The organism is Thiocapsa imhoffii (assembly GCF_016583985.1).
Lineage (GTDB): Bacteria > Pseudomonadota > Gammaproteobacteria > Chromatiales > Chromatiaceae > Thiocapsa > Thiocapsa imhoffii.
Window position 1 is genome coordinate 1 of the sequence record NZ_NRSD01000024.1, and the last position, 57,671, is coordinate 57,671.

General features: G+C 62.2%; 51 protein-coding genes (1 of these 51 running past the window's edge). 36 read left to right on the forward strand and 15 right to left on the reverse strand.

The window, feature by feature from the left end; translation table 11 throughout:
* Positions 1–190: 190 nt before the first annotated feature.
* On the forward strand, positions 191–910 hold the full coding sequence (locus tag CKO25_RS17130) for a transposase (protein ID WP_200389172.1): 720 nt from the start codon (positions 191–193) through the stop codon (positions 908–910).
* A 77-nt stretch (positions 911–987) separates the two neighbouring features.
* Positions 988–1,179, forward strand: coding sequence for an addiction module protein (locus CKO25_RS22005; protein ID WP_371829726.1), 192 nt, complete (start codon positions 988–990; stop codon positions 1,177–1,179).
* Between the two features lie 689 nt (positions 1,180–1,868).
* Here the strand turns inward: CKO25_RS22005 and CKO25_RS17140 are convergent.
* The 5 genes from CKO25_RS17140 to CKO25_RS17160 all read right to left on the reverse strand — a co-directional run bounded on the left by CKO25_RS17140 (position 1,869) and on the right by CKO25_RS17160 (position 6,064).
* Positions 1,869–2,756: an Lcl C-terminal domain-containing protein gene (locus CKO25_RS17140; RefSeq protein WP_200389174.1), complete on the reverse strand. Its 888-nt coding sequence runs from the start codon at positions 2,754–2,756 to the stop codon at positions 1,869–1,871.
* A 259-nt stretch (positions 2,757–3,015) separates the two neighbouring features.
* Positions 3,016–3,402, reverse strand: coding sequence for a nucleotidyltransferase family protein (locus CKO25_RS17145; RefSeq protein ID WP_338115161.1), 387 nt, complete (start codon positions 3,400–3,402; stop codon positions 3,016–3,018).
* A gap of 170 nt (positions 3,403–3,572) precedes the next feature.
* Entirely contained in the window at positions 3,573–4,691 is a 1,119-nt protein-coding gene (locus CKO25_RS17150; RefSeq protein ID WP_200389176.1) for a nucleotidyltransferase family protein, read from the reverse strand.
* On the reverse strand, positions 4,688–5,857 hold the full coding sequence (locus CKO25_RS17155; protein ID WP_200389177.1) for a PqqD family peptide modification chaperone: 1,170 nt from the start codon (positions 5,855–5,857) through the stop codon (positions 4,688–4,690). Before CKO25_RS17155 ends, CKO25_RS17150 begins: the two co-directional genes overlap by 4 nt.
* Before the next feature lie 15 nt (positions 5,858–5,872).
* The gene (locus tag CKO25_RS17160) at positions 5,873–6,064 is read right to left on the reverse strand and encodes a hypothetical protein (protein WP_200389178.1); all 192 of its coding nucleotides are present in this window, start codon (positions 6,062–6,064) and stop codon (positions 5,873–5,875) included.
* Positions 6,065–6,420: 356 nt separating this feature from the next.
* Here CKO25_RS17160 and apbC point away from each other — a divergent pair, with 356 nt between their 5' ends.
* From apbC to CKO25_RS17175, 3 genes are all read left to right on the forward strand, one after another.
* Positions 6,421–7,512 carry an iron-sulfur cluster carrier protein ApbC gene (gene apbC, locus CKO25_RS17165; RefSeq protein WP_200389179.1) on the forward strand — a complete coding sequence of 364 codons (1,092 nt, stop codon included), beginning with the start codon at positions 6,421–6,423 and terminating at the stop codon, positions 7,510–7,512.
* Between the two features lie 181 nt (positions 7,513–7,693).
* The gene (gene dcd, locus CKO25_RS17170; RefSeq protein ID WP_200389180.1) at positions 7,694–8,260 is read left to right on the forward strand and encodes a dCTP deaminase; all 567 of its coding nucleotides are present in this window, start codon (positions 7,694–7,696) and stop codon (positions 8,258–8,260) included.
* Positions 8,261–8,418: 158 nt separating this feature from the next.
* Positions 8,419–9,222, forward strand: a complete 804-nt coding sequence (locus CKO25_RS17175) for an EAL domain-containing protein (protein ID WP_200389181.1) — start codon at positions 8,419–8,421, stop codon at positions 9,220–9,222.
* 133 nt (positions 9,223–9,355) lie between these two features.
* Here CKO25_RS17175 and CKO25_RS17180 read toward each other — a convergent pair whose 3' ends face one another.
* Positions 9,356–10,234 (reverse strand): universal stress protein, encoded by an 879-nt coding sequence (locus CKO25_RS17180; protein WP_200389182.1) that lies wholly within the window; start codon positions 10,232–10,234, stop codon positions 9,356–9,358.
* A gap of 176 nt (positions 10,235–10,410) precedes the next feature.
* Entirely contained in the window at positions 10,411–11,613 is a 1,203-nt protein-coding gene (locus CKO25_RS17185; RefSeq protein ID WP_200389231.1) for a glycosyltransferase, read from the reverse strand.
* A 212-nt stretch (positions 11,614–11,825) separates the two neighbouring features.
* Between CKO25_RS17185 and CKO25_RS17190 the strand changes: the two genes are divergently transcribed.
* From CKO25_RS17190 to CKO25_RS17260, 15 genes are all read left to right on the forward strand, one after another.
* Positions 11,826–12,128 carry a hypothetical protein gene (locus tag CKO25_RS17190; RefSeq protein ID WP_242467696.1) on the forward strand — a complete coding sequence of 101 codons (303 nt, stop codon included), beginning with the start codon at positions 11,826–11,828 and terminating at the stop codon, positions 12,126–12,128.
* 177 nt (positions 12,129–12,305) lie between these two features.
* Complete coding sequence (locus CKO25_RS17195) at positions 12,306–13,349, forward strand: substrate-binding domain-containing protein (protein WP_200389183.1); 1,044 nt, start codon at positions 12,306–12,308, stop codon at positions 13,347–13,349.
* 109 nt (positions 13,350–13,458) lie between these two features.
* Positions 13,459–14,850 (forward strand): phosphate ABC transporter permease subunit PstC, encoded by a 1,392-nt coding sequence (pstC, locus tag CKO25_RS17200; RefSeq protein WP_200389184.1) that lies wholly within the window; start codon positions 13,459–13,461, stop codon positions 14,848–14,850.
* Positions 14,843–16,150 (forward strand): phosphate ABC transporter permease PstA, encoded by a 1,308-nt coding sequence (gene pstA, locus CKO25_RS17205; RefSeq protein ID WP_200389185.1) that lies wholly within the window; start codon positions 14,843–14,845, stop codon positions 16,148–16,150. The genes pstC and pstA overlap by 8 nt, the downstream gene beginning before the upstream one ends.
* 83 nt (positions 16,151–16,233) lie before the next feature.
* Positions 16,234–17,097 carry a phosphate ABC transporter ATP-binding protein PstB gene (gene pstB / locus CKO25_RS17210; protein ID WP_200389186.1) on the forward strand — a complete coding sequence of 288 codons (864 nt, stop codon included), beginning with the start codon at positions 16,234–16,236 and terminating at the stop codon, positions 17,095–17,097.
* Positions 17,097–17,861, forward strand: a complete 765-nt coding sequence (gene phoU, locus CKO25_RS17215) for a phosphate signaling complex protein PhoU (RefSeq protein ID WP_200389187.1) — start codon at positions 17,097–17,099, stop codon at positions 17,859–17,861. The genes pstB and phoU overlap by 1 nt, the downstream gene beginning before the upstream one ends.
* Before the next feature lie 302 nt (positions 17,862–18,163).
* Positions 18,164–18,451, forward strand: coding sequence for an encapsulin-associated ferritin-like protein (locus CKO25_RS17220; protein WP_200389188.1), 288 nt, complete (start codon positions 18,164–18,166; stop codon positions 18,449–18,451).
* A 199-nt stretch (positions 18,452–18,650) separates the two neighbouring features.
* Positions 18,651–18,986, forward strand: a complete 336-nt coding sequence (locus CKO25_RS17225) for a 4a-hydroxytetrahydrobiopterin dehydratase (protein ID WP_242467697.1) — start codon at positions 18,651–18,653, stop codon at positions 18,984–18,986.
* A gap of 126 nt (positions 18,987–19,112) precedes the next feature.
* A complete protein-coding gene (locus CKO25_RS17230; protein WP_200389189.1) occupies positions 19,113–20,372 on the forward strand; it encodes an ABC transporter permease in 1,260 nt (419 codons plus the stop codon).
* A 28-nt stretch (positions 20,373–20,400) separates the two neighbouring features.
* On the forward strand, positions 20,401–20,973 hold the full coding sequence (locus tag CKO25_RS17235; protein ID WP_200389190.1) for a DUF3299 domain-containing protein: 573 nt from the start codon (positions 20,401–20,403) through the stop codon (positions 20,971–20,973).
* 198 nt (positions 20,974–21,171) lie between these two features.
* On the forward strand, positions 21,172–21,684 hold the full coding sequence (locus CKO25_RS17240; protein ID WP_242467698.1) for a 6-pyruvoyl trahydropterin synthase family protein: 513 nt from the start codon (positions 21,172–21,174) through the stop codon (positions 21,682–21,684).
* Entirely contained in the window at positions 21,681–22,382 is a 702-nt protein-coding gene (locus tag CKO25_RS17245; RefSeq protein WP_200389191.1) for an SDR family NAD(P)-dependent oxidoreductase, read from the forward strand. The genes CKO25_RS17240 and CKO25_RS17245 overlap by 4 nt, the downstream gene beginning before the upstream one ends.
* The gene (locus CKO25_RS17250; protein WP_200389192.1) at positions 22,379–23,140 is read left to right on the forward strand and encodes an SDR family oxidoreductase; all 762 of its coding nucleotides are present in this window, start codon (positions 22,379–22,381) and stop codon (positions 23,138–23,140) included. Before CKO25_RS17245 ends, CKO25_RS17250 begins: the two co-directional genes overlap by 4 nt.
* Before the next feature lie 43 nt (positions 23,141–23,183).
* On the forward strand, positions 23,184–23,546 hold the full coding sequence (locus CKO25_RS17255; RefSeq protein WP_200389193.1) for a hypothetical protein: 363 nt from the start codon (positions 23,184–23,186) through the stop codon (positions 23,544–23,546).
* Positions 23,519–24,508: an ATP-binding protein gene (locus CKO25_RS17260; RefSeq protein ID WP_200389194.1), complete on the forward strand. Its 990-nt coding sequence runs from the start codon at positions 23,519–23,521 to the stop codon at positions 24,506–24,508. Before CKO25_RS17255 ends, CKO25_RS17260 begins: the two co-directional genes overlap by 28 nt.
* Positions 24,509–24,534: 26 nt before the next feature.
* Here CKO25_RS17260 and CKO25_RS17265 read toward each other — a convergent pair whose 3' ends face one another.
* Positions 24,535–25,104, reverse strand: a complete 570-nt coding sequence (locus tag CKO25_RS17265) for a Uma2 family endonuclease (RefSeq protein WP_338115162.1) — start codon at positions 25,102–25,104, stop codon at positions 24,535–24,537.
* Between the two features lie 1,262 nt (positions 25,105–26,366).
* Between CKO25_RS17265 and CKO25_RS17270 the strand changes: the two genes are divergently transcribed.
* Complete coding sequence (locus tag CKO25_RS17270; protein WP_200389195.1) at positions 26,367–26,783, forward strand: hypothetical protein; 417 nt, start codon at positions 26,367–26,369, stop codon at positions 26,781–26,783.
* Positions 26,784–27,016: 233 nt separating this feature from the next.
* Here the strand turns inward: CKO25_RS17270 and CKO25_RS17275 are convergent, their stop codons facing one another.
* Together CKO25_RS17275 and CKO25_RS17280 are read right to left on the reverse strand one after the other, a co-directional pair.
* Complete coding sequence (locus CKO25_RS17275; RefSeq protein ID WP_200389235.1) at positions 27,017–27,406, reverse strand: NifB/NifX family molybdenum-iron cluster-binding protein; 390 nt, start codon at positions 27,404–27,406, stop codon at positions 27,017–27,019.
* 249 nt (positions 27,407–27,655) lie between these two features.
* The gene (locus CKO25_RS17280; RefSeq protein WP_200389196.1) at positions 27,656–28,363 is read right to left on the reverse strand and encodes a Crp/Fnr family transcriptional regulator; all 708 of its coding nucleotides are present in this window, start codon (positions 28,361–28,363) and stop codon (positions 27,656–27,658) included.
* 447 nt (positions 28,364–28,810) lie between these two features.
* On the opposite strand from CKO25_RS17280, the gene CKO25_RS17285 reads away from it, so the two are divergent.
* The 13 genes from CKO25_RS17285 (at position 28,811) to CKO25_RS17345 (ending at position 47,441) form a co-directional block, all read left to right on the forward strand.
* The gene (locus tag CKO25_RS17285; protein ID WP_200389197.1) at positions 28,811–30,733 is read left to right on the forward strand and encodes an ATP-binding cassette domain-containing protein; all 1,923 of its coding nucleotides are present in this window, start codon (positions 28,811–28,813) and stop codon (positions 30,731–30,733) included.
* Between the two features lie 111 nt (positions 30,734–30,844).
* The gene (locus CKO25_RS17290) at positions 30,845–31,717 is read left to right on the forward strand and encodes an ATPase (RefSeq protein ID WP_200389198.1); all 873 of its coding nucleotides are present in this window, start codon (positions 30,845–30,847) and stop codon (positions 31,715–31,717) included.
* A gap of 170 nt (positions 31,718–31,887) precedes the next feature.
* Positions 31,888–32,973 carry a homoserine O-succinyltransferase MetA gene (gene metA, locus CKO25_RS17295; RefSeq protein ID WP_200389199.1) on the forward strand — a complete coding sequence of 362 codons (1,086 nt, stop codon included), beginning with the start codon at positions 31,888–31,890 and terminating at the stop codon, positions 32,971–32,973.
* Between the two features lie 311 nt (positions 32,974–33,284).
* Positions 33,285–33,560: a hypothetical protein gene (locus CKO25_RS17300; protein WP_200389200.1), complete on the forward strand. Its 276-nt coding sequence runs from the start codon at positions 33,285–33,287 to the stop codon at positions 33,558–33,560.
* A gap of 264 nt (positions 33,561–33,824) precedes the next feature.
* Positions 33,825–36,728, forward strand: a complete 2,904-nt coding sequence (gene soeA / locus CKO25_RS17305) for a sulfite dehydrogenase subunit SoeA (RefSeq protein ID WP_200389201.1) — start codon at positions 33,825–33,827, stop codon at positions 36,726–36,728.
* 102 nt (positions 36,729–36,830) lie between these two features.
* The gene (gene soeB / locus CKO25_RS17310) at positions 36,831–37,553 is read left to right on the forward strand and encodes a sulfite dehydrogenase subunit SoeB (RefSeq protein WP_200389202.1); all 723 of its coding nucleotides are present in this window, start codon (positions 36,831–36,833) and stop codon (positions 37,551–37,553) included.
* 193 nt (positions 37,554–37,746) lie between these two features.
* Positions 37,747–38,724, forward strand: a complete 978-nt coding sequence (soeC, locus tag CKO25_RS17315; RefSeq protein WP_200389203.1) for a sulfite dehydrogenase subunit SoeC — start codon at positions 37,747–37,749, stop codon at positions 38,722–38,724.
* Between the two features lie 347 nt (positions 38,725–39,071).
* On the forward strand, positions 39,072–39,440 hold the full coding sequence (locus CKO25_RS17320) for a sulfur globule family protein (RefSeq protein WP_200389204.1): 369 nt from the start codon (positions 39,072–39,074) through the stop codon (positions 39,438–39,440).
* Between the two features lie 117 nt (positions 39,441–39,557).
* Entirely contained in the window at positions 39,558–40,607 is a 1,050-nt protein-coding gene (locus tag CKO25_RS17325; RefSeq protein WP_200389205.1) for a DUF6973 domain-containing protein, read from the forward strand.
* 286 nt (positions 40,608–40,893) lie between these two features.
* Positions 40,894–42,375, forward strand: coding sequence for a GAF domain-containing protein (locus CKO25_RS17330; protein WP_200389206.1), 1,482 nt, complete (start codon positions 40,894–40,896; stop codon positions 42,373–42,375).
* Between the two features lie 25 nt (positions 42,376–42,400).
* Positions 42,401–45,823, forward strand: a complete 3,423-nt coding sequence (locus CKO25_RS17335; RefSeq protein ID WP_200389207.1) for a PAS domain-containing hybrid sensor histidine kinase/response regulator — start codon at positions 42,401–42,403, stop codon at positions 45,821–45,823.
* Between the two features lie 2 nt (positions 45,824–45,825).
* Positions 45,826–46,848, forward strand: a complete 1,023-nt coding sequence (locus CKO25_RS17340; protein WP_200389208.1) for an HD domain-containing phosphohydrolase — start codon at positions 45,826–45,828, stop codon at positions 46,846–46,848.
* Positions 46,833–47,441: a biliverdin-producing heme oxygenase gene (locus CKO25_RS17345; protein WP_200389209.1), complete on the forward strand. Its 609-nt coding sequence runs from the start codon at positions 46,833–46,835 to the stop codon at positions 47,439–47,441. Before CKO25_RS17340 ends, CKO25_RS17345 begins: the two co-directional genes overlap by 16 nt.
* 19 nt (positions 47,442–47,460) lie before the next feature.
* On the opposite strand, the gene CKO25_RS17350 is transcribed toward CKO25_RS17345, so the two are convergent.
* The 4 genes from CKO25_RS17350 to CKO25_RS17365 form a co-directional block, all read right to left on the reverse strand.
* Entirely contained in the window at positions 47,461–48,384 is a 924-nt protein-coding gene (locus tag CKO25_RS17350) for a carbon-nitrogen hydrolase family protein (RefSeq protein WP_200389210.1), read from the reverse strand.
* 50 nt (positions 48,385–48,434) lie between these two features.
* Positions 48,435–49,826, reverse strand: coding sequence for a vWA domain-containing protein (locus CKO25_RS17355; protein ID WP_200389211.1), 1,392 nt, complete (start codon positions 49,824–49,826; stop codon positions 48,435–48,437).
* Positions 49,827–49,858: 32 nt separating this feature from the next.
* On the reverse strand, positions 49,859–50,959 hold the full coding sequence (locus CKO25_RS17360; RefSeq protein WP_200389212.1) for an AAA family ATPase: 1,101 nt from the start codon (positions 50,957–50,959) through the stop codon (positions 49,859–49,861).
* Between the two features lie 137 nt (positions 50,960–51,096).
* Positions 51,097–52,125: a hypothetical protein gene (locus CKO25_RS17365; protein WP_200389213.1), complete on the reverse strand. Its 1,029-nt coding sequence runs from the start codon at positions 52,123–52,125 to the stop codon at positions 51,097–51,099.
* A 414-nt stretch (positions 52,126–52,539) separates the two neighbouring features.
* On the opposite strand from CKO25_RS17365, the gene CKO25_RS17370 reads away from it, so the two are divergent.
* Positions 52,540–54,267 (forward strand): hypothetical protein, encoded by a 1,728-nt coding sequence (locus CKO25_RS17370; protein WP_200389214.1) that lies wholly within the window; start codon positions 52,540–52,542, stop codon positions 54,265–54,267.
* A gap of 65 nt (positions 54,268–54,332) precedes the next feature.
* Here CKO25_RS17370 and CKO25_RS17375 read toward each other — a convergent pair whose 3' ends face one another.
* Positions 54,333–54,902 (reverse strand): carboxymuconolactone decarboxylase family protein, encoded by a 570-nt coding sequence (locus CKO25_RS17375; RefSeq protein ID WP_242467700.1) that lies wholly within the window; start codon positions 54,900–54,902, stop codon positions 54,333–54,335.
* 461 nt (positions 54,903–55,363) lie between these two features.
* Between CKO25_RS17375 and CKO25_RS17380 the strand changes: the two genes are divergently transcribed.
* Positions 55,364–57,671, forward strand: the 5' portion of a protein-coding gene (locus CKO25_RS17380) for a hypothetical protein (RefSeq protein ID WP_200389215.1). 62 nt of this gene lie beyond the right edge of the window; 2,308 of the gene's 2,370 nt are visible here — the first part of the coding sequence; its start codon is at positions 55,364–55,366; the stop codon falls past the right edge of the window.

A 57,671-nucleotide genomic window follows, 5' to 3' on the forward strand; every position in this document is an offset into this window, starting at 1 on the left:
GGGCTACCGCACGACCATTGCCGAGCTCATCGACGCCATCGGGCCGCCGGCTCAATGGGTCTCGAGTGACCATGATGGGCTGCTCGCCGAGTGAGCGACCGGGGGCGGATTTGTGGGGATACCTCAGGGACAGACCACGTTTTTCTGCTAGACTTCGCATATTCCTGTTTCCCTGCCTGGTCCCGTTCCCATGCCCAGACGCGCCCGGATCGTCGCCGCCGGTTATCCGATGCACGTGATCCTACGCGGGATTGACCGGGCCGCGGTCTTCTTCGACGATGCCGATCGGCGGTACTTCCTGGAGTGGCTGGGCACGGCGGCGGCTCAGGAGTCGGTGGCCGTGCATGCCTACGTGCTGATGACCAACCATGTCCACCTGCTGATGACCGCGGAGCGCGACGCTGGGGTGGCGGCCGTGATGAAGCACCTCGGGCAACGGTATGTCCAGTATGTCAACCGTACCTATCGCCGCACCGGCGGGCTGTTCGAGGGCCGTTTCCGCTCCGCGGTGATCGAGGCCGACCCCTATCTCTTGGCGTGTCAGCGCTACATCGAGCTGAACCCGGTCCGGGCGTCCATGGTCGCGGCGCCCGGTGATTTTTTCTGGTCCAGCTATCGGGCCAACGCCCTCGGCGAGCCTGACCCCGTGGTCACGCCGCATCCCGTATACGGCGACCTGGCGAGTTCCGACGATGCGCGCCTGGCCGCCTATCGCCGGTTGTTCGCAGGCGAACTGAGCATCGAACTACTCCAGCGCCTGCGCGACTGCACCAACGGCGGTTTTGTCGTCGGGCGCCCCCAGTTCGAGCGGCAGATTGCCGCCATGGTTGGCCGGCGCACTTGGAAGGGGTCCCCGGGACGGCCGCCCAAGGAAACCGACGACGGAGCGCAAACGGAATTGGCCGTCTAGGTAACGAGGTCTGCCCTGTCTAGACGTTGGCTTATCACAGAGGTCGCATAGAAATGATGGCAGCATAAATTAAGAAAATGAGTATATCTGAGCGTCTTCGGACAATGGAAGCGATATGGGACTCGCTTTTGTATGACGATGCCCATATGCCTTCACCAGAGTGGCACGGGAGTATCCTTGCAGAAAGGAAGAAAAAATCGATGATGGATCCGCGACGTTTCTGTCCATTGAGGAAGTCAAAGAAAGGCATCAGTAGACGATGGAAATAAGAGATGTCTTCCTTCTAGAGGCATCAGTAGCTGATCTTGAGAGTGGCCGACTATTCTATGAAGAACAGCAACCCGGTCTGGGCAACTATTTCTGGGACACCTTACTGTCGGACGTGGAGTCCACGTTAAGTAAACGGGCTGTTATCGGATGCTTTCAAAGCACTTTCCGTATGCCATTTACTATGAAGTAAAGAACGATAATGCTTACGTCGTTGCAGTTCTCCCAATGCTTCGTGATCCCAAGTGGATCAGAGGGAAACTCGAAGAAAAAAGCTAAAAGCAGAGAAAAGCCGATCAGGGCCGGCCGAGGATGGCTTGGATACGCCCACATCGATCAGCCAACAGACGACGCAGATGGGCCGTTTTCTCTTGAAAATTCCAGCGGGATGTTCAGGTCTTGACTTGTGCCAAGGCACAAGTCAAGACCCCTTTGGGCCCTCGAGTGTGTTGCCAGCAGTGCGACAGTCAGGCCCCTGATCGCGGTCCCGAGCCGACGGGGTGCGCACGCCGGGACGGCGCCGCGCGGGGAGGTCATTCGCATCATGGCAGGATGCTTCAATGCGCGATCATGTGCGATCAGTTTCTCGGACATGACCATGTTAAACATACAGTTTTTACCGCGCTCCGCGTGGCCGGGGGTGCCCCCTGCACCCCCCAAAGGGTCGAAGCGAGATAAAGTGTCCAAGGGTCTATTGTCCGCCTCGCACCGGCCAGACATAGTCACCGAACGTCTTAACGCTGGCGACGACCACGTCGTTTTGGACGGTCCAGGCGAGTTCGGGAGAGTTCGCGATGGACGTGGACGACCAATAGCGGTCCAACCGCACGCCGGAGAACGGCCCAGGCGAGCTCAGCGAGATCCGTTGAGGATTCGTTGTCAGCGCCTTGAGCTCACTCAAGGTCGGCAAACGCCATCTGCCCAACACCGAACCATCGCTCAATCCAGCATCGGAGTTGGGACTGGACAGGATGCCAGCGCGCGTGTGGGCATCGTCGAATCCCGAGTCAGCACGCCACGGTTTTCTCCCGCCCCAGCTTGCGTTCTTCAGCCACACTAGACAGCGGCCTTCGATCTCGTTGCCGTCCACCGTCGCGCCCAACAGGTCCGTCACCGTGCCGTTGCCGTTGTCGCACCAGCGGGTCCCTCCATTGGCGGCATTCCAAATCGTGCCGTCAGTGCAGTTGCACGGAGCCGCCCCGGAGGTGGCGGTCCCCGTTTGAGGCCCCCAGCCGGTCTCGGTCAACCCCCAGAAGGTCTTGCCGCTGGCGACATCCGCCGCGCTCGCACCGGCGGCGTCCACCGCGGGCATCTTGTTCATGATGTCATCGAGCGTGTGCATGGTCCCCGCGCTCGGGCCGCTGGCCGGCTCGCTGAAGCCGCCGCTGCGCTTGGCTCCGGCAGTCCCGTTCTCGAGCCGCTGGTAGAGGTCGTCGAGGGTATAGAGGGCACTGGCCGGTGAGGACGGCGCGAACGGGGCATCCAGCGAACCGGCCTGCGCTCCCGTCGCGCCGAGGACCAGGCCGACAGCGGCCAGGAGCATCCAGCGGTGAAGGATGGGGTGGGGAGTCTGGGACATGCGTCATCTCCTCGAAGCGATGGCATTGGGGCCTGATATCGGCTCGATATTGAGTTGAGTATCTTTCTCAAGTCAACGTGTTACCGCCCCGACACGCCCCGCGCGCTGCCGGATGGACAACCCCCGCGGGATGCACTCACGACCGTGACACTGTTCTATTGCAATGCATCCACCCGATCCAAGAACGCCGAGACCTGCTCTCGGACCAGGCTCAGCGTTGTCTCGAAGCGCAGGGCCACCAGTCGCTCGCGCTCCCAATCTAGCTCGAACGAGTAGGCGTTGCGGAACACAGATAGATCACCTTGCCTCGCGCGATGGCCTGCGCCACGAAACGGGCGTCGTCGGACTCGGTGTGAAGGTCGACCGGGCGCCCGAGCGTCTCCTCCAGATCACGACGCAAGGCCCAGTAGTCGGCAGGGTCCGTTCCCAACACGACCAAATCGATGTCCGAACGCGAGTGCGCTCGACCCTCGGCCACTGAGCCGAATACGATGGCTTGCGTTGTGTGATAGCGACGGAAGACGTCGGCACCCTCGCGCTCCACCTGCTCCAACAGGCACTCGGATAAGGTCACGGATGCCCGCCGCTGCTCGGTCCATCGTGCCTTGAGACGACTGTAGTCGAACGCCGGTGCGGTCGCTGTCACATCCTGCGAGTCCGAATCCGATGATGGCGAGTTTGGGTGTGCCATGTGCCTATACAGCGCGTTGATTTGAGAGAAGGTGCCGAATGCTGAATCGAACCGACCATCGGTACCCGAGCCGTTGCGCGGTCACTCAGCCCAGCACGCGCCTGGCTGTCGTGCGCGTCCTCCCCTCAGTCAGCCGACTTCGTGAACCACCCTCGTTTGAGTTGATGGTACTTCAGCGAATACCAGGCTGGCGTGACCAGCCGCCGCGGCAGCCGTCGCAGCCGTTCCGCCTGAACATGCCAGTGCCAGTGCCGGGCCAGCCAGCGATCGAGCGCCGGGTGCTCCAGCCGCCACCAGAAGCGCCCTTCAGCGGCTAGGGCTTTGGGGGTCGCACGGACCCCCGGCGGCAACGCCTGACCGAAGAGGGTGCGCGTGGCGAGCAGGTTGAGCCGCATCGCCTCGCCCATGCCGACGTGGTCCAGATCGCGCAGCAACCGGGCCCAGTCCAGGCTCGCGGCCTCGGGCAGGGCACGGAGACGGGCAAATTCGAACAGTTGGCGCAGCGAACGGCGATCCGACGCGAAAGCCTGATCCGAGACCTGATGATGCAGGGCATTGTGGATCAGGCGGTGTTCCAGGCTAGGAATCCTCAGCCGCACGCCCCGCCACTCCAGACCCTGCGCCGCGCACAGCAGTCGTTCCGTCGTGATGACCTCCGATGGGACCCGCGCGTTGAAGACCCGGCGATGCAGTTCGACATAACCCGAGCCGGATGGGTGCATCAGGGGCGGCGCATGATGCTTGTCGGTCCACGACCAGGCGGAGGGATGGATATTGACCGGCAGATGGTAGCCGCCAGCGCGCAGGGCATCGGCCGCCGCCGGCAGATCCGTCGCGCCGACCCACAGGTCCAGATCGCCGAGCATGCGCGCCGCGTCCAGCGAGTCAGGATCGGACAGGAGGGCGATGGCGCCCTTGAGCGCGATGGGCTGGATGCCAACGGCATTGAGCCGCTCGGTCGTTTCATGCAAGAGCGCGCGCAGCCGGTTGTTGTGCGCGGCATTGAGCTGATGCAGGAGCGCCAGGGCCTCGCGGATCTCCTCCGGTAGCCCGTCCAAACGGTCGCGCGCGGCGAGCGTGGCATAGAGACTGGGTGCGACCAGATGGGCGGTCGCGACGCCATAGAGTCGCCGCCAATCCTCCGCGTCGCGCTCGGGCGGGGGCATGTCCAGATCACAGGGATCGAGCCATGCGGAGAGATCGAGCCAGTCGATCGCACGGGCGCGGACGTGTTGGTTCTTCATCGGTGGTCGGAAGGACGCCTAGGCGGGGCCTGGGGCCGCAGGCGGGTTTCGATGAGCGCGTGGGCCTGATCGAGATCCGGATACTGGAGTCGATAGGCCGCGATCGCACTGATCCAGCGCGCCAGGGCGTCGAGCTTTTCCTGAGTCAAATCGCGCAGCACCGACTCGGCCTCGATGAGGCCACGCAACGCCTGTTCGGGTCCGATCGGGACGCACTCGGGGGGTGCATCGGGCCGGTACTGGCTCAGGAACAGCGCACCCACGGACGCCGCGCGGACGGGGCGCGGATGCAGCGCGGGCAGGAAACGCACCTCGGTCCCAAAGCGGTGCCGTGTCGGCATCCGTGCCAGCGTTGGACGGCGTGCGGTCAGCACCGGCCAGCTCCCCGGTTTCAGGCACAGCGGCAGGCCCAGCCCCCAAAGCGCACCATCCCATCCGACTGGCACCACATCGTCGCTGAGCAAACCGTAACCGCTCGCCTCCAGCGCCGCCGCCAGCGTGGTCTTGCCCGACCCGCCGGGCGCGACCAGCAGCAGCCCGCGCCCATCCGCTGTGACCAGGCCGGCGCCGTGGAGTACGATCAGCCGCTCGGCGGGTCGGCAGCCAAGCTCGGTGAGGGTCGCGAGGGTGGCGATCAGCGCCGCGTCGAGTCCTTGGCCCTGTTCCAGGGGCGCGCCCTCGAGCGCGAGCTGCCACGCCTTCGTGGAGCCCCGCAATTGCAGGGCGTGATCGACCTCGCAAGGCTCGCCCACCCTGGTCGCGGGGACCAGGAGGGCGTTGAGATGCCGGCGCACGGTCGCATCCTCGGCGGACAACCCCACCCGACGATCAGCCACCTGCAACGCCCAGGCAGCGGGTTCCAGTGGACGCGGACGGGGCGCGGGCCAGACTGGGTCGTCTGGCGCGCCGAGACGCCAGTTTGCCGCGGCCTCGTCTGCGTCGAGCAAGCCGGCGTGGCGCCAATCGTTCATCAGGGCTGCCACCTGGGTTCGCGCCTGCTCGGGCGGCAGTGCAAACCGCGCGACGAGCAGCTCGGTTAGGTCCGCGGGCGTGAGTCCAGTAGCCTGCAGATCCCAGAGCGCGCTTGCGCCGGCATCGAGCAGACACAATCGCCGGTCGCCGGGACGGGCGAGCAGGCGACTGTGCCCGAGGGCGGTCGTGAGCACGGAGCAGTGACCCAACTAGAGGGGAGTCGCAGCCGACGTCCGTGGTGTCAGCGTCAAGGTCAGCATGACCGGCGCGGTCCAGGCGGCCAAGGCTCCGAGCTTGGTCAAAGCAGCGCGGCGGTCGCGATCCGTCGGGCTGGTTTCGGGGCTGGCGGTGTCGGTCGAGTGGGGGGCGCGATCGGTCGGATTGGAATCAGGCTGGGTCATGTGCGGAGATCCTCTGATGGCGTGCTCGTGATGAGCAGGCTAATGGTCTGAAGCGGGGTGGCCCATCCGCTTCCGGTCACAACGGCAACGGTGATGACATCCCATTGTTTTGACGGTCGTGGTCTGAAGTCAAGGCCGGATGGTCGAGCGCGAGCGCATCCGTCCGATCGCTCGATTCAGGTGGCCGTCCCCGGGGTGTGCGCGGACTTGATTTCACGCGGGTCCACACCAACCGTTGCAGTCAACCCATCAAGGTAGCATCCGTTTGGGCATGCTCCCTCATGTTCAGTGACTGCCCCTCAACTCAAGCCTGCATCTTCAGCTGAAGAGATCACCCATCTTTCTTGGAGTACCTCATGTCCGAACCGACGAAAGAAGCCATCGAAGCCGCGATTAAGGGTTACCAGGAGCCACATCTGGGCCGAGACCTGATCGCGGCCCGCTCCGTGAAGGGAATCGACATCGAAGGCGGTCAGGTGCGCGTCCAGGTCGTTCTTGGATTTCCAGCGCGCGGCGTGCAGGAACAGATCGCGACGGCCTTGCGGGATGCCATCGCGGCGGTCGAGGGCGTTGAGATGGTGCAGGTCGATGTGAGCTGGGAGGTGAAGTCGCACTCGGTACAAAAGTCCCTCAAGCCGATCGACAACATCAAGAACATCATCGCCGTCGCCTCGGGCAAGGGTGGCGTGGGCAAATCGACGACCGCTGTCAATCTCGCCCTGGCCCTCTCCGCCGAGGGCGCCAGCGTAGGGATCCTTGACGCCGATATCTACGGACCATCGCAGCCGCGCATGCTTGGCATCAGCGGCAAGCCCGAGTCCAAGGACGGCACCAGTCTCGAGCCCATGACGAGTTACAACCTTCAGGCGATGTCGATCGGCTTCCTGATCGACGAAGAAACCCCCATGATCTGGCGCGGCCCCATGGTGACACAGGCGCTCGAGCAGTTGCTCAATGACACCAACTGGGCGGATCTGGATTATCTCGTCATCGACTTGCCACCGGGAACGGGTGATACGCAATTGACGCTGGCGCAGAAGGTGCCGGTCTCGGGTGCGATCATCGTCACCACGCCGCAGGACATTGCCCTGCTCGATGCGCGCAAGGGGCTGAAAATGTTCCAAAAAGTTGAGGTTCCCGTCCTTGGGATCGTCGAGAACATGAGCACGCACATCTGCTCGGCCTGTGGCCACGAGGAGCACATCTTCGGTGAAGGCGGCGGTCAGAAGATGTCTGATCAATATGGTGTCGAGCTGTTGGGCGCCTTGCCGCTGAATGGTCACATCCGCGAAGAGACCGACAACGGGAAACCGACGGTGGTGGCGCAGCCTGAATCTCGCGTGACCGAGATCTATCGTGAAATCGCGCGCAAGACCGCGGCGAAGCTCTCGCTGCAAGCGAAGGATTACGCCGCGAAATTCCCACGCATCGTGATACAGAATAACTGATTGATTGAAATTGATATTCGTTCGTTTCCGCACCGACCCGCGGGTAGCGGGTCGGTGCAGTGCCACGACTCGCGCCCCGCTGGTCCTCAGACCGCCCGGACTGCCGCGGAGCGAACGCTAGCCGTGATATGAGGCCTAGTGTAGGCTCTCGGTTTTTCACGAGCGAACCGAAGCCCGAGCGATGGCCATCAAGTCTGATCGTTGGATACGCCAAATGGCCAAGGAACGGGCCATGATCGACCCCTTCGAGGCGACGCAGGTCCGCGAGAGCGAGCAAGGGCGGGTGATCTCTTACGGCACTTCGAGTTACGGCTACGACGTACGCTGCGCCGACGAGTTCAAGATCTTCACAAACATCAACTCTGCCATCGTCGATCCCAAGAACTTCGATTCCAACAGTTTCGTCGATCTCAAATCAGACGTCTGCATCATCCCACCGAATTCCTTCGCCCTCGCGCGCACCGTCGAGTACTTTCGGATTCCACGCAGCATTTTGACCATCTGCTTGGGCAAGAGTACCTACGCGCGCTGCGGCATCATCGTCAATGTGACCCCGCTGGAGCCAGAGTGGGAAGGACACGTGACGCTTGAGTTCTCCAATACCACGCCGTTGCCAGCCAAGGTCTATGCTAACGAAGGTGTGGCGCAGATCCTCTTTTTTGAGTCGGACGAGGTCTGCGAAACATCCTATAAGGACCGAGGGGGCAAGTATCAGGGTCAACGAGGCGTCACCTTACCGAAGTCTTGAACCCTCGTTATGGCCTTCTGTTGTCCTTTGAGGATGTCGCTTGCTCTGCCGCTCGGGAACGTGTTCGCGCCAGACCCGGTCAATCATGTGATTTCGAGCAGTGTGCACCGGTGCACATCAACAAGTATCAGGATCTCTGTCTTTTTGGGATAGCCGCCATGACGACTCAGCATGATCACCCACAATTGAGCTGTGACACCTGCGCGAATGGAGCCGGTTTGGATTTCGACTTCACCATGGCATTCCAACCCATCGTCAAGATGTCGACGCAAGAGGTGTATGCCTACGAATCCTTGGCGCGAGGTTTGAATAATGAACCCGCCGGCAAGGTCTTCGAGCGGGTCAACGACGCGAACCGCTATCGGTTTGACCAAGCGTGTCGTGTCAAGGCCGTCAAACTCGCGGCTGAGCTGTCGATACCCTGCTTTCTGAGTATCAATTTCATGCCGAACGCGGTTTACCGCCCCGAGTTGTGCATTCGCACCACACTCGCCGCAGCGGCTCAGTATGGGTTCCCGATCGAGCGCATCATCTTCGAGATCACGGAGAGTGAGGAGATCGAGGATCGCGATCACATGCGCGGGATCGTCGAACACTATGCACATCGTGGACTCAAGACGGCCATCGACGATTTCGGCGCTGGTTACGCGGGGCTGAATCTGCTCGCGGATGTCCGAACCGATATCGTGAAACTGGACATGGCCTTGATTCGAGACATCCACAAGGATCGGGTCCGTCAAATCATCGTCAAGGGATTGGTCCAGATCTGCGCGGATCTCCAGTCGTCCGTGATCGCCGAAGGCGTTGAGACCAAGGAGGAACTGCTCGCCCTCCAATCGCTTGGCATCGACTTATTCCAGGGATACTACTTCGCAAAACCCGCGTTCCAGTCCTTACCCGCCATCGCGCCCGGCGCGTTCAACACCGCGGCGGATCAAACCGGTTCCACGACACCCGCGTAGCCGAGTCGGGTCTATCTCGATGTCCAGATCGACGCGGCGTCTGTGATCCCTCGGTTTCTTGTTGATGAGAAAGATTCTGTAGGTCAATGATCTGCTTCCAACTGACCACCGATCACTCTCGATGATGACCCCGTCAGCGCAGCAGCAGGGTCGGGATCTTTGCTGAACGGAGCAGATCCGACGTCTTACTGCCCAACAGCAGGCTGCGAAGCGGCGAGTGTCCGTAGGCGCCCATGATCAGCATGTCGATCTCCAGATCGCGCACATGCCGCGCGATAATGCTTTCCGCATCGCCCGGAACGAGCGCGGCGGTAACCTCGAATCCGCTCCCCTCGAGCGTCGTTCTGGCCCAATCGAGCTGACGCGGCCCATCCTTGCGGGTTTTGCCCGACATCAACAGATGGATCGGTAGACCACGAAACAGAGGACTCGCGGCGATCATCTCGACACCACGCCGGGTCATGCTACCGCCGTCGTAGGCGATCATGATGCGTTGCGGCTCCTGAAAGCCCTGTGTGACGGCCAGGATGGGTCGCTTCAGCGCGCGCACCATGCGCTCGACGTTGCGCCCGAGGTCGCGTTGCGTGGTCTCGGCCGACTCACCACGGCGCCCGAGGACGAAGAGTTGCACGCGTGTCTGCTGTTCGGTGAGCACCTCCTCGAGATCGCCGTAGCGCTGGCGCACGTCCGGGGTCGGGACCCCAGCGGCGATGGCGCGTTCGCGCAACCGATTGAGGAATCGGCGTCCCTGTTCGCGACTGGTCTTGCTCCGCGCCTCGTCATGGTCGGCGAGGGTGGTCAGGAGGTTCTGCTGGGCGTTGACACCGATCGCCCCACTGCGGTCGCTGCCCAAGGCGGTTTCGGGGTGGCGCTGAATGATGTGCAGCAGCGTCATGGACACGCCGGTACGCCGTGACGCCCAGGCCGCGGCATCGGTCACATGCTCGGCAAAGTGTGAACGATCGACGCAGGCGAGGATCTGCTTCTCCTCGTCTTGACTGTCTTCTTGCATCAGGAATCCCCCCTCATGAAGCGATGCCCCGCGCGGGGCGTGTGCCGGGGCGCGTCGCGGCCAGCGCGTGACCGCACAAGAGGCCGCATGGTGATTCAAGATCAATACCTTGCATGGGTAAAGAAGCGGTCAACCGCCGTTTCTAGGTTCCATGCCCCATCCGTGGCTCGATGGCATCAGGCTGCTCGTGCATGGCGATCCAATCGATCATCGTGGTGCGCGACGACATCGGCGTAGAGCGCGAGCATGCGATCGGCGAGGACGGGCGCGGACCAGGATTGCGCATGCAGGACCGCCTCCGCGGCCAATCGGGCGCGCAGGTCGGGTTCGGTCAGCAGGCGGATCGTCTTCGCGGCAAAATCGGACTCGTCGTCCTCTGCGATCAGTGAGCCGCGCCCGTCGAGGAGGACCTCCTTGGTGCCCATGACCGCCGTCGAGACCACGGGGACACCCAAGGCCATGGACTCGAGCAGTACCAGACCCTGGGTTTCGGTCCGCGAGGCGAAGACGAAAGCCGCGCCGGCGCAGTAGCAGTCCTCAAGCGATCCGTCGCGCTGCAGATAGCCGGTAAAGAGGGTGTTTTCGGTCAATCCCAACTGGTGAGCCAGCCGTTCGAGTCGACCGCGAGCCGGGCCTTCGCCAGCAATGACGAGCAGAACATCCGGTACCTGGACCTTCACCCGCGCCAACATCCGCAAGATGAAATCGATGTTCTTCTCGAAGGCGAGCCGGCTGACATGAACCAACACGGGGCGTTCGATTGGGATGCCCCAGCGTGTTCTGAACCGTTCGCCATGACCTTGGCTGAAGCGATCCAGCTCGATGCCGGTCGGGATCACGGTGGCTGGCGTGCAGACCCCGTATTGTTTCAGGATCTCAAGCATGGCGTGCGACGGGACGGCGAGGGCGTCGACATCGTTGCATTGCGCGGTCGAGAATCCGCGGGCCAGGCGTTGCATCCAACTGCTTGGCACGAACGGCACATAATGGTGCAGATACTCCTCGAAGAAGGTGTGATAGCTCTCAACGACTGGCAACTTGAGTCGTTTGGCCAGGCCAAGACCGAGATAGTGGGCGAAGAAGGGTGTTTGGATGTGGATCAGGTCGAATTGCTGGCGTGCCAGCGAGTCATCGTGACGCCGCAAGGCGCGCGGCTTCAGCATCCGGTCCTCCGGGTCGATGACCAGGTAACGCGAAGGAATGCGCAGGATCTCGAAGGGTTCGGCGTTGTCCGCGTCCGCGTGGGGCATGCGGTATTCCGGTGCGATCAGCGTCACCCGATGTCCCTTGTCGGCGAACATCCGTGCAAAGGTCTGAATCGACGTCGAAACGCCCGTGATCCGGGGGAAGTAGACGTCAGAGATCATCAGGATACGCATCATGTGGGACTTGCGGGCGGTTGACAAATCGGCGAATCATACCCGGAGTCGTTTCCGATACCCAATCCTGATCGAGACCCTTCATGCGGGGTCGACGGCTGGGTATCCCTCCATCCAACACAAGGGTTCACCCCATGAGCGATTGTTCGCGCCGTTCCGTTCTGATCATTGGCCTCGTACTCGCGTTTGCTCTCGGAGGATCCACTCTCGCCGTGGGAGCCACACCCGTCCTCTGGGCCTCTGGTGTGAAGCCCTGCAGCGACTTCCTCGCAACCGCCCCCGCGGACGCCGCGGCGCAAGCGATTGCCGGCGAGAATTACCGGCGCTATCGCGAATGGCTGGCCGGTTTTGTGACGGGCTTGAACCTAGCCACGGGGCAGGACGTCCTCAAGGGCGCCGAACTCGACGCGGCCATGATCCGGATTCGGGCCAATTGTGAGCGCTATCCGCAAGATGATTTCTTCAACGCGAGTGTGCGTCTGATTCGGGCCTTGGGCAGCACCGAGGCGCGATGACCCCGCCTGCACAATCAGCGGACCGCCCGCGCTTGCGTGGGTCGCGGGTTCCGGAAGGTCACGACGGCCATCGGATGGACTCGTCGTCATCGAACTGTCATCAAAGCTTCATACCATCGGCATGATCGGGGGCGAAAATGCGCGCTCACTTATCCACGTCCTCTTGAGGGTCATGTCATGAACAAATCCATCATCGCCGCCGCGGTCACCCTGGCCGCGGCGACCGCCTCGACTCAAGCCATGGCTCGCGATTCGGTCTGGATCGCCGGGTCTTCGACCGTGTTTCCCTTTTCCACGACGGTGGCCGAGACCTTTGGTCGTGAAACGAGTTTCCCCACGCCGAAGGTGGAGGCACTCGGTACCGGCGGTGGTTTCAAGATCTTTTGCTCCGGTGTTGGCGTCGATAAGCCCGATATCAGTAACGCCTCACGTGCGATCAAGCTCTCCGAGTTCGATGAGTGTCAAGCGAACGGGGTGACCGAGATCACCGAGGTGAAGATCGGGTATGACGGGATCGCCATCGCCAATTCGAAACAGAGTCCGGTGATCGACCTGAATCTCGCGGAGCTCTGGCTGGCACTGGCTAAGGACATCCCGAACGAGGCCGGCGAGTTCGTGGCGAATCCCTACCGGAAATGGAGTGAGATCAATCCCGACCTGCCGGACGTTGCGATCGAGGTCCTGGGTCCGCCTCCCACCTCCGGAACCCGCGATGCCTTCGTCGAGATCGCGATGGAAGGCGGTTGCAACACATTCGATGCGGTCAAGGCCCTCAAGGATTCCGACAAGGACAAGCACAAGGCGGTCTGTCATGGTATTCGCGAAGACGGTGCCTTCATCGAAGCGGGTGAAAACGACAACTTGATCGTGCAAAAGATCGTTGCCAATCCCAACGCGATCGGTATCTTCGGCTTCAGCTTCTTGGACCAGAATACCGATACCATTCAGGGCACCTTGATTGATGGGATCGAGCCGACCTTCGAGAGCATCGCTGATGGGTCCTATCCGGTGGCGCGCTCAATCTACTTCTATGTCAAGAACGCGCACGTTGGGACCATCCCCGGCATCCAGGAGTACGTCGTTGAGTTCACAAGCGACAAAGCCTGGGGCCCCGAGGGTTATCTGGTTGACAAAGGGCTGATTCCGTTGCCTGATGCAATGCGTGCGAGCATGGGCGCCGACGCACAAGCGCTCACCCCCATGACGGCTCCCGCCAACTAGTCTGTCAAATCGCATGACCGCCGACCTCTGGTCGGGCCTGGTCATGCCGTGAGAGAGGTCGGCGGCCGCGTGGTCGCCGGCTTCTTTACCGAACAGCTCGGTCTTCGTCATGCATACATCGACCCTCTTGATCCTGGTGCTCGCCTTCATGTCGTTGGCCTACTACGTCGGGCGCAAGCGAGCGATCAGCACCGCTGGTGGCGTGACCCGGATCAATACCCTCCATTCACTGCCGGTCTATTACGGGCTCTATGCCGCGCTCTGGGCTGGCTTGCCCGCCCTCCTCTTGATGGGACTCTGGGCCGGATTCCAGGACGACATCCTCGTCGCGCTGGTCAAATCGGAGTTGCCCGCCACGATGTTGGACGGCCTCTCGCCAGGCGCGGCCAGCCTGCTGGTCAACGACATCAAGAACCTCGCCTCCGGGGCCATCGTGTCCAGGACGCCGACGCCGGAGATGCAACTTGCGGCGGATCGCTACAATCTCTACAACCAGTTTGCGGTCTGGGCCATGTGGCTCGCCGTGTCGGCCCTGGCCCTGGGTGGCATGGCCTTCGCCTGGTTGAGAACACAGCCAAAGATGCGCGCGCGCAACCGGGTCGAATCCATTTTCATGGCGATCCTGGTCATCTTCTCCTCGATTGCGATTCTCACGACGCTTGGGATCGTGTTGTCGGTTTTGTTCGAATCCATGCGGTTCTTCCAAGAAGTTTCGCCGCTTGAGTTCTTCTTCGGGACCCTCTGGAGTCCGCAGACGGCCTTGCGAGCCGATCAAATCGGCGCCTCGGGTGCCTTTGGCGCGGTCCCGCTGTTCACCGGAACACTGATGGTGTCGGCCATCGCCATGTTCGTTGCCGTGCCGATCGGCTTGATGTCGGCGATCTACCTCTCGGAATACGCGCCGCGCAAGGTGCGCGCTTGGGCGAAGCCCACGCTGGAGGTGCTTGCCGGCGTGCCAACGGTGGTCTACGGGTTTTTTGCCGCCTTAACCGTGGCACCGTTTATTCGTGAGCTGGGGATGTCGATGGGGTTGAACGTGGCCTCGGAGAGCGCACTTGCCGCCGGGCTCGTGATGGGGATCATGATCATCCCCTTCGTCTCCTCACTCTCCGAGGACGTCATCAACGCCGTTCCCCAAGCGATGCGTGACGGGTCCTACGCTCTCGGCGCCACGCAGTCCGAAACCATCCGCCGCGTCATCATCCCCGCCGCCTTGCCGGGGATCGTCGGTGGCATCCTGCTGGCCGTGTCACGCGCGATTGGCGAGACCATGATCGTGGTGATGGCGGCCGGATTGGCGGCGAACCTCACGGCCAATCCGCTCGAGAGCGTGACGACGGTGACGGTTCAGATCGTGACCCTGCTCACGGGCGACCAGGAGTTCGACAGCGCCAAGACCATGGCGGCCTTCGCCTTGGGTCTGACTCTCTTCGTCGTGACCCTGACGCTCAACGTGATCGCCTTGCACATCGTGCGTAAGTATCGAGAGCAGTATGAATAAGACACCAGCGGCTGGCGCCCCGCCCAAACGCGCCATCGACATCGTCAACGCCAGCCTGAAGCGTCGCTATGCACGCGAACGTCGGTTTCGCTTCATCGGACTGAGCGCGGTCATCTTGGGGTTGAGCTTCGTCGGACTCTTGTTCGCGGACATCATCGCGAAGGGGCACAGCGCCTTCGTGCAGACCTATATCCAGCTTCCCGTGCATTTCGAGGCGGCCGTGCTGGATCCGGATGGGTCGCGCAATCCCGAGGTGCTTGCGCGCGCCAACTATCAGCAGTTGATCCGCGATGCCCTGCGCACCGAATTTCCGGGTGTCACCGATCGGCGCGAGACCCGCACGCTGTACTCCATGATCAGCGTGGGCGCGCCGACGCAACTGCGCGACCGGGTGCTCGCCAATCCAGACCTGATCGGCACCACTCAGGACGTGTGGCTGCTTGCCGACGATGACATCGACATGCTCGTCAAGGGACACATCGACCGCGGCCTGCCGGAGAATCAGCGTCGGGTGAAGGACCAAGCGGTTGGCTGGGTCGAGCAGCTCGAGGCGCAGGGTCGGATCGCCAAACGCTTCAACACCATCTTCTTCACCAACGGAACCTCTCGTGAACCGGAACTCGCGGGCATCGCGGGCGCGCTCATGGGGTCGTTCTACACCCTGATCTTGACGCTTCTCTTCGCCTTCCCGATTGGGGTTGGCGCGGCCATTTATCTCGAGGAGTTCGCGCCGAAGAATCGCTGGACCGATCTCATTGAGGTCAATATCAACAACCTTGCCGCCGTGCCCTCGATCGTGTTCGGTCTGCTCGGTCTCGCGGTGTTCATCTCGGTGTTTGGGGTGCCCCGTTCGACGCCCTTGGTGGCGGCCTTGGTGTTAACGCTGATGACCTTGCCCACCATCATCATCGCGAGCCGCGCGGCACTGAAATCGGTGCCGCCATCGATTCGCGAGGCGGCGCTGGGCGTCGGTGCCTCGCCGCTGCAAACCCAGATCCACCATGTGCTGCCCTTGGCGATGCCCGGCATGTTAACCGGGACCATCATTGGCATGGCGCAGGCACTCGGCGAGACGGCTCCGTTGCTGATGATTGGCATGATTGCTTTCATCGTCGAAATTCCGAGCGGCTTTACCTCGCCGTCGACCGTCTTGCCCGTCCAGATCTTTCTCTGGGCCGATAGCCCCGAACGGGCCTTTGTCGAGCGCACCTCGGCGGCGATCATGGTCCTGCTGGCCTTTTTGATCCTGATGAATCTGACCGCCGTGTTGTTGCGGCGCCGCTTCGAGCGGCGTTGGTAGCGCGATCCGTCGCGGGATGCCATGCATCCGGCGATCGCACAGACGAACCCTGAGCACGAGCGAGACCTTTTTCGAGGTGAGCGATGAGTACAACGTTGGATGAGATGACTGTGCGCACCCGCGCAACGACATCGGCCGAACTGGCCAGCGGGCGCGAATCACGCGAGACCGTGGGCGATGTCACGTCCGCGAATCCGCGGATGGTTTGCCGTCATGTCGATGTGTTTTATGGCAGCACCCAGGCGATCAAGGATGTGAGCCTGGATATTGGCAAAAATGAGGTCGTCTCCATGATTGGCCCGTCGGGCTGCGGGAAATCGACCTTTCTGCGCTGTCTGAACCGGATGAATGACACCATTGATGGCTGTCGGGTCACCGGCTCGATCACGCTCGATGGTCTCGATATCTATGATAAGGGGCTCGATCCCGTGCCGCTGCGGGCGCAGGTTGGCATGGTGTTTCAAAAGCCCAACCCCTTTCCTAAGTCGATCTATGAGAACGTTGCCTACGGTCCTCGGATTCTCGGTCTGACCAATTCCAAGGCCGAGCTCGACGACATCATCGAGGGCAGTCTGCGCAAGGCGGGGCTCTGGAACGAGGTGAAGGATCGCCTCGACAAGCCGGGGACGGGGCTGTCGGGCGGACAACAGCAGCGGCTGTGCATCGCGCGCACCATCGCCGTGTCGCCCGAGGTGATCTTGATGGACGAGCCCTGCTCGGCGCTCGATCCGATCGCGACGGCCATCATCGAGGAGCTCATCGACGAACTGCGTTCGAACTACAGTATCGCGATCGTCACTCACTCAATGCAGCAGGCCGCGCGGGTCTCGCAGCGCACGGCCTATTTCCATCTTGGTGATCTGATTGAAGTGGGGGAGACCAATCAAATCTTCACCAACCCTAAACACAAACTGACCGAAGACTACATTACCGGACGCTTTGGCTGATGAGTTCCCTACCCGCATCGCCGCGCCAAGACGACCTCGCCGCCGGCCATACGGTGCGGCGTTACGACCGTGAGTTGAAGACGCTGCGCGACATCATCCTCGACATGGGGCACCGGGTGATCGAGCAGGTGCAGGCCGCGGTGGTCGCCTTGATCGATGGTGAGGAGATCCAAGCCTACCGGGTCCTCGATCGCGAGCCGCGCATCGATTATCTCTCGCTCGATGCCGATGAGGAGATCTTTCGGGTCATCGCCCGGCGTCAGCCCACCGCGGTCGACCTGCGCATCGTTCTGGCGTTGTCGCGAATCGCCGGTGATGTCGAGCGCGCTGGTGACAAAGCCGTGCGCATCGCGCGTCAGGCCCTGGCGTTGCGCGACCAGGTCTCCGCCGTGGACAACCTGCTCGATGACGATCTGCAAAGCCGCTTTCGGCAACTCGATCATCGGGCGTGCTGCATGTTCGAGCGCAGCATCGAGGCCGTGGCTTCCTTCGACGTCGAACGTGCCCTCGGTGTGTTCGAGGATGAGCCGGAGTTGTTCGGTACCTCGGACGCGTTGCGTGCCTATCTCAGTCGCGAGGATCTGAAGGGCTTCAAGCCTTATCAGGTCGTCTGTCTCTTGACCAGCGCTCACGCCATCGAGCGGATTGGGAACCATGCCTCCAACATCGCCGAACAGGTGATCTATGTCGCGGAAGGCAAGGACATTCGCTATCGCAACCGCGAAATCCTCATCGAGACGCTGCGTCGCAAGGCGTCCGCCTAACGAAAGGCGCTGACAGCCAGCACCGGTCACGGTTGTATTTCGGCGCGTCACGCTGGACAATCGACGCCCATCAGACCTGACCAGGATGCGTACATCCTGCCTTTCCATCACCGCGGGTCGACTCCATGGTCGCGATCGAACGGTCGCAGGGGCCGGATGTCACCGTGCTGGATCGGCGCGTAACGGGATGCCCGCGCCGCGATCGAACCTCGTGGTGGTCTGTGTCAAGGGTCAAGAGTCTGCGCCGCCGGGTCCGATCCGGCGACGCGCCTGTGTGATGCAACCGATGTGGAGATGTCTTCATGGCAAACGAGGGTTACCACGAACCGATCAACGAACTGTCCGATGAAACCCGCGACATGCATCGAGCCATCATTTCGTTGATGGAGGAACTCGAAGCCGTGGATTGGTACAACCAGCGCGTGGATGCGTGTCGGGATGCCGATCTCAAGGCGATCCTGGCGCACAATCGGGATGAAGAGAAGGAGCACGCGGCGATGGTGCTGGAATGGATTCGGCGGAAGGATCCGACCTTCGATAAGGAACTGAAGGACTATCTCTTCACCGAGAAAGAGATCGCACACCATTGACTCTCGGCCTGTCCAGGCACTCGCCGCTCGCCCCATTGCCTGACATTGCATTGGTGACAGGCGTTGACCCGCAGGGTTCGCTCGTGGCGAATGGTTGGTTGCCGCGTTGTGGCGTGGGAACCGGTTGGGCGCGGGGTTGTGAGCCGCGGGGTCTGGATCAGCGCTCGACCATGCCGGACAGCTGTCTCCCGAGGTGACCATGCCTGCCGCGATGCCTGTGAAACTCGACCCGGACGCGATCGCCTCAGCGCTTCGCGAACTCAACATGACCGCCGCGACACCTTGGGAAGCGGATGCGGGTGCTCTATCGAAGACCTTTCGGTTCAAGGATTTCGTCGAGGCCTTCGGATTCATGACGCGCGCGGCCTTGATCGCCGAGGCGCTGGATCACCATCCCGACTGGCGCAATGTTTACAATCGTGTCGAGGTGCGCCTCTCCACCCATGACGTGGGTGGGGTGACGAGTCTCGACTTCACTCTCGCCAGTCGGCTGGACACACTGATCGCACCGTCGCCCTTACCCGATGCCCTCTAACGGCACAGGCCGGCGGCTCGCCTCACTCGCGGTTGCGGCGGCGTAGCGCCGGCCTCGGATCCGGTTCGCTGGAGTCTGTGGCGCGACCCGTGCGCGAGCACCCTCAACTGACCGAGACGCACCCGCATGCCGATTCTGTTATTGGCTTGGAGCAGCCTGCTCAATCGACGTGGCACCGCACTGCTCACGGTCCTCTCGATCGGATTGAGCGTGGCCCTGCTGGTGGGTGTGGAGCGGTTGCGCAGCGAGATTCGCACCAGTTTCACCCAGACCCTCTCTGGCACCGACCTGATCGTCGGGGCACGCTCCGGCCCCGTCCAACTCTTGCTCTATGCCGTTTTCCGCATCGGGCAGCCGATCAATAATATCTCCTGGGAGGCTTACCGGATGATCGCCGAGTCCTCCCGCGTCGCCTGGACCATCCCCATCTCGCTCGGTGATTCACATCGGGGCTTCCCGGTGGTTGGAACGACGCTCGACTATTTCGAGCACTATCGGTTTGCACGCGATCGCCACCTGACGCTGGCTGCCGGACGGCCATTCGCGGATCTCTATGACGCTGTCCTGGGAGCCGAGGTGGCCGCGGCCCTTGGCTCCCAGCTTGGTGACAAGATCGTCCTCGCCCATGGTGCCTCCGATGTGTCCTTCGCTCGCCACGACGACCATCCCTTCCAGGTGGTCGGCCTGCTCGCCCGCACCGGCACCCCGGTCGATCGGTCGGTTCATGTGAGTCTCGAAGGTCTGGAGGCGATCCACGTCGGGTGGGAGAGCGGACGGCCGATGCCGGGGCGCACTTTGGATCCCGATCAAGCACGAACACTGGATCTCACCCCACGGGCCATCACCGCGGTGCTGGTGGGATTACACTCGCGCATCGCAACCTTTCAGGTTCAGCGCAGCATCAATGAGTATCGCTCTGAGCCCCTGATGGCGATCCTGCCCGGGGTCGCGCTGGCTGAACTCTGGGGCGTCATCGGGGTTGCCGAACAGGCCTTGTTGCTCGTCTCGGGCTTCGTGGTCCTGGTTGGCCTCGTGGGACTCCTGACGGTGTTGCTGACCAGCCTGAACGAACGACGCCGCGAAATGGCCATCTTGCGCTCGGTCGGTGCCCGTCCAGCGCATATCTTCTCGCTCATTCTCGGCGAATCGCTGCTGCTGATCCTGCTGGGGATCCTAGCGGGGCTGGCTCTCCTCTACGCTGGTCTCTTGATCGCTCAGCCGCTGATCCTCTCCGAACTCGGAATCCTTATCCGTCTTGGTCCGCCGGCGCTCACTGAGATGCTGTTGTTGGCCGTGGTGCTCGGCGCTGGGTTACTCATCAGCCTGATTCCGGGCTATCGCGCCTACCGCTTGGCGTTGGCGGATGGCTTGTCGATCCGCATCTAGCACATCCAGGCGCAGCGGGAGCACTCTGATGCGACAGTTGAATAGGATCTCTCTCATCCTCTTGATGCTGACACTGCTCGCCTGCGGTCCCGATGTCCCGAGTTCCCAGGGGCCGCGAATCGCGGCACAGGAAATTGACTGGGACACCTTGATTCCACTCGATTGGCAGCCGGAGACCTTGCTCGAGGGGTTCGATCTGGACGAGATCGAACAGCTCGACGACGATGATCCGCGGGCGATCGCACTGATGGAGCAACTGCTGCGGTTGTGGGCCGAGGCCCCGGTCGTGGATGAGTTGGACGGGCTCATGATTCGGCTCCCGGGTTTCATCGTACCCTTGGATCTGGCCGCGGGGCGGATGTCGGAGTTTTTACTCGTGCCCTACTATGGCGCCTGCATCCATGTGCCACCGCCGCCCGCGAATCAGACCATTCATGTCGTGCTGCCGGCGGGCCAGGTTTATATCGGAGACCTGTTCGACGCAGTCTGGGTGACGGGCACCTTGCGGGTGGTTCGCTCGAGCAGCGAACTCGCCGAGGCGGGTTACCAGATCGACGTGGTCGAGATCGAACCCTACCTCGGCGAGATCGAACCCTTGTAAGATCGGGCCGCAACCGCAGCGGCTTGGCCGTTCCGCTTGAGTCGGCTTGGATTTCACCGACCGCCCCCACATCAACGAAATGCGCTGCTTGAAGGCGAGCGGTCATGATCGGGTGTTCGCTCTCCACTGTGCGAGCATGGCAGCAGCGACCGCCTCGCTCCGCGTCGCGATCCGAGCGGAAACCGGCATGAGATAACCTTGGGGAGGGCGCTGCTGTTGGATACCGAGACCTCGACGCGGATCGAAATCAGCAAGGAATATCTGAATTTCAGCGCGGGCCATTTCACCATCTTCTCGGCCACCGACCGGGAGAACCTCCACGGTCACAACTTCCAAGTGCGCTGCAGCGTCACCGCGATGGTGGGACCGAACGGGATGGCGTTCGATTATGTCCTGCTCAAGCGTGTCCTCAAGGTGTTGTGCGATGACCTTGACGAGCATCTGTTGCTCCCACAGCACTCGCCGTATCTCCGGATCGAACAGGGTGACGGCTTGGTGATCGCCTGGTTCGGCGCTGAGCGCCTGACCTTCCAAGAACGGGATGTGTTGCTGCTCCCCATTCGCAATGTCACCATTGAGGAACTGGCCGAACTGCTTCTTGCTCGTCTGCGTGCGCGACCGGAATTGACCGAATACGATCTGCATGAGATCGCGGTTGGCGTCTCCTCTGGATCGGGGCAATGGGCGGTATCTTCTTGGAGCAGCGCATGAATCTGTTGATCATCACCGGCGCGAGCGTCGGCATTGGGCGAGCTATCGCGAGGCGGTTTCAACAGGACGGCCATCGCGTGGTGAACCTCTCACGGCGTCCCTGTCCGGAACCCGGCGTGGAGAGTTTCGCCTGCGACCTCGCGCGGACCGGCGAGGTGGATCGTCTCGCCCCGCGGCTCGCGGCATCACTCGTTGACGTCGAACGCATCTGTTTGGTGCACAACGCCTCGATCATGCGCCCTGATGCGATCGATGCACTGCCGAGCGCGGACTTGCGCGAGGTGCTCGAATTGAACCTGGTCGCGGCAAACGCCTTGAATCAAGTCGTCATCCCGCGCATGGGGCCGGGCTCGAGCATCCTCTATATTGGGTCAACCCTGGTCGAAAAGGCGGTGCCTGGGGTGGCCAGCTATGTGATCGCCAAGCACGCCCTGGCCGGCATGATGCGCGCGACCTGCCAGGATCTGGCGGGCCGAGGCATCCACACCTGCATGATCTGCCCAGGCTTCACGGATACCGAGCAGATTCGTGATCTCATCGGTGGGGATCCAGAGCGGCTTGCATCCATCACCAGCCTCTCGGCATTCGACCGTCTGATCGAGCCAGACGAGATTGCTGAGACGGTGGCCTTTGCCGCGCATTCACCCGTATTGAACGGCGCCCTCATCCACGCCAATCTTGGGCAGCGGGAACGGTGAGTGCGCACGCGCCCCGGATCCTGTGCCTCAGCGGCGGGACCTCGGGCATCGGTGCCGCGTTGGTCGCCGCTTTTCTTGCGGCGGGTGATCGTGTCGTCACCTGCGGGCGCGATCCGCGCAAGGTGGCCGCGTTGGCGCAAACTCATGAGCAGGCGAGCCAGTCCGGGGCGCTGCGTGTCCTGGTTGGCGACGTCACGGATGCGGCCTTCCGATCGCGGCTGGTCGCCGCGCTGAGCGAAACGGCAGATCGTCTCGATCTCCTCATCAACAATGCGGGTGTCATCCTCGGTCAGGGCGATCTCGAGGAAACAGTCGCGGATTGGCAAGCGACCCTCGAGGTCAACCTCATCGCTCCCTTCGCGCTCACCCAAGCCTGCGCGGACCTGCTGGCGCGGAGCGTGGCGCCTTGTGTCATCAACCTGACCTCGGCGTGTGCCCAGCATCCGTTCGAATCCTGTACGTCCGGGAGCTATTCGGCGAGCAAAGCGGGTCTGGACATGTTGACCCGGCGTCTCGCGATGGCGTTGGCGCCCCGTGGCATTCGGGTCAACGCCATTGCGCCGGGCGTGGTGGAATCCCCGATGTGGGGCGACGCTGGGGATCTGGCTCGCGCGACCGCCGCGCAGCGTCACCGCCTCGGCGGTGATCCGATCTGCGCGGATGACATCGCACAGGCCGCACTCTTTCTTGCCAGTTCGCAGGCACGGCGCATCACGGGGAGCATTCTCACGGTCGATGCGGGCTATGGATTGGGCTAAACGGAAGGCCGGGTGATCATCGTTTCTGCGGGCGCCCCTCGCGGTGCCGGTAGAGGCGCTGATCGATGGCGTCCAGGCGCTGCCACAGCTCGGCCGGGGACAGGCGCGCGAGCTACGCCTGATCGTAGAGCATCTGCGCGAAGTGGGGCACCAGCCAGTCGTTGTCGATGGCGTAGCGCTCAAGGCGCTCAGCGGGCGCCTGGCCCTGCGACTCGCCGAAGAGGGCACGACGACACCGCAGATGATTGCGCTGGCGATGGTGCAACGCCAGTGCGCCCGCGCCGACTCCGGCGACGAGGTCTGGCTACCGCTGAGCGACGGGATCTTGATCCCGGTGGATGATGTTCCGGAGCTGTTCCAAAGGGGCGGCGCTACGGGTTGTCGGAACATGCCTTTACGGCGCTGATGCGCCGGATTGATCTGATCGTGCAGAAGAAGGCCGATCCGCCGAGTCGGCTGGAGATCGAGCGGATCGGCTATGTGTTCTGTCCGGAGCATGCGGCGGCTTTGCCAGCGCGTATTGAATCCCTCGGCGGCTGCGATCTGTGGTTGTTTGGGCCTGGAACGCTGCCTCCGCAGGGGGACGCTGCGGAAAACGACGCGTCATCTCCGGTCCCTGCGCTCGTTTCAGCCGACATCGAGACCGACCACCCCTCGGAGACCGAGGCCGCGGCGCCTGATTCACAGGACGATCAACCATCGGACCAGAGGTCTCAAAGGATCACGGAATGCCGACCCGTTGATCGCGAAGCGAGTCAGGCTCCGACAAAGTCTGTTGTTGAGACCTCCGAATCGTTCGGGATTCCGGTCACAGCAGCGGTCTGCTCGGGATCGGACGCGCCTGAGCCCGGCGATGGTCGTATTCTGCTCGGATACCGGGATCCCGGCGAGACACCCTTGTATTGGCATACAGTCATCCAAGCCAATCCCCACCTGATGATCCTCGGTCTACCGGGCATGGGCAAGACGACGTGCCTGATCAACATCTGCGTCCAGCTCGCGCGTCAGGGCATTACGCCAATCGTGTTTTCGTATCATCAGGACATCGACGAGAAGTTGTCGCACCAACTGGAATCACCGCCGCTTGCGGTGAAAAAGGAATGCCGCAAGGACGGTCTTGCGTTCGTGGTGGCTTCCCAGGAGGCAAAGGACTTCGATTCGTCGCTGTTTACTGCCATCGCCAACTATCTGGCGCTGCGGTTGAGCGAGGCCGACGCCAAGCTGATGGCGAAGTCCTTCGCCGCCTCGGATCACGTCAAGCTCGTTGCCGATCGCATTAAGCAGATGCCCAAGTACAGCGCGATGTATTACGCGGAGGGAATGCCGGCGCCGACACGGACCCGGCTGCTGGAGCAACCGCCCGACTGATCCGGGATCGACGCGGAAGCTGCCCGTCATTCCAGGTCGCCGAACAGGAGGCCCAAGTCGATCTCGATCGCTTCGAACGGTGGGATACGGACCTTTGCCGACGTCTCGTCCGGGCCTTCGGCCGTGAACACGGCACGGTATCCGCCGTCATCCAGGGCATAGGCAATCAGCGCCCGGTCCTCGGGTGAGACGATCCAATAGAAGGGAACCCCGGCGCGCTGCAGGCGCAGGAAGTGCGTGACCGTGTCCTTGCGCTCGTGGCCGGGGGAGAGGATCTCGCAGACCCAGTCCGGAAGCAGGGTCATGACGCCGGATGGGCGCTCCGGCAGCCGCTCCTTGCGCCATCCGGCCAGGTCGTGGCTGGGACAGTGGTGCTCGTTGTAACGGACACTGATCTCCGGGACGATCCACCAACCGCCCGGCTGCCGTTGCATGACGAGGGGGAATGCCTGGCCGATCAGCGCGGTCTGTGCCTGGCCATGCTCGAAACGACTCATCGGCCGCTGCACGATCTCGCCGTCGATCAGCTCGACGCGCTCGTCGCCGGGCCAGGTCAGCAGGTCGTCGATGGTGAGAAATCGTTGTGCTTCCATCATCTGTTGCTCGCAAGTCAGTGGGTGATGGTTTTGGAACAGTATCCAGCTTAAACCGCGTCCAGTGCGAGATGCTAACTGTCTTGGTGGGATCGCCTGCTCGGTACCTACCGTGATCAGCCACGGGCCGGTCATGAGGGCATGACCATCATATCCGGACTGGCGGGACCACCACGTTCGCTCGGAAAGACCAGGCGCGCCGTGACGTAGGTTTTCCCTTCGAAGGTACAGGTCCCGCTCACATCCCGGCTGCAGCGGCGTCCCATCAGGATGTTCTGTCTGCAGTTGGATAGATACCATCTGAGCAGCGCCTCGACGGACGGGTCTCGCATCGGCACAGTCCCCGTGACCGAGTTTTTTTCCCGTGAAGGTCACGACGCCGAGATCACCGAAATGCGACATCTGCCGGTCATGACTTTCACGAAAATCGTCCAACGTCAATGTCACCAGCTCTCCCACGCGCAGCGCCAAATGGATCGCGACGTGGAACATGACCCGGTCGCGTTGTAACGCATGCAGTGACTTGGAGCGCCCGAGATAGGCTTGTTTGATCATGGACCGAAACGCCTCGTCGACAGCGTCGATCTGTGTCGGAGTCATGGCCCACGCTTTCGACCGCCACCCGAGCTTGTAGCGTTTGACGGCGATGCTGTTTTCTTCGGTGACGAAACGCTGTGGCCGAATCTTGAAGCGCACCAGGATTTCATTGGAACGTTCCAAGTCGAGCATGTAAGCTTGATTGGAAAGCCAGCCCGAGCAGTACGCTGCAACCGTTGCGGGTGCGAGAGGGGCATCAGTCTGCGGGTTGGTTCGAGACTCCAGGAATCAGATCACATGGCTCTCGCGACCCTCCCAGGGAGCAACCTGCGCATGCTCGATCAGACGCATCAGGCACTCCAGATGGTTCTGACACGATATTTCTTTGCCTCGGGATACCGTTAGTCTACGAAATCGTCGTTTTCCTCCGAAACGTGCAAAATTTGCACGATAATAGTCGTATTAGTAGAGATAAAAAAAACCCCGCTGTCGCGGGGCGAATCACCACTGAGGAGGTCAGAGAACGAAGCCGAGGGACATGAGGTTTCGTTTCTTACTAGAGTACTATGCAGGTCTAGTGCCAACTTTTCTCGACGCGATTTCAATCAGTCAATCAATATGTTGTGAAATACGAATCGGCTGTTGGGATAGCCCCGGCTGTTCCGGATGCACGGCTTTCTCGCGACCTCGGCCCAATTCGCACCAATCGAGTGCGATATGGTCGACGATTGGCGACTGCCCTGGCTCTGCTCCTCTCACTCACGGCTGCAGTGCGCGTTGGCGCCGACCCGGCGGCGGGGCGCGCCGAGGCACAGGCCGCCCGCAACGCCGCCGCGGGTTGGTTGCGACTGGAAGGCGATCAGCGCGAGGCCGGCGAATCGCGCTCGCCCGAAACCAGGATGCGGCAACAGTCATTGGAGTGGCAGGAGGCGATCCGCTACCGACAGCTCTTGCAGGATCAGGAGCGCGACTTACAGATGTCTCGCCGGCAGGAGCGCACCCGCGGCGCACCGGGTGAAGCGGCACGCATTCAAGGACGCTTGATGGAGATGGACGCGGCGCAACAACAACAGCGTCTGCGGATGCGGATGGAGCGCACCGGTCGGACCCGGGACGGCGTGTCCTGGCCGCGGACCCTGAGATAACCTGAGAAGCGGATCTGATCCGCAGATCCGTGGGACGCTCGGGGCGCACCGCCACAGGGTGGCCGTGCCAAGGGCACCCGCGGGTCGAACCTCACCTGAGCGAGGCGGGGGGCCGACTCTTGTGCCGTTGGGCAAGTCCATATGCCCGGTGCCGTCAAGATCACAGCCACCCAGCGGGGTGGCTCCCGAATGCGCGCGACGCCCACTGGAGCAGCAACGTCAAGGCCGCTCAATTAGTCGTGATGATGGGTGCCGGCAGTGGTGTGATGGTCGTGGTCGTGGCTGTGTGGCGCCGCGGCCGGCAGGGGCTGACCCGCGAGCAGCACGCCGACGGCCTCATGCGGATCGACCGCGCTGGTGGCATGGACCTGAATCCCGTGACGCGCCATGCGCTGCACGAAACCCTGACCGGCGCCTTGGGTGATGATGGCGTTCAGACGCATCGAAAAGAGTGGATGATCCTCGCCGTGGTAATCATGCAGCGACATGTTCGCCGGGAGATCGAGCCGTTCGACCTCGACCGTGCGACCGCTCGTGTCGGCTTCGAAAATCATGAAACGTCTGGTCTTTCCGGCATGGCCCGTGATGGTTTTGAAGTTCTGGCTGGTGACAGCGACGCGCATGGATTTCGAGGTATTCAAGACGGCGAATATCTGATTGCTGGACATGGGATATCAGAATCTCTTGGCAGATGAAGGGTGCCATGCTCCGCATGGCGCGAGGCATAGACCCAGATGATCCGGAGCGGGCGCCGAGTGTCGGGCAGGCTGCATAAGCCTGACTCAATGCGTCGGCTTCAGCATTGAAATCAGTCAAGGGTTCGCTTGGATTTGGATCCTGATCGCGGCCTGCTCATGATCCCCGAGGTGGCTTCACTCCTCGGCGATCCGCTTCAGATTCGGAACGTCGAGAGTGAACTGATTGGTGCTGGCCTCTCGCATCAGGCCCTGGCGTTTGAACTCGGCGATCGTGCGGCTCGCGGTTTCGGTCGTGATCCCGAGCATGGCGCCCACGTCCTCGCGGCTGAACAACTGGCACTGATCTCGCTCGCCGTCGACCAACCGCAGCAAGAGCCGGGCGATGCGCTGACGCGCCGATCCGGTGGAGAGTTCGGTCAGCCAGGCATCCGCCTCATTCAGCGCACGCTGCCAGCGCGCGATCAGTTCACGGTGAAGTTCTGGATTACTGGCCGCGAGTTCGCGCACGATGCGGGCCGGAAAGCGACAGATCTCGCTCGCGTGCAGGGCGATCGCGGCATGCTGATAGCCCATGCCTTCCAGCATGGCCTCAAGGCCCAGCACATCCGTGGTGCGCACGATGCGCACGATGCGTTGGCTCCCGTCCGGGAGGTATTGCACGAGTTTCAAGATCCCGGAGCGGACCGTGAACATGTGTTCGGCCGCGTCCCCGACATGATAGAGATGCGTGCCGGGTTTCAGGTTGAATTGATCGATGGGGTCATGGATGTGCTGAAAATCCGCTTCACTCAAGCCCGCGAAGAGCACCGAGGTCCGCAATGAACAGTTCAGACAATCCGCTTCACCCGACCAGGCTTCTCGCAGCGTCACACTCTTGACCATGGGCTCGTTGAGATCTCGTGATGGGATGGGCATCCGCGTTTGACGACTCTGCCTCGAATCAGCCTCGAATCAGACAGTCACCACTGTTCGACGCCTGCTCCAGTGTAGCCGATTCCGCTTTGCCTCAGTAGACGATGCCGGTCCGCTGCCCTCAGCGAACCTGCATGGCGCGACGGTACTGGTTGGAGAGGGCCGGGCAGTGTTGGATGCGCTGGCGGGTTCTGGGCTGATAGTTGCCTGGCAAGGGGGCGGAGCGATGCCCTGTGCTCGGCGCTGCCATGGATCGTCGGTCGGATGTCGCGGTGCGGTGTGATGGACCTTGGCCCTGGCGTTGGGTGAGCCCGCGGCGAAAAATCTGTCGCGATCAGGTATAACGGAGTGCTCACGATCGGGTGCGAGCCGCGCGGGGGCACCGCCGGCGTTACTGTTTTTCGACCAGGTGGTCCGATGCCCTTGCTCACGCTTGACTCCATTGCCCTCTCCTATGGCTTACCGCCCTTACTGGAGAATGTCTCATTCACGATCGATCGCGGTGAGCGGATCTGTCTCATCGGTCGCAATGGCGCTGGGAAATCGACCCTGCTGCGGATCATCGCGGGAGCGCTCCAGGCCGATGCGGGTCAGGTGCGGGTGGGCGCGGGCACGCGCGTGGCGCGCTTGACGCAAGAGATCCCACGTGGGGAGGAGGGATCGGTCTTTGAGGTCGTTGCCAGCGGTCTTGGTGAGCAGGGTCTTTTACTAAACGACTATTTCAAGCTGTCGCATGGTCTGGGGGCCGAGCCCAGCGCCGAGGCCCTGGCGCGGTTGGCTCAGGTCCAGCAGCAATTGGAGGATGCGGGGGGCTGGGAGATCGAGCAACGGACCGAGCGGGTGATCTCCCGGCTCGGCCTGGACGCCGAAGCGCGCTTCGATGCGCTCTCCGGGGGGCTGCAGCGGCGGGTCTTGTTGGCGCGCGCGCTGGTGATCGAGCCGGATCTGCTCTTACTCGACGAACCGACCAACCATCTCGACATCGATGCCATCACCTGGTTGGAGGGATTCCTCGTTGATTTTCCCGGTTCGCTGCTCTTCGTGACCCACGATCGACGTTTTCTGCAGCGGGTCGCCACCCGCATTCTTGAACTCGATCGTGGACGCATCACCGACTGGCCTGGCGATTATGCGAACTACCTGCGTCGCCGCGAGGAGCGCCTGCATGCCGAGGCGCAGGCCGCGGCCCAGTTCGACCGCAAGCTGGCCGAGGAGGAAGTGTGGATTCGCCAGGGCATCAAGGCACGGCGGACTCGGAATGAAGGGCGGGTGCGCGCGTTGGAGTCGATGCGGCGCGAGCGCTTGGCGCGCCGGGAACAGCAGGGTACGGCGCGGCTGCGTCTGAGTGAGGCGGAGCGTTCAGGGAAACTCGTGGCCGAGGCCGAGGACATCGCCTATGCCTGGGGTGAGACGCCGGTGATTCAGGACTTCAGCACCCTGATCCTGCGCGGGGATAAGATCGGGATCATTGGTCCGAACGGCGCGGGTAAGAGCACCTTGCTAAAACTGCTGCTCGGGGACCTCGAACCCCAGAGCGGGCGGATCCGGCGCGGGACCAATCTGCAGGTCGCCTATTTTGACCAATTGCGTGCCAAGCTCGACCTGGAACGCAGTGTGCAGGACAATGTTGCGGAAGGCAGCGATCAGATCGAGATCGATGGTGCGCGTCGCCATGTGCTCTCTTACCTCAAGGATTTTCTCTTCACGCCCGAGCGCGCCCGTCAGCCCGTCAAGGCGCTCTCGGGCGGGGAGCGCAACCGGCTGCTGTTGGCGAAGCTCTTCACGCGCCAGGCCAATCTGTTAGTGCTCGACGAGCCGACCAACGACCTCGATGCGGAGACGCTGGAGTTGCTGGAGGAGCTGCTGGTTGCATATCAGGGCACGCTGTTGCTGGTTTCGCACGATCGCGCGCTGCTCGACCATGTCGTCACCAGCACCCTGGTGTTCGAGGGCGCTGGGCGGGTGCGTGAGTATGTTGGGGGTTACGAGGATTGGGTCTCGCAACGCGAGCGTCGTGACGCCGGTGAGTTCAGCGTCGCGCGGGAGCCAACGGCCCAGGCCGCGCCGACCCATGCGCGGACCGCGCGGGCGACCAAGTCGACACCAACGGCGGCACGTTTGAGCTTCAAGGAGACACGCGAGCTGACTGAATTGCCCGCACGCATCGAGATGTTGGAGCGCAAGCAGGCCGAATGCCATGCGCAACTTGCCGATCCGGCCTTCTATCAAGCCGGTGGTGATGCCGTGGCCGCGATGCGCCTGCAATTGCAGACGCTCGAAGCCGAGCTCGAGACGGTTTACGCGCGTTGGGAGGACTTGGAGGCGCGGGGCAGCGGGTGAGGCTGGCCACGCCAATCGCGCGGCTGCAGCGCGCGGCGATTCGCGGGTTCGGGTGCGGGGTGACGGTCCCCGCGACGGATCGGACGGTATGATCGATTCAGGACGGCTCTCATGAAGTTCGATGTCGAGGGGTTTCGCGGTTGGCGGAACAAGTGCATCACGCTGCTCGGAATGTCGGGGGTCGGCAAGACCTATCTCTCCGAGATGCTGCGCCAGCACGACTGGTTTCATTACTCGGGCGACTACCGCATTGGGACGCGGTATCTGAACGAGCACATCCTCGATCTGATCAAGGCGCATGCGATGCGCGATCCCTTCCTGCGCGACCTGCTGCGCCGCGATTGGATTGCGATCCGCAACAACATCAAGGTCACGGATCTAGGCCCGGTCCTGAGTTTCGTCGGCAAACTCGGCAATCCCGAGCAAGGTGGCCTGCCGTTTGCGGAGTTCAGTCGCCGCCAAGCCTTGTATCGGGATGCCGAGATCTCGGCGATGCATGACGTGCCGGATTTCGTGCGCAAGGCGCAGGAGATCTACAGCTATCCTCATCTGGTGAACGATGTGGGCGGCAGTCTATGCGAACTCGACGAACCACGGGTCATCGACCTGCTTGCCCGACACAGCTTGATTCTCTATATCCAGGTTCCGCCGGCCGATGAGATCAAGCTGATTCAACGTGCCCAGGCCGATCCGAAACCGTTGTATTATCGCCCCGATTTTCTGCGCGCCGCGGTGAAGGACTATCTCTCGGTGCAAGGTTTGAGCTATGTGGCCGAGATCGAACCCGACGACTTCACGCGCTGGGTCTTTCCGCGGTTGTTCCACTCCCGGGTGCCTCGTTATGAGGCGATCGCCCGACCTCATGGCTACACCGTCTCGTCGGAGGACGCAGCGAAAGTCCGCGATGAGCAGGATTTTCTGCAGTTGATCGAGTCGGCGATCGCCCGATCCGATGCACCCTCAGTGGCCGGTGAGCTGCAATGAGCGGTGTTCACGCACCGCGTTCGTGAGGCGCATGGTTCCCACTCCCGCTCGGCTTGCCGCGCGGATCCGGAGTCCGGGCCGGGTCTGGACGTGAGCCGGTGGTGGGGCTGGTGCGAACCGATGCGCACCTGAACAACCCCGTCTCGACCTTGACCACAGGACTTCGTGCCATGCCTCTTGTCGCCCACAATGAGTTGCCAACCTTCGCGCGTCTTCGTGAAGCAGGACACCAGATCCTCGAACCGGATCGGGCCCTGGCGCAAGACATTCGTGAGTTACATATCGGCCTGTTAAACATGATGCCGGATGCGGCGCTCGCGGCGACGGAGCGTCAGTTCTTCCGGCTCATCGGTCAGAGTAATCAGATCGCGCAGTTCTACGTCCATCCCTTCACGCTCGCAGAGCTCCCACGCAGCGCGATCAGCCGCGAATACATCGAGCGTTATTACGAGCCCTTCGCAAAGATCCGTGAGGAAGGGCTTGATGCCCTGGTCATTACCGGCGCGAACGTCGTGGGTCCGGACCTCTCGACGCAACCCTTCTGGGAGCCCTTGATCGAGGTCGTGGACTGGGCCTATCAACAGGTCTGTTCTACCCTGTGCTCCTGTCTTGCGACCCACGCGGTGTTGCAGTTCCGCTATGGCCAACGGCGTCGGCCTCTGTCGCAAAAGCGGTGGGGGGTCTATGTTCATCGGGTGGTTGAGCGGAATCATCCCTTGGTGAGCACCGTGAACACGCGCTTCGATGTCCCGCATTCGCGTTTCAATCAGATCGATCGTGCGCAATTCGAAGCCGCGGGGTTGCATGTGCTCGCGGAGAGTGACGAGGCGGGCGTCCACCTCGCGGTCAGCCCCGACGGCTTTCGGCAGATCTTTCTCCAGGGTCATCCCGAGTACGACATGATTTCGCTGCTGAAGGAGTACAAACGCGAGGTCAATCGTTTTGCCGCTGGGGAGCGCGCCACCTATCCCCCAGTCCCTGAGCATTATTTTGGCCCGCAAGCCTTGGCGATCCTCGATGAGCATCGGGTGCAACTCCTCGATGCCATGGATCAGGGGCGTGATCGGCCGGCCTTCCCGGAACAGCATTTGACGCGACAGCTCGACAATACCTGGCATGACAGCGCGGAAGGTGTGATCGGCAACTGGATGGGGCTCATCTATCAGGTGACGAACAGCGAGCGGAAACTGCCCTTCATGCCCCATGTCGACCCGCACGATCCGCTCGCCCAGAGTTGGCCACGCCTGCCGGATTAGCCGGCGGGACGCCTGAGAGGGTTAATCGTTGTGAAAAAACAACAGATGAGCTTGGCTCCAAGCGCATCGTAAGCGTCGGTCGCGGGATGGGTTGAGTGAAAAATCAGGTCGATTTTCAGAAAAATAGCGCTGAAGCAGTTGTCACTTGTTGTATTTCGATACTAGACTACAAACCATGAGACGACGAGTTGTTGCGTGAAGGAAGCAGGGTTCTCCCTCGGTGTCTCCTTCCGCGCTATTCAGCAGCGGCTCTGCCGATCTCCCAGGCCCGGGTTTCGGCACACAAGCATCCGATTCCACTGAGAAAAGACATGTTCGATCAGACTGATCACGCGATTCATTACAAATGGGACCCGCAAACCTTCACCGGTTTCAAGCTGCGCTTTGATGCGGAAGGCGCCGCGCGCGGCGGGCACTGCTGCTTTCACGTCGAGGACTGGACGTGCCACAGCATCACTAACGAGTGGCCTTGCGAGGATCTCGAGGAGGCACTCGCCGTGCTGAGTCACTTCTTCACCATTGATGTGGCACAGGAGCGCGAGCGCTTGCAGGCGTGGTTGCCCGTGACCCTGGCCCAGGCCGCCTAGCTCCTTCCCTCGGGACCGGCACGGACCGAGGATCCGCGCGGTACGATCCAGGTGTGCTGAGCGGTCGCGAGAGTTTGCAGGGGCAGGGCCACGTCCGGACGGGCCCGCACCAGGTCGTAGGTGACCTGGTGCGGGCCTTCTTCGTTTCGGTCCCGGGCGATTGCCCAGGCGTGATTTCCGCATCCCCATCAAGTTTGAACATAGACAGCCGCAATATTAGAATGCGGTTATCGTCTAGCTACTTCCGCCCAAAAGGTGCCCCACATGCAGGATCCCATTGCTCACTCCGATAGCACGGTCGGGCGAGTCGAAGTGAAGGAAACCACCTGCTATATGTGCGCGTGCCGCTGTGGTATCCGGGTTCACATGCGGGACGGCGAAGTCCGCTACATCGACGGCAATCCCAATCACCCTTTAAACAAGGGGGTCATCTGCGCGAAGGGCAGTTCCGGGATCATGAAGCAGTACTCCCCCGGACGCTTGACGAAGCCATTGCGCCGCCAGGCTGGCGCCGAGCGCGGAACCTCTGGCTTCGAGGCGATTTCGTGGGAAGAGGCCATGAAGACCCTCGAGGAGCGCCTCGCCCGTCTGCGTGCGGAAGATCCGAAGAAATTCGCCCTCTTCACCGGGCGCGATCAGATGCAAGCCCTGACCGGACTCTTTGCCAAACAATACGGGACGCCAAACTATGCCGCCCACGGTGGTTTCTGTTCCGTCAACATGGCGGCTGGTCTGATCTACACGATCGGCGGTTCCTTCTGGGAATTCGGTGGGCCGGATCTGGATCGGGCCAAACTCTTCGTCATGATCGGCACCGCCGAGGATCATCACTCCAACCCGCTGAAGATCGCCATTTCGGAATTCAAACGTCGTGGTGGGCGCTTCATCTCGGTCAACCCGATCCGCACGGGCTACTCCGCGGTCGCCGACGAATGGGTGCCGATCAAGCCTGGCACGGACGGGGCGCTCCTGATGGCCATCTCGCACGAGATCCTCAAACAGGGGCTGTTCGACCGGGATTTCCTGATCCGCTACACCAATGCCGCCGAACTTGTCATCGACGAGCCATCACGCCCGGATCATGGCCTCTTCTACCGCGCCGAGATGCATGTTGAAGAGGGCTGTTTCGACCCGGAAAACAAGCTCTGGTGGGATCGCAATATCGACGGTCCGATCAGCACCCACACGCCGGGTGCCGATCCGCGCCTGATGGGCCAATACGTGCTCGATTTGGATGGGGGGATTGCGGTCAAGCCCGCGTTTCAGCTCCTGAAGGAACGGCTCGAGTCCTGCACCCCGGAGTGGGCGGCCGAGATCACCGGAATCCCCGCCGAGACCATCCGTCGGCTCGCCCATGAAATGGGTGTGACCGCCCGGGATCAGAAAATCGAGTTGCCCATCCCCTGGACCGACTGCTGGGATAACGAACATGCCTCGGTGACGGGGAATCCGGTGGCGTTTCATGCCATGCGTGGCATGGCGGCGCACTCCAACGGTTTCCAGACGATTCGAGCGCTGGGCGTCCTGATGACCCTGCTCGGAACCATTGATCGCCCCGGTGGCTTCCGCCACAAGGCCCCCTTCCCCCGACCGATTCCGCCCTGCGCCAAGCCGCCGCACGGCCCGGAGGCCGTGCAGCCCAACACCCCACTCGATGGGATGCCGCTGGGGTGGCCGGCGAAGCCCGAGGATCTGTTCGTCGATGACGATGGTGAGCCGGTGCGGTTGGACAAGGCGTTTTCCTGGGAGTATCCGCTCGCCGCGCATGGTTTGATGCAGAATGTCATCACCAACGCTTGGCGCGGCGACCCCTATCCGATCGATACCCTGTTCCTGTTCATGGCGAACATGGCCTGGAACTCGTCGATGAATACCAGCGAAGTGCGCAAGATGCTGGTGGACAAGGATGCGGACGGTCAATACAAGATCCCCTTCATTGTGGTCTGTGACAGCTTCGCCTCCGAGACGGTGGCCTTCGCCGACCTCGTCTTACCGGACACGAGCTATCTTGAGCGGCACGATACCCTGTCGATGCTCGACCGGCCGATCTCCGAGTTCGATGGCCCGGTCGATGCGGTGCGGATTCCGGTGTTGCCGCCGAAAGGTGAGACGCGTCCCTTCCAGGATGTCCTGATCGAACTCGCTGGACGGCTGAAGCTCCCCGCCTTTGTCGACGGCGAAGGCAAGCCCAAGTATCGCGACTACCCCGACTTCATCGTCAACTACGAGACGACGCCTGGTTCTGGCATTGGATTCCTAGCCGGTTGGCGCGGCAAGGATGGCGATAAGGTCCTCAAGGGCGAGCCCAATCCAAAGCAGTGGGAGATGTACGCCAAGAACGGGTGTGTCTTCCATCATGAACTGCCGCCCAGCTACCAGTACATGCGCAACTGGAACAAAGGCTATCTACACTGGGCGCGGGCGCACGGCATGATTCGCTATGCCGAACCCATCACCATCCATCTCTACTCCGAGGTGTTGCAGAAATTTCGCTTGGCCGCGCAGGGCAAGTGGCCGGGGCGCCAACCACCAGAACGGTTGCGCGCGCGCGTTGAGACCTACTTCGATCCCTTGCCGTTCTTCTACCGGCCGTTGGAAGACCAACTCGTCGATATCGAGCGCTATCCATTGAATGCGCTCACCCAGCGGCCGATGGCGATGTACCACAGTTGGGACAGCCAGAATGCGTGGCTGCGTCAAATCCATAGTCATAACTATCTGTTCGTCAATCCATTGGTCGGCAAGAAGCATGGGTTTGCCGATGGCGATTGGATTTGGGTCGAGTCGCACACGAGCAAGGTGCGCTGCATGTGCCGCTTCTCCGAGGCCGTCGAACCGGGGACCGTGTGGACCTGGAATGCGATCGGTAAGGCCAATGGTGCCTGGGGTCTGGGCCAGCGCGCTGATGAGTCGCGGAAAGGCTTTTTGCTGAATCACCTCATCGCCGAGGAACTGCCGCCCTGCGAGGCGGGTGATCATCTCTCCAACTCTGACCCCGTGACAGGGCAGGCGGCATGGTTCGACGTGCGAGTGCGGGTCTACAAGGCTGGGCCAGATGAGCCAAAGGTGACCTCGCCGCAGTTCAACGCCATGGCGCGTCTTCCAGGGCAGGAAAAACAGCGTGGTCGATGGCAAGCCTATATGGCGGGTGTGTTCGGTAAGAAGTAATCCCGGCCCCAGACCCGAGCGTGTCACCTCAGATCCAATGACCCCGAGGTGACGCCAACCGTCGCCGATCGCACTCGTGCCCGAAAACGGAGAGATTTAGACATGACTCAACTCGCTTTGGTGATCGACCTGAATGTCTGTGTCGGTTGCCATGCCTGCGTCACCTCATGCAAGGAATGGAATACCTCGGGGTGGGCGGGCCCCATGGTCGACGAGAATCCCTACGATGGGAGCCCGACGGGAACCTTTTTCAACCGCGTCCAGACTTTCGAGGTTGGGATCTTCCCGAACACGGAAACCGTCCACTTCCCCAAAAGTTGTCTGCACTGTGAAGAGCCGCCCTGCGTGCCGGTCTGCCCGACGGGGGCCTCGCACAAGCGCGCTGACAACGGGATCGTCCTGGTCGATTACGACAAGTGCATCGGTTGTAAGTACTGCGCTTGGGCCTGTCCCTATGGTGCGCGCGAGCTCGATGAACAGCAAAAGGTGATGAAGAAGTGCACCCTCTGCATCGACCGCATCAGTGATCCCACGCTCTCCGACCGTGACCGTCAGCCTGCCTGCGTGCTTGCCTGCCCGACGAACGCGCGTCTTTACGGTGATGTCCATGACCCGGACTCAGAGGTGTCGGTCGCGATTCGTGAGCGCGGTGGTTATCAACTGATGCCCGAATGGGGCACGAAGCCGGCGAATCATTACCTGCCGCGACGCAAGACGCAGATGCATATCAGCCCCGATGAGCTCACGCGTGTTGATAACCCGCTGCGCAAGGAGGATCTCACGACCTACACGGGCGAAGAGACTCTTGATGACCTGGCGTGGTAGGGAACCGCATCCTCTGATGGGTTCCGGCGGTATCGGATTCGACGGCGCTGCTCAATGAAGGGTCTTGCGCGCCCGCTGAGCAGTCGGATCTCGAGGCGGCATGGCGTCATGCCAAGCCTGATCTTGGGCAGCGGAGCCCAGCGCCTTGGGCTCGGCGAATCCTCATTTTGTGATCGAAGATAGGGACACTCCCATGCACCCAGCATTCTCTGTGATCTTTTTGACGACACTGCTCGGTGCCGGTCAGGGCCTGTTCCTGGCCATGTTCACCGGGCAGCTCTATGCGATCGCCGGTTTCGTGCCAGCACAAGACGGACCTTTCTATGGTCTGGGCAGCTTTGTTGCGTTGTTCCTGCTGGTAGTCGGGCTCGGCGCGTCGTTCTTCCATCTCGGCCGACCGGAACGGGCGTGGCGCTCGGCGGCCATGTGGCGCACCTCTTGGTTGTCCCGTGAGGTCATCATCCTACCGGCGCTCATGGGATTACTCTTCATCTATGGCTTGGCACATTGGATGAATTGGACCGCCCCTTGGTTCAGCATTGGCTCCACACTGGAGGTGGATGCGACCCTCATGTTCGGTCTGCTCGGGACGATCGCATCCTTCGCGTTGTTCGTCTCTACAGCCATGATCTACGCCAGTGTGAAGTTCATCGAGGAATGGCATTCGACCTTCACGGTGTTCAACTTTACACTTCTTGGTCTGGCCTCTGGGTTCATGCTCGCAGCCGGTTACTCTGCCTACATCGGCAGTCCGCTCGTTCCCTTCTTTGGGACCTGGGCCGTTGTGCTGACGATCGCCGGTTTCATTTCGCGCGCCGCGCACCTGATGCGCAACGCACGTTTGCAGCACAAGAGCACGGTGCAGACCGCGATCGGCATTCGTCATAACGCCATTGTCCAAAAGGCCCAGGGCGCGATGGGGGGGAGCTTCAATACCCGCGAATTCTTCCATGGGCGCAGTGAACTGACGGTGCGTATGGTCCGAAACGTCTTCCTTGTGCTCGTCTTTCCAGTCCCCATTCTGTTGATCGTGATTGCTTACCTCATCGCTTCGACGACCTTGCCGATCATCGCCTTCCTGATCCAATACGTTGGTTTGATCGCCGAACGCTGGTATTTCTTCGCGGAAGCCAAGCATCCACAAAACCTGTATTACCAGGCCATCTCCTGAGGCGAGCGCCGCCCCGGGCCGAGGCCTGGGGCGCGAAACAGTTCATCGCGCGGAAAATCAAGGTGTGACGCTTGTGAGGGCTGGACGCGGCCTTGATCCGCAATCCCGGCCGAGGGGCTATTCGTCTTGATGGATCCGGGGTGTCGCGCACGCTCCAATGCTTACGGGCGGACGCAGGACAGCTCGCACACCCACAGTGATTGATCGGTTTAACCGATGATTCTCGTATCAACAGTCGTGATTGACTGTTTACAATGTTAGTATTTGCTAATATGATGTGAACTGTGGCGACGGATGTTGTCCCCACGCTTGCTGCCAATACGAAAAAGACAAACTAGGAGAATACGATGAATAAGCTTGCTACCGCTGCTGCTGTTGTTGCCCTGCTTGGTGCCTCTGCGTCCGCCTCCGCGTGGTGGGGTCCGGGTTATGGTTATGGTCCGGGTTATGGCTCTGGCTTCGGCGACACGCTTGGTGATCTCTTCGGCGATGGCTACGGCAACTTTAACTTTGGGATGAGCGGTGGTGGATCGGGCCGTGGCTACGGCCGCGGATACGGTCGTGGCCACGGCTATGGCAACCCCTACTACGGCGGCTACGGTCCTTATGGGTACGGTGCTCCCTACTACGGTGGTGGCTATCCTTACGCCTTCCCCTATGGCGCCCCGGTTGCCCCAGTGATGCCCGCGGCTCCGGCTCAGCCAGAAGCCAAGTAACGTCACAGCCCGCAAGCACGGCGCACCCGAGGTGCGCCAACCCTGAAAAAGCCAGGCATTGTCCTGGCTTTTTCCGTTCTTGCACTCAACATGAAACTGGTGGTGCAGTCGATCTTGATGACGTTTTCCCGGATTTTGTTCACTTCGGTCCTGCTCCTGATGACCCTCTGGGGCTCGCTCTGGGGTGGTGCCTCAATGCTGGCCCCATCACTGATCGAGCGCGCCGTGCCGGTGGTGCAGGCCCGTTTGGAGCAGGCGGGTGTCGGGATCGATGATCTTTTGGTGTCCTCGATTCAGATCTCTCCCTGGCTGACCGCGATTGAACTGCATGACCTTGCCGTTCGCATCGATCTCACTCACCGGGACCAACGCACATGGTCCCTCGAGGTCGAGATCTCGCGCCTCGATCTACAACTCACGCGCCTGCTGGAGCGCCGGGGTGATGTCCAGGTGTCCGGGATGGCACTGCAGTTCATCGAGCCCAATCCATTGCCGGATCTCCCCTTTGATCGATTTACCAACGCCGAACTCAGGGTCACCGGTCTTCCGCTCGCGGATCCCGGGCAGACCGCGGAGGTGTTTCGGCACAAGCTCAAGGAACTCTTTTTCGAGAACAAGGCATTGGGCGATGTTCGATTCAGTGGCGACGTCACACTGCGGATCGACGAGGACGAGATGGTGGCCCACCTCTACAGCGAGCCCGTGGGTGAGGGGTTCCGGCTGCGTTTTCGAGAGTCTGATATCCGGGACATCTCGGAATCCAAAGGGCTCGCGCTCGTCCCTGAACAGATCGAGATCGTGTCACTCTACCCCTTGCGCGCACCTGTGATCCTCGTCCTGACGGACCAAGCCCGCGCGCTGGCCAAACGGCACGAGCCCAACGATGTCTGGCTACGGGATGCGCTGCGACACGTCGCATGGAGCTATTCGCTGACACAGACCTTCGGCCCGGACTTCGCCATTCTGGTCACGGACGCGCAGGAAATGCGTCCTGGAAACACGCCGGACGAACGTACCATGGATTTCCACAACAACGCGGTCGGGCGTCACTTCGCGGCGGCTCAGATCCCGTTCGGGTCGCTGCCGATGCGTGTGCGAGAGGATCCCGAGATCATTCGCCATCCCGATGAGGTCGCGCACTTTGGCGCGGACCGGTTATTACGGTAAGCACGCTCTCGGGGCGACTGCTGGTTTGGTCTGAGATCGCAGCTTCTGTCGCCTTGCTCGGTCGCAGCGGCCTGCGGTTGGCGAGGCGCCCTCGTCAGTCGTTGCACCTGAGGAGTGCGCGCGATGGTGCTGGCACGCGCCCTTCAAGTCGCCGGGCTGCATGAAGGAATCATCATTTTGATCAATTGCTTGAGTCATCATGCGGTGAGGCTTATGCTCGCATGATGGCTTTGGTGTCGGGCCTGGAACGACGGTTGAACTCCCGCAACAGATTGGATCAATCACGATGAGCATGGTCACCATCGCCGACTGCGAACATGAGCAGCTGGCCCATTCGGGTCACAGCCAGGGCTTTGGCGTGTTGTTGTTTCTCGCCAAGCAAGACATGACCTTCCGCTACGTCAGCGCGAACAGCGCCGAGCTGCTCGGCGAGGATCCCGCGGAGCTGCTCGGCGCCGATGGGCGTGACTGGCTGGAGATGTTTCTGCCCGACCTGGGAGTGCTGCCGAAAGGTGCCGGTAAACGGGCCCATTGGCCGCGGGCGCTCGATTTGGGCTTCGGGGAGCTGGATGTGCTGATCTCCCCGACCAGCGATGGCTGGCTGCTGGAGTTCGAAACCGCGCTCGACCTCGAGACGAATCCCGAAGACTTTCAGCTCGCCTCTTGGTCGGCGCCGCTGAACAGCAGCGAATTGGAGCAGGTGCAACAGAGCCTGGTGGAAGCCATCAGCGGCATGACCGGTTACGATCGGGTGATGCTCTATCAGTTCACCCCCGACTGGTCGGGGGAGGTGCTGGCCGAGCGCGTCCGCCGCTCGGCCGGAACCTATCTGAGCCTGCGCTTTCCGGCCACTGATATCCCGGCGATTGCCCGCAAACTCTATGCCCAGACGCCCTACCGGCATATTCCGGACGTCACCGCCACGCCCGTGCCGATATTGGCGCAACAGGGCGAAGGAACCGCGCTCGATCTCACCTGGTCGGACCTGCGCTCGGTCTCGCCGATGCATGTGGAGTATCTGTCGAATATGAATGTGGGCTCCTCATTCTCCACCTCGGTCATGGTGGAGGGCAGGCTCTGGGGACTGGTCGCCTGCCATAACCCGGAGCCGCGGCGGATTCCGCTCCAGGCGCGGCAACGCTGCAAGGCCCTGGTCGATGCCTATGTCGAGGCGCTGCTGAGCCATCGGCGCTCCATCGAGCGCAGCCTGCTGGAGACTCTCAGCACGCAGCTCGAGCCGGTGCGGGCACAGTTGGCACAGGGCGTTGCCATCGCCGACAGTCTCGCGAGCCAGTTCCAGGTCCTGTCGCGATTGCTCGGCGTGAGTGGCGGTGCCGTAGCGATCGGCGATGAGCTCGCGCCGCTCGGTCCCGATGCCCTCCCAGCCGAGATGCTCAGGGACTTGCACCAGTGGTGCCGCCGGGAGATGAGCGACACGCTCTACTGCACGGATCACCTCGCCGGAGCCTGGGACAAGGTGCCGGAACCGTTCCCATTCTGCGGGTTGCTCAGTCTCTCCATGCGGGCTAAACGTTTGGCGAGCGGCCATCTGTACCTCTATGTCTTCCGGCCCGAGGAGGTCAGTGAGGTGGCCTGGGCGGGCAACCCCGAAAAACCGATGGAGGCCAGTGGCGAGGGGGTGCGGATCTCGCCGCGAAAATCCTTCGAGCGCTGGGTGCAGGTCCGTCGTGGCTTCTCCCGCGGCTGGTCGGATCAGGATTTGTTCGTCGCGCGACAGCTGCGTGACCAGTTGAGTGCCTGGATCTAGTTCAATCGGACGACATGGCATTGTGATGCAAGCCTGTGACGCGATCCTGGCGCCACCAGCGAATCTGCTCAGCAGGGCCTTCGGCCCCTTCTTGCACTATCGGCGTTCCGCCGACGGCCAACTCGGTATGACTGGCGACATCGCGATTCTGACCGGCTACCCGGCCGAGCGCTTCTCGGGTGCAGAGGCGCTGACGCTGGACGACCTGATGCTGCCCGTCGATCGTAAACGCACCGACCGATTGATCGCCAATCAGCTCAAACAAGACGGCCGTTACCGCGTCCAATTCCGCATCCGCAAGGCCGATGGCACCGAGGCCTGGATCCGCGACACCGGCCAGCAGGACAATCATGAGGGCGCGTCGCAACGGGTTGGAGTGTGGGTGGACATCACCGCCGAACGCCAGGCCAGTCAGCAGGTCGCGCGCCTGCGCCAGCAGCAGGAGTTGACGACCAGCCTGTTGCAGGCGCTGACCCAAGGTGCCGATACCCATTTCCTGGTCGCCGATGGCGACGGTCAGATCCTGTTGGTGAACGCGGCCTGGCTGGCTTACGAGACCGTCAAGGGCTCCGGGCGTGGCACGGAGTCGGCCTGGCTCGAGCACAATCTCTATCAGTTGATCGCCGACATCGACGACCCGGCACTCGGGGGACAAGCCTTCGCCGAGCGTGTTCAGCGGGTGCAGGACGGTGCCGAGGACCAGGTGCAACTGGAGGTGCGGGATCCACTCGCGTGGGACACCCGCTGGTTTCTGGTCACCGCGCGACGTCTGCAGGGCGAACTGGCCGGTGTGCTGATCAGTCGCAAGGATGTGAGCGCGCTCAAGCAGGCCGAGCTGCAGGTTCTCGAACAGAGCACCTTTTTGAACAGTATTCTCGAGTCCTCGAAACACCTCGGGATCCTGGCCTTGAACAGCGAGTTCCGCGTCGCCTTATTCAACCCCGCCGCGGCCGCGCTGTTCAGCGTGCCTAAGGCCGAGGTCGTGGGGCGCCCGTTCGAGGTGTTGCAGACACGTCTGCCACTCCTGCCGCCGGGCGTGGCCGCGATCGAGACCGCCGAGGAGTCTACCTGGGAGGTCAATGGTCTGCCTCACAACGCGGACGCTGTGTTCGAGAATCAGATCACTCGAGTCCTGGCCGCGGACGGGAGCCGCTTGGGGACCCTGTTCACCACGCGCGACGTGACCGATGCCCGACTCTACACCCGTCGTATGGAGCAGCTCAACGAGGAACTCGAGTCCAAGGTCCGCGAACGTACCCGCGACCTCGAGTACAGTCGCGCCAGTCTGGAGACCGCGCAATGCATTGCCTCGGTTGGCAGTTGGGACTGGGATCTGACCACGGACGCCGTGACCTGGTCACCGAATGTCTACGATATCTTTGGGCTGGTGTCGGAGCAGTTTCTCCCCGCGCGCGACAGTCTCTACGATCTGATCCACGCGGACGACCGCGCCGAGGTCTTCGCTGCTGTCATCGGGTTGAGCCAGGAACGCCCACGCTGTGAGCTGCAATACCGCATCATCCGCGCCGACCTGCGGGAGCGGGTGGTCCGGGCCATAGCACAATTGTTCTGTGCCGCCGATGGTACCCCACAGCGGATCCTCGGTACGCTGCAAGACATCACCGACCAGGTACGGCTGATGGATGCATTGCGCGCGGCGAAGGAGGCCGCGGAGCAGGCGAGTCATGCCAAGTCCACCTTTCTGGCCAATATGAGCCATGAAATCCGCACACCGATGAACGCCATCATCGGGATGTCGGAGCTGTTGATGGAGACCAAGCTGGACCGTCAGCAGGCCAAGCTCTTGCGCTCGGTGACCACCGCTGCCAAATCACTGATGACCATTCTGAACGACATCCTGGATGTCTCGAAACTCGAGTCCGGCAAGATGGAAATCGAGCGGCTGCCGTTCAATCCGCTGGCGCTCGCTCAGGAGGTCGTGCAACTGGTTGCGGTGCATGCTCAGCGCAAAGGTCTCGATCTGCACTTACGGTTGTCGGATGATCTGCCGGCTTGCGTGCGCGGTGATCCCTCCAAGCTGCGCCAAGTGCTGCTGAATCTGCTCGGCAATGCCGTCAAATTCACCGAGCAGGGCAGCATTACCCTGGCGATCCATCCCGGACAGGATGAGTGGGTCTGGCATTTCAGCGTCATCGACACCGGCATCGGGATCAGCCAGGACCACATTGGTCGGATCTTCGAGCGTTTCTCGCAAGCGGATCAATCGACCACGCGGCGTTTCGGGGGAACGGGTCTCGGCACCGCGATCAGCAAGGCCATGATCGAGACCCTCGGGGGCTCCATCTGGGTGGACAGCGAGGAGGGCGTCGGCAGCAACTTTCAGTTTGCCGTGACGCTGCCGCCCGCTGTGGGCGAATGCGAATCGCGTGAGCAGAACAAGCGCGAGGATGGGCTCTGGACACGGCCACTGAAGATCCTGCTGGTCGAGGACAATTCGCTCAACCAGGAATTGATCACTCTCCGTCTCGGCCAACGTCGCCATGAGATCATCGTCGCCAACAATGGTCTGGAGGGCGTCGAGCAATTCCAGCGTGGGGGAATCGACCTGATCCTGATGGATGTGCATATGCCGGCGATGGATGGTCTGGAAGCGATGCGCGTGATCCGCGGCTTGGAGGCCGAACAAGGCGGTCACATTCCCATCGTGGTCCTCAGCGCCAGCATCCTCGAGGAGGATCGGGCGCGATGTATGGCGGCCGGTGCCGATGAGTTCGCCTGGAAGCCGATTGAGTTCACCGATCTCTATGACAAGATTGCCCGCTTCTTCCCCTCCTACAAGGCCGCGCCAAGACCCGAGGAATCGGCGCAACCGACGGGGATCGAGCAATTGCCCTGCACGCTGATCGACGTCCAGGCCGGCTTGGCACTCTGGCTCGATGCCGGCGTCTATCGCAAAGCATTGCTGCGTTTCGGACAGGATTACAGCGATTGCGTGGCGCGGATTCAGGCCATTGTGGATGCTGGGGATCCCGTCCAGGGCGTGGAGTTGATGCATGCCCTCAAGGGGGTGGCGGGCAACCTCGGCATCCAGCGCCTGGTGACGCTGGGCGATGCATTCGAGCAGGTGTTCAAGGCCGGCGCACGTCCCGCGCCGGCACAGATCGCGGAACTGGCGGATGCCATGCGGAGCTTCGAGACGGACTTGCAGCTGTTGACCACCGCTTGGAATGATGCAACCCAGGCACCGGACGCGCGTGCGCCAGCCGCGCCGCCCAGCAGTGACCTGTCGGCGGCGCTGACAGCGCTCGATCGGCTGCTCGCGGCGCTTGCGCAATCGGATCTGGACGATGAGGCGACCGAGATCCTGCGCGAGTTCCTTGAGCCAGAGCGCTTTCAGCCGTTGGAGGAGGCACTGGACAGCTTCGAATTGGGTCAGGCCGCCGCACTGGCCCGTGCGCTGAAGACTCATCTGACGCTGACGGAGTGAACATGCCCGATGCGCGCATCCTGATCGTCGACGACGAGCCGGCGAACCTCAACCTCCTGCGCCAGATCCTCAAGGGTGAGCATGCGTTGAGCTTCGCCAAATCGGGTGCCGACGCCCTGGCTACCGTTGCGAAGCAGCCGCCAGATCTGATCCTGCTCGATGTGATGATGCCGAACATGGATGGATATGAAGTCTGCCGGCGACTCAAGGCCGACCCGCGCTACCGCGACATTCCAGTGATCTTCTGTACTGCCAAGGCCGATGAGTCCGATGAGAGCACCGGCTTTGAGCTGGGTGCCGTGGACTACATCACCAAGCCGGTGCGCGTGGCCGTGGTGAAGGCGAGGGTCAGGACTCACCTAGCGCTGGCTCAGCAGAAGGAAGCTTTGGCGAAGGCGGCGGAGCAGCTGCACGATGAGCTGATTCAATCGCGTCTGCAAACGCTGCAGATGCTCGGGCGCGCAGCCGAGTTCAAGGACAACGAGACCGGTCTGCACGTCATTCGCATGTCGCACTACGCGCAGGCCCTGGCCAAGGCGACCGACTGGCCCGACGAGGCCGCCGATCTGCTGCTCAGTGCCGCACCCATGCACGACGTTGGCAAGATCGGCATCCCGGACGCCATCCTACGCAAGCCCGGACGGCTCGATGCTGAAGAGATGGCGATGATGCGCACCCATGCCGAGATCGGTGCCAGGATCATTGGCGCGCAGCAACCGGGTAGCCGTCTGTTCGATCTGGCCGCCAGCATTGCGCTGACTCACCACGAAAAATGGAATGGAACCGGGTATCCCCAGGGGCTGCGGGGCACGGAGATTCCGATCGAGGGACGCATCGTTGCCATCGCCGACGTGTTCGATGCCTTGACCACCCGGCGCCCCTACAAGGAGCCCTGGCCGGTCGAGCGGGCCCTCGCGCTGTTCCACGTCGAGCGCGGCGCTCACTTCGATCCCGAACTGGTGAGCGCGTTCCTCGACATCATGCCGGAGATCCTCGCAATCCGGGAGCAATGGCAGGAACACTGATGGCGAGCGGTGCCGTGACGGTCGGCGACATCCGCTGGCGCCTGAGGAGGGACACGGCCGCACAGCACCGTGCGCTCGAACATTTGGTCCCGGTGATGCGCCCGAACCTAACCCTGGGTGACTATCGTGACTGGCTCTGGCGGCTGCTGGGCTTCTACCAGCCGCTTGAGGCGTGCCTTGGCGAGCAGGCCGTGCGCCTGCTCCCTGACTGGCCGCGGCGGGTGAAATCCGACTGGCTGCTCGCCGACCTCCGCCACCTCGGGCTGGTGGCGCGGGACCTGGAGACGACCGCGGCGCGGTGCCCCGCGCTGCCGGCGTTTCGGGACGACGCCGGCACCCTCGGTGTGATCTATGTGCTGGAGGGGGCAACGCTTGGCGGACAGGTGATCCACCGCCACCTGCATCAGCGTCTCGGCGTGGGCCCCTCGTCAGGCGGTCGCTTCTACGCCGGCTACGGCACGCGCAGCGGTGAACGCTGGCAGGCCTTTCAAACCGTGCTCCGAGCTCAAGTCGTCAGTGAGTCGGAGATGGCAACCGCTGTTACCGCGGCCACCGCGACCTTTCGGTGCTTCAGTGACTGGATCAGCGCCTGATGGGGTGATGAGGCACCCCTCAATAGAGTTCCGGCCGCCTGTCTTGGTGGTAGTTCGTGCTTTCGGGATGCGTCGGACCGAAGTCACCTGGCACACAGTCAACGAGTAGGAGCGTGGGCTCGTTCCTCGCCGCGACCAGGAGTTCGCCGTGAGGTGAGGCAACCACGCTGTTGCCGAGATAGCGTCCGACCAGTTCGCCGTCCAGTGTTTCACCGAGACAGCGGTTGCAATAGGCGACGAAGCAGTGATTCATCCAAGCGTTCGCGGGAATGATCAGCTTCGAGACATCAGGGTAGGGGGGCGAGGTCCATTTGCCCGTCGAGAGCTTGGTCGACTCGTCCGCCGCGGTCGGGATGACGACCAATCGTGCGCCTGCAAGCGCGAGCTGACGGGTCAGTTCAGGAAATTCTGCTTCGTAGCAGTTCAGGAGACCAATTGGAAAGCCGTTCACCTCGTGAACGGTAAAGGCCGGACCCTCTTCCGGCTCGCGGTATCCCGCGCTCCAAATCAGTTTCTCATCCGGACCCCACAGATGCGTCTTGCGATAATTCTTCAGCAGGGTGCCATCCGGTCCGAACAGGGCGATGGCATCGTAATAATGGATTTCACCGGCCACGCGTGCCCGTTCGGGGTAGGGACAGATGATGCCGACGCGTTGCTCGGCAGCGATCGCGGCGACCTCTTGCAAGGGCGCGGCGGTCGTGTCCATGGCGAGCGCGTGCAGTCGATCGGGTGGGACGGCGTAGCCACTGAGGTAAAGTTCGGGGAAGGCGACCAGTTGGGCCTCATGGGCGCATGCTAGGGCGGTGCTCGCAGCGAGTTGGCGCAGGTTATCGCGGATCGCCTCGGGAGTCCCGGCTGATCCGGTCGCTTGAACGATGGCGAGACGGATTCCCTCTCCAAAGGCAGGGGCGGTCGTTTTGATGTGGGTTGTGATGATCATGATGGACTCGGATCCGTTTTCGCCATGGGGGTTGCGACCGTCACGCCCGATCAATGCAAGAGCAATTTGCGGCCAAAGGGTTGTGTCGGTGAGTCGATGCCCTCGGGCACCGCCCAAATCACGGGCCAGTGTGGCCGAAAGCGTGTCGGTCCGTCCAGATCCGTGAGGACCACCCCGATATCGGGCCCATGACGGTCGGCCTCCTCCAGCAGTGGCGTGAAATCCGTTCCACCCCCACCCTCGAACGCGATCTTGCGCAGGTCCGAGCGCCCAGGCTCGAAGTGTGCGACACGCTGTACTTGGCGGTCGCCGATGACCAGCACGAGTGCCGCCTCCAGGCGCCGGGTGATCGCCTCGATCTCGCTGGCGAAACGCTCCATCAGAGGATCCTCGATCGAACCTGAGACATCCACAATCACCACCAGACGCGGGACCGCCTTCGCCGCGCTGATACCGGGCTCCCAAGGCATGCGGACCCGGCGCTCGACAGTGCCGGGGCGGCGTCCCCCGATGCGTCCCTGGTTGGCAAGGTACGACCGCGAGGGGCGCGACCAGGAGAGGTCTGGCTGTAACGACAGGCCCCGAGCCAGGAGCGTTCGCAGGCTCTGCTCCCAGGGTGTGCGCACCCGTGGGCGATCAGCTATCAGGGTGCGCAACATCGAGTGGACACCGTCACCGGCGTGGGCGCGCAGGATGCGCTCGCTCCATTCACGTGCCTGCTCGGCCTCGAGTTCCGGATGGGCGCTCTCGTCCGGTTGAGGAAAGAGATCGACCGGGGTCTCGGCGCCCATGGCCCTGACCCGCGCGGACATGGGTCCGTCCTCACGGGTTTGGGTGTGCCTGCTGGTGTCGCTCGGCGTTTCGTCGCGCTGACCATCCTCACCGGGACGGCGATCGCCGCGTCCACCTTCCCGTCGGCGGCGGCTCGACTCGCGCTGGCTGCTCGTGGCGGGTTGTCGGTCGTCGATCGCTCGGTAGAGTCGCTCGACGTCCCACTCGAGCAAGGCTTGCTCTACCCCTTGGGTGATGCCGAGGGTGCTCAGCAGGAGTTGTTCGAGGTGCACCGCGGATAAGGGCAGTTGCAACCAGCTGAGATGACTGAGCGTGCTGTTGACGATGGCGTCGGCACAGACATTGAAAAGTTCCAGATCGACGTCGCCGAGGAGCTGGCGCAGTTCCAAGTAGCGCTGCGGATGGCGCAGGGCGATGTGGAGCACCTCGTGTGCGACGAGACCGGTTTGGGCCGCGATGGGTAGGCGTTCAAAGTCGGCTGCGTAGAAAATGGTCGCCCCGTCGGTCGCGATCAGTCCAGGGTTGATTTCCGCGGGAAGGTCTTGGTGCTTGACCCAGAGTGCCAGCCCGCCGGTGGAGGGCGCGAACTCGACCATGCGCTGGATCGCCCGCGTGCCGCGGTGCGCATAGGGATCAGATGCGGCAGGCATGGTCGGTCTCACTCGGTTTGGGAGACTGATGCTCAATCATCGCGGTGGCGCTGTTTGACGTAATCCTGATAGGCCGGACTGTCGAGAACGGTCGCTTCCAACCCCTGTTCGAGCGCCCGTTGCAACATAAGCTCCATCGCCAGTGTCTGGGATTCACGAATCGGGAGGGGGACGTCACTCGCGATGTCTGGAAATTGCGCGACGATCTCGAGTGCACGCCCGAGCGAGGTCGCATCGCTGCAGGCGGCAAGCAGCCCGTAGACCATGCCATAGAGACCATCGAGCGTGGTCGGTAACAAGGCGGCGGTTTCCTCCCCGGGGCGGCTGGCGAGCAGCCGCATGACATCGGCGCCGGCTTGAATCTCGCGTAGCACCCCGAAGAATTCAGCCGCGTTCGCGGCGCCGATCCGTCCCTGGACGAAGACCCGTTTGGCGTTCTCTGACAGCCCGGATTTGAGCACGTTTGAAATATCCTCCCAGCCGCGCGGGCTCGCGCCGATCAGATGGTCGTTGGCGAGTTGCGATTGGGTGTCATCGAGTTTGTCTGGTCTGATCTTGAGGTAGGCCAGGATCTCGGGCGCGAAATCCATCGCCAGCGCATGCGCTAGGAAGGCATCGATCACGGTTTGGACATTGAAATGGAACATGCGATCGGCGAGTGCCGTGCCCATGTCGTGACAGACCGCCCCATGATAGCTGGCATTGCCGGCGGCAATCACCTGCCAGCCATCGGGCAGCCGATAGTGTCCGACCCGACGATCGAGGATCAGTGAGTAGGCTGAGATCTGGAGCCGTTGATCGGCCGCGGTCAGTTCATCGAGAAAAAGAATGCCATTGGGTTGCTCTGGCGAGGGCAGAAATTCCGGTGGAAACCAGACCGTTTTCGCCAGGGTGTCGTCGGCATAGATGGCCCCCCGGATATCCACCGGTTCGATCGTGGTCAGACGCAGATCCACCAATGGGACCTCGAAGTGATCCGCGACCTGGCGCACGATCGAGGATTTTCCCACCCCGCGCGTGCCCCAGAGCATGGAGGCACGACGTCTGAGCGTTGGATTGGCGTACTGCTCGATCAAGGCCGCCTTGGCGGCAGCGATCGAGACCGGCGGGATGTTCATCGGGTTGCCTAGCATCGTGGGATGGATCTCTGTGAGGTGGTGCGCCGGTGTTCAGGGGCCGGCATGACGGGCTCCGTGGGCCTCCGCGGACGGCGTGAGCGTCCTCCTGCGTGCCCTGCTACCCTCGAGCCAGAACCGCTGCGCGGGGCGAATCAGGACACGGTCTCCGTCCCGGACGCCCCAAGGTGCGGCGCCGTACCGCCCAATGGGTGCTTGGGCGCGCGCCAGGCCTCGGCGGCTAGGGGTTTGGGGAAGGGGGGGATCTCGATTCGCGGCATCTCGCGCATTGAGAAGAACAGAATCATCAACAGGGGCGGCGAGTGGAAGATCAGCATCCGGATGAGCGAGTCATCCGACAGTTCCAGGAACTGCACCGCCGGCGCGCCCAGGATCAATCCCACCCCGATCAACAGGGGAATGGCGCGCCGAAAGACGACATTCCAGCGTGCCAGGGTGAGCCGCTCATGATACCGAGACGGCGGCTGCGCGAGTGTCTCGGCCAGATGCTCGACCGTCCGGGTCAGCTTGACCTCCGCATCACGACTGCGATCCGGCTCGTTGCCGCGCAGCCGCACGGTGCTCCGCCAGCCTTGTTTCATCCGCGCGAGTCGACGCCAGTCCCATCCGATGACGGCGAGCATGTCCTCGGGGAGCACGATCTCATCACCCTCCGCGGCGTCCAGATGCAGATCTGCGGGCATGCCGCGTCCGGTTTGAACCTTCATCGTCAAGGTCAGGCCATCAACCTGTGCCGCGCCCTGCAACATGATCAGTCGCGTTGGCGTCGCGGCATCGATCGGAGCACCGGAGGCCGCCTCCAAACGATAACTGCGCGCGATGACCCAGTTTGATTGAGCACGAAACTGGCGGTGTGGATCAATGGCTTCGATCTTGGTGAGGAGCACCTCGGGGGTCGACCCCTCGCCGACCAGGGTAGCGACCAGTCCGCTGGGGTGAGCCAGTGAGCGCGTCAAGCGGTAGCGGTCCTCGCGTGGCTGCTCCAGCAAGAGGGTGTCGCGCAGGATCGGTGCCGAGGGATGCGGGGCAGCGTGCTCAATGGGCTTAAACGCGAGGCGGCGCTCCATCCGCTCACTCGCCGCGAGATCGACATGCCGGCCGCGACGCGTGAATGGCTCCACCAGCGTCATGATTTCATGGTGGGTCAAGGGTTGTGCGGTCATGATGCGCCCTCGCTGGCAAGGCGGTGGTTGGAGGCTGGGGTGACCACCGCAAACATGTGGGTGCTGAATCGGTCAGCCCCAACTCTACAGCCTGCAACCCTGTGTGCAACAGCGTTCAGAATCCGGTTATCCAAGGTGAGGACCTTGCCGAGGGCTGGGCGCTCTCGGCGGTAGTGGGTTAGAGCGCAGCGCGTCGACTGATCACCGGGCCAACACCTGGGCGCTGGAAAACGAAAGGTCGAATGGCGCATGCGCCAGCCGTTCACTTGCGTCCTCCCGCTGCACTCGCTACCCTGATTTCAGTGAGAGATTCAAATGGTTGACACCCGTCGGTGGCGAACGAGGCGGCGCGGTGACCCATCAGGGCGCAATCTTTCGCCCGTTCGCGCTATTCTCTTCGTTCAGCGAGGTATCATGCCCCGATTACTCCCGCTCCCGCGACATCTTGCCCACTGTCTCCTGCTCCTCCTGATCGGCTCCCCCCTCGGCACGATCGCCGAGGATGTGCCACCGACCGCACCCCTGTTGCCGCCTGCGCCGGCGCCCTTCGCGCATCCACTCGAAACGCGTGAATATGCCGCGCTGCAATCACTCGAGGCCTTGGACAAGGCGCTCAGCAGTCAAGAGCGGCAGGTCAATGAGATTCAACGGCGCCTGATTGCCGCAGAAGATGATGTAACGCGACAAGCGCTCGCGGATGATCTGCGGGAATCCAGGGAGCAGCTTGCCGATCAGCGATTGCAGTTCGAGCGGTTTGCGCTCGAGATCGATCTGCGCCCCTTCATGGGCGTGACCGAACAACCGTTCGACTGGCAAGAGGAGCTGAGCAAGCTGCTCAAGCCGATCCTCGCGGAACTCGAGAGCGCAACGGCGGAGTCGCGAGAGATCGGCAACCTGCGCGCCGAGCTGAAACAAGTCAGAGAACGGAAAGAACTGGCGGAGCAGGCAGTGGCACGCCTAGAGCGCTTGCTCGGGGAGGCCCCTTCCGAGGCGTTGCGCCTGCGTCTTGAAGAGCGCCTGGAGTACTGGCAACGCATCGCAAGAGATAGCGCAAACAACTACACCGCGCTCGACCTGCAACTCCAGAATCGCCTCGAACAGCGACAGTCGGTCTTGGATGAAACCACGGCCTATGCCCGGAACTTCTTTCAGACCCGGGGCATGAATCTGGTGCTTGCGGTCACTGCATTCAGTGTCGTGTTCTTTGGGGTGCGCGCCATCTCATCGCTGGTATCCCGCTTGCTGGTGTCGAGAGCGACTGATCAGGCCGCCGGCGCGCGTTTCAGTGGCCGTCTGACGACCTTGTTGCTCCATGTGTTCAGCGTCCTCGGTGGGCTGATCGCCATGATGCTGGTGTTCAACATGGCCGGCGATTGGTTCATGCTCGGCATCATCATTATCTTCCTGATCGGAATCGGTTGGGCCAGTATCAAGACCTTGCCCAGTCAGATTGAAACCGTGAAGCTGGTGTTGAACATTGGCACCGTGCGCGAGGGTGAGCGCCTAGAGTTCAACGGGGTGCCCTACCATGTGGAGGTCCTCGGCTTCAGTGTGCGCCTGGTCAATCCAAGACTCGACGGGGGGGTTCAAGAACTGCCAGTGAAGGCGCTGGTCGGTCTTCATTCCCGTCCGCACGGTGCCGAGGAGGCTTGGTTTCCAACCTATCGCGGTGATTGGATCGAACTGGCGGATGGTCGGATCGGCCAGGTCGTGCGGCAGAGCCCGAGCGCGGTCCACCTGGGCGAACTCGGTGGCGCGGATGTCGTCTACCCAACCGCCGTGTTCGTGGGCCTGTGTCCGCGGCGTCTCTCCGAACGATTCCGACTCGTCTCGCGCTTCGCGATCGACTACCAACACCAGGCGCTCGCGGCTAGCGAGATCCCAGCGCGAATGCAAGAGCGCCTGGTCGAGAAGTTGCCCGAGGTGGTTGCATCCGATCGGATTCAGGCGATCCGAGTGCATTTGGAATCGGTTGCCGACGCCTCGATCAACTATCTGATCCATGTGGATCTGAAGGGCGACGCCGTTCCAGACAGCCCCAGGATCAAGGATGCTATTCAGCGTCTGCTCATGGGTGTCTGTCACGAGCATGCCTGGCGGCTGCCCGCCACCCCGATTCATCTCCTGCGGGACTCGGACTGAGGGCGCCTGCTCAAGCGGGGTCACTTCTCTAGCACGGGAGATGTCCGCGACGCGCGCGGATCAGATCATGCCGCTGGCGGCCTCTGACAAAAGCCCTGCGCGGGGACAGCAAGGGCGGCATTGAACCGACTCGACATGTTTTGATAGGAAATGACCGCGGTGAGTTCGATGATGGCATCGTCATCGAAATGATCTTTGAGTCGTGCGAAGAGCGCGTCGTCGACCCCGCGATCCGAGTTGGTCATGGCCTCGGCATAAGCCAGTGCCGCCTTGACACGGTCGTCGAACAGCGCGGATTCCGCAGCCTGGTCCAGTGCGCTGAGTTGTGCCTCCGTGACCCCTTGCCGCAATCCGCTTGCCCCGTTGATATCGACACAGAACGCGCACCAGGTGAGCTGGGAGACACGGACCCGCAGCAGGGATCGCAGTGCCGGCTCGATCGGCGAGCGCCGGCGCTCGAGCGCGGCGTAGAGGAATGACAGGGCCGCGAAGACCCTCGGGGTGCGACCCCAAAGGCGCGCGGGCTCCAGTTCGCATCCGTAGCGACGACGCTGATTGGCCAGAAAGATCCGGACATACCAAGGGAATCGGTGCGCGGTATCGGTCATGACGCGCTGTGGTGGATGTTGATTCATCGCGGGTACTGAGCCTCCGGTCAGGCCTGCATCAGTGAACGCACGGTCAAGGGGATTCACCTGGACAGGACCGTCGCGTCATGGATCAGCCCATCATAGGCGGTGATCATGCCCATGACGAGCGCGCGGAGAATCCGCCAGCCATCCATCTCATCCATTGATCAACCCTCGCGCCTGCCGACTGCCGTCCACCTCGGCCCGCCCCCCGGCGATGATCTCGCGATCTTCTTTCCACAGGCTCAATCTGTGAGCCACCCCCCATGCTACAACGGCTCATCGATCGCAGTGTCGATCTGTGATCAGGCTGTTCTCGAACGCTTCCTCAGCGCTTGCGGGTCATGAGTCCGACCTGCATGCAAGACCATGCCCCGCGGTGCCGGATCTGATCCGGGTCCCCGAACAACGGCAAGGTTTGCGCATTCGCGCCAGAGAGCGGTTGGCCGTTCATGGAGGTCCTGGAGATGCTCTACGCCACACGTTTGTCCGCTGATGGTCCGCTGGCCAAGACATTCGAGGCGCACGCCGTGGATGTCCTGCGGGCCGCCTTGTCACTTTTCGTCGAGCACTCCAGCCATCCGAGCCCCCTTGGCGAGGCGTGGATGCGGTTCTTTCGTATCCCCCCCGAGCGTTGGCCAGTCTTGCGCCTGAATCTGATTGCGGGGGCCTTGTTGAAAGATATCGGCAAGGCCAGCGTGAGCCATCAAGAGGCCGTGCTCCATGGGCGGGCGAGCGCGACACCCCTGCGTCATGAGCAGATCAGTGCCTTGATCCTGTCCCGACCGGCGTTTCGTGATTGGCTGGCGATGAATCCGCTGTTGCGGCCGGATTGCCTCATCAGTGCAATCGCCGCGCATCGCCTGAAACCCTTGAATCTGAGCAGGACGGGGCGATGCGACGCACAGGAGACAGCTCATGGTGTGCGCGAGCCGGGTTGCTTGGTTGTGGGGCGCCCGGAGACCTTGCGCAATTTTTTCGACTACGTCTCGAATTATCTCGATTTGCCCAAGGCACCAACCGTTCCGACGCTCTGGACCTGGGACCATCGGCGCGGCACTGACCTGAATCAGGCTGTTGCCGCACTGGAGAAGACGATCCTGAAGACCCCAACCGAGTGCGAGCCCATCCTCTCGGCGCTCACGATGGCCCTGATCGCCGCCGATACGGTTGCGGCATGTTTGCCGCGTGACCAACTCGAGGTCGAGTCCTGGCTCGCCGAGACCTTCCACCACGCACCCGCGCACGTGGCGCGGCCTGACCGGTCACGCTGGCATGCCGCCGGGTGCGCGGTTCGCGAGGCGCCGCGTTCGCCGATGGCGCCAGGGACACCAGGGCCGGTCGTGCGATCCTCCGCGGCTACGGGTCGGGCCACGCGAGCGCTTTTGCTCGAGTCCAACCGTGCGCAACGCACGCAGGAGATCGCACGCTGGGTGCAGGATCGGCTCGGCGGCAGGTCAGCACGGCGGGTTTGGTTTCTCGAGCCGATCGTCATGAATGATGTGCAAGGAGGGGCCGACCTGCTACTCGAGACATCGCCACTGGGCGCGGACGCGGCGTGCTCTGGGTCCCAAGCGGCCGATCGTCTGCTTGGTCTCTTCGCAAATCCCGCGGATCATCCGTCCGAGCGTCATGAGGCGTATCAGGCCCGTCTCTTCGCACTGCGGCTCTGGGGGCGGCACGCGATCACCACCTCGCTGGATCAGGTGCTTGGGCTGCTCGAGCGGGACTACCGCAGTGCCTGCCTGCTGCCGCTGCTGGTCGACAGCATCCTCGTCGTCGGGGTCGAAGGGCTTGATCAGCGTCGTTTCCTCAGCCTGACGCGCTTCCTCGACACCTTTGATCTGCCCTTGCTCGCGGTGGCATCGCATCTCTCGACAGAGCGTGTCGAGCGCCTCGTGGCGGCGGGTTTGGCGGTTGTTCCACGCGCATCCCGGGCCCGCCGCGCCGATTGGCGCCAGACGCGCCGGCCCCGTTATCGCATCGCGGCGGTTGCCGATGCGGGTGCGGCGAAGGAACTCGCCGAGAGGGCGCTGAGGCGCCGTGCACGCGTGCTCTGGGTCGTCAATGACGTCGAGCGCTGTCAGGCCCTGGCGGAACAGCTGCAAGCCCATGACCCAGTCTGCTACCACAGTCGCTTCCGAGGCGCGGATCGGGAACGACGCGCCGCTGAAATGATCCGGTGGTGCGCGAGTGATCGGGGGCCGCTGCTGCTGCTCGCCAGTCCCCTGTGCGAGATCAGTCTGGATCTCGATGTGGATGTTTTGATCAGTGAGGAGACACGGCTCGACGCACTGATTCGCCGCATGGCACATTGCCGTCGAACCGGCGGGGCGACATCGTCCCTCGGCGAGGTGTTCGTCTATCCCATCGCCGACCCCCGGATCGTTGCCTCATGCCGGCAACTCCTCGACACCGCCGGGCGGACTCGGGTCTTGAGTCGTGCCGACCTCGAGGTGCAACTCGCGCGGGAGGCATGGGAGTTGACGTCGGCTCATCCGGCGGCACCGCCGCATCGATTCCAATGGCAACGCCAGCGCGACGCGTGCGCCTGGAAACGGACGGGGCTGGCTTCTGGGGGCGAGGAGGACAGCGTCTTGTCGGTGCTCGATCAGGATGTCACCCGTTGGCGGCCGGGACGGGAAGATCTCCTCGTCCCGGTTCCACGCGCCCTGACCCGCCCCGACGACCGCTTGCCCAGTCATTTACGCTTGGCGCCCGCGAGTCATTATTGCGCCCGACTGGGATTCCGTCGCAGTCCGCCAGAAGCTGTCG

Coding starts and splice junctions, on each gene's coding strand:
- CKO25_RS17160 (WP_200389178.1), bottom strand. CDS start 6,064: ATGACCCAGCCTGATTCCAATCCGACCGATCGCGCCCCCCACTCGACC.
- CKO25_RS17175 (WP_200389181.1), top strand. CDS start 8,419: ATGACGACTCAGCATGATCACCCACAATTGAGCTGTGACACCTGCGCG.
- apbC (WP_200389179.1), top strand. CDS start 6,421: ATGTCCGAACCGACGAAAGAAGCCATCGAAGCCGCGATTAAGGGTTAC.
- CKO25_RS17245 (WP_200389191.1), top strand. CDS start 21,681: ATGAATCTGTTGATCATCACCGGCGCGAGCGTCGGCATTGGGCGAGCT.
- CKO25_RS22005 (WP_371829726.1), top strand. CDS start 988: ATGAGTATATCTGAGCGTCTTCGGACAATGGAAGCGATATGGGACTCG.
- CKO25_RS17275 (WP_200389235.1), bottom strand. CDS start 27,406: ATGCGCGTCGCTGTCACCAGCCAGAACTTCAAAACCATCACGGGCCAT.
- CKO25_RS17230 (WP_200389189.1), top strand. CDS start 19,113: ATGCCGATTCTGTTATTGGCTTGGAGCAGCCTGCTCAATCGACGTGGC.
- CKO25_RS17140 (WP_200389174.1), bottom strand. CDS start 2,756: ATGTCCCAGACTCCCCACCCCATCCTTCACCGCTGGATGCTCCTGGCC.
- CKO25_RS17235 (WP_200389190.1), top strand. CDS start 20,401: ATGCGACAGTTGAATAGGATCTCTCTCATCCTCTTGATGCTGACACTG.
- soeC (WP_200389203.1), top strand. CDS start 37,747: ATGCACCCAGCATTCTCTGTGATCTTTTTGACGACACTGCTCGGTGCC.
- phoU (WP_200389187.1), top strand. CDS start 17,097: ATGAGTTCCCTACCCGCATCGCCGCGCCAAGACGACCTCGCCGCCGGC.
- soeA (WP_200389201.1), top strand. CDS start 33,825: ATGCAGGATCCCATTGCTCACTCCGATAGCACGGTCGGGCGAGTCGAA.
- CKO25_RS17330 (WP_200389206.1), top strand. CDS start 40,894: ATGAGCATGGTCACCATCGCCGACTGCGAACATGAGCAGCTGGCCCAT.
- CKO25_RS17180 (WP_200389182.1), bottom strand. CDS start 10,234: ATGCAAGAAGACAGTCAAGACGAGGAGAAGCAGATCCTCGCCTGCGTC.
- CKO25_RS17265 (WP_338115162.1), bottom strand. CDS start 25,104: ATGATGGAAGCACAACGATTTCTCACCATCGACGACCTGCTGACCTGG.
- CKO25_RS17300 (WP_200389200.1), top strand. CDS start 33,285: ATGTTCGATCAGACTGATCACGCGATTCATTACAAATGGGACCCGCAA.
- pstA (WP_200389185.1), top strand. CDS start 14,843: ATGAATAAGACACCAGCGGCTGGCGCCCCGCCCAAACGCGCCATCGAC.
- CKO25_RS17335 (WP_200389207.1), top strand. CDS start 42,401: ATGCAAGCCTGTGACGCGATCCTGGCGCCACCAGCGAATCTGCTCAGC.
- CKO25_RS17285 (WP_200389197.1), top strand. CDS start 28,811: ATGCCCTTGCTCACGCTTGACTCCATTGCCCTCTCCTATGGCTTACCG.
- CKO25_RS17225 (WP_242467697.1), top strand. CDS start 18,651: ATGCCTGCCGCGATGCCTGTGAAACTCGACCCGGACGCGATCGCCTCA.
- CKO25_RS17375 (WP_242467700.1), bottom strand. CDS start 54,902: ATGAATCAACATCCACCACAGCGCGTCATGACCGATACCGCGCACCGA.
- CKO25_RS17355 (WP_200389211.1), bottom strand. CDS start 49,826: ATGCCTGCCGCATCTGATCCCTATGCGCACCGCGGCACGCGGGCGATC.
- CKO25_RS17360 (WP_200389212.1), bottom strand. CDS start 50,959: ATGCTAGGCAACCCGATGAACATCCCGCCGGTCTCGATCGCTGCCGCC.
- soeB (WP_200389202.1), top strand. CDS start 36,831: ATGACTCAACTCGCTTTGGTGATCGACCTGAATGTCTGTGTCGGTTGC.
- CKO25_RS17370 (WP_200389214.1), top strand. CDS start 52,540: ATGCCCCGATTACTCCCGCTCCCGCGACATCTTGCCCACTGTCTCCTG.
- CKO25_RS17325 (WP_200389205.1), top strand. CDS start 39,558: ATGACGTTTTCCCGGATTTTGTTCACTTCGGTCCTGCTCCTGATGACC.
- dcd (WP_200389180.1), top strand. CDS start 7,694: ATGGCCATCAAGTCTGATCGTTGGATACGCCAAATGGCCAAGGAACGG.
- CKO25_RS17185 (WP_200389231.1), bottom strand. CDS start 11,613: ATGCGTATCCTGATGATCTCTGACGTCTACTTCCCCCGGATCACGGGC.
- CKO25_RS17345 (WP_200389209.1), top strand. CDS start 46,833: ATGGCAGGAACACTGATGGCGAGCGGTGCCGTGACGGTCGGCGACATC.
- CKO25_RS17340 (WP_200389208.1), top strand. CDS start 45,826: ATGCCCGATGCGCGCATCCTGATCGTCGACGACGAGCCGGCGAACCTC.
- pstC (WP_200389184.1), top strand. CDS start 13,459: ATGCATACATCGACCCTCTTGATCCTGGTGCTCGCCTTCATGTCGTTG.
- CKO25_RS17290 (WP_200389198.1), top strand. CDS start 30,845: ATGAAGTTCGATGTCGAGGGGTTTCGCGGTTGGCGGAACAAGTGCATC.
- CKO25_RS17130 (WP_200389172.1), top strand. CDS start 191: ATGCCCAGACGCGCCCGGATCGTCGCCGCCGGTTATCCGATGCACGTG.
- CKO25_RS17350 (WP_200389210.1), bottom strand. CDS start 48,384: ATGATCATCACAACCCACATCAAAACGACCGCCCCTGCCTTTGGAGAG.
- metA (WP_200389199.1), top strand. CDS start 31,888: ATGCCTCTTGTCGCCCACAATGAGTTGCCAACCTTCGCGCGTCTTCGT.
- CKO25_RS17150 (WP_200389176.1), bottom strand. CDS start 4,691: ATGAAGAACCAACACGTCCGCGCCCGTGCGATCGACTGGCTCGATCTC.
- CKO25_RS17320 (WP_200389204.1), top strand. CDS start 39,072: ATGAATAAGCTTGCTACCGCTGCTGCTGTTGTTGCCCTGCTTGGTGCC.
- pstB (WP_200389186.1), top strand. CDS start 16,234: ATGAGTACAACGTTGGATGAGATGACTGTGCGCACCCGCGCAACGACA.
- CKO25_RS17220 (WP_200389188.1), top strand. CDS start 18,164: ATGGCAAACGAGGGTTACCACGAACCGATCAACGAACTGTCCGATGAA.
- CKO25_RS17195 (WP_200389183.1), top strand. CDS start 12,306: ATGAACAAATCCATCATCGCCGCCGCGGTCACCCTGGCCGCGGCGACC.
- CKO25_RS17280 (WP_200389196.1), bottom strand. CDS start 28,363: ATGGTCAAGAGTGTGACGCTGCGAGAAGCCTGGTCGGGTGAAGCGGAT.
- CKO25_RS17365 (WP_200389213.1), bottom strand. CDS start 52,125: ATGACCGCACAACCCTTGACCCACCATGAAATCATGACGCTGGTGGAG.